General features: G+C 36.7%; 47 protein-coding genes and 1 pseudogene. 5 read left to right on the top strand and 43 right to left on the bottom strand.

All coding sequences use genetic code 11. The features are described from left to right. On the top strand, nucleotides 1-262 hold a 262-nt coding region (locus K8089_RS12770), incomplete at its 5' end, for a hypothetical protein (RefSeq protein ID WP_237603683.1). Nucleotides 263-832: 570 nt separating this feature from the next. Here K8089_RS12770 and K8089_RS12765 read toward each other — a convergent pair. The 26 genes from K8089_RS12765 to K8089_RS12640 all read right to left on the bottom strand — a co-directional run bounded on the left by K8089_RS12765 (nucleotide 833) and on the right by K8089_RS12640 (nucleotide 29,608). Further along, nucleotides 833-2,254, bottom strand: coding sequence for an exopolysaccharide biosynthesis polyprenyl glycosylphosphotransferase (locus K8089_RS12765; protein WP_237603682.1), 1,422 nt, complete (start codon nucleotides 2,252-2,254; stop codon nucleotides 833-835). A 126-nt stretch (nucleotides 2,255-2,380) separates the two neighbouring features. Then, entirely contained in the window at nucleotides 2,381-3,412 is a 1,032-nt protein-coding gene (locus tag K8089_RS12760) for a glycosyltransferase family 4 protein (protein WP_237603681.1), read from the bottom strand. Continuing rightward, on the bottom strand, nucleotides 3,375-4,625 hold the full coding sequence (locus K8089_RS12755) for an O-antigen ligase family protein (protein ID WP_237603680.1): 1,251 nt from the start codon (nucleotides 4,623-4,625) through the stop codon (nucleotides 3,375-3,377). The genes K8089_RS12760 and K8089_RS12755 overlap by 38 nt, the downstream gene beginning before the upstream one ends. A 98-nt stretch (nucleotides 4,626-4,723) precedes the next feature. Then, nucleotides 4,724-5,779: a glycosyltransferase family 4 protein gene (locus K8089_RS12750; protein WP_237603679.1), complete on the bottom strand. Its 1,056-nt coding sequence runs from the start codon at nucleotides 5,777-5,779 to the stop codon at nucleotides 4,724-4,726. Further along, nucleotides 5,779-6,891 (bottom strand): glycosyltransferase family 4 protein, encoded by a 1,113-nt coding sequence (locus K8089_RS12745; RefSeq protein ID WP_237603678.1) that lies wholly within the window; start codon nucleotides 6,889-6,891, stop codon nucleotides 5,779-5,781. The genes K8089_RS12750 and K8089_RS12745 overlap by 1 nt, the downstream gene beginning before the upstream one ends. After that, nucleotides 6,888-7,913 (bottom strand): glycosyltransferase family 2 protein, encoded by a 1,026-nt coding sequence (locus tag K8089_RS12740; RefSeq protein WP_237603677.1) that lies wholly within the window; start codon nucleotides 7,911-7,913, stop codon nucleotides 6,888-6,890. The genes K8089_RS12745 and K8089_RS12740 overlap by 4 nt, the downstream gene beginning before the upstream one ends. A 1-nt stretch (nucleotide 7,914) precedes the next feature. Next, a complete protein-coding gene (locus K8089_RS12735; RefSeq protein WP_237603676.1) occupies nucleotides 7,915-9,465 on the bottom strand; it encodes a glycosyltransferase family 2 protein in 1,551 nt (516 codons plus the stop codon). Beyond that, entirely contained in the window at nucleotides 9,462-10,601 is a 1,140-nt protein-coding gene (locus K8089_RS12730; RefSeq protein WP_237603675.1) for a glycosyltransferase family 4 protein, read from the bottom strand. Before K8089_RS12730 ends, K8089_RS12735 begins: the two co-directional genes overlap by 4 nt. Next, nucleotides 10,598-11,680, bottom strand: a complete 1,083-nt coding sequence (locus K8089_RS12725) for a glycosyltransferase family 4 protein (RefSeq protein ID WP_237603674.1) — start codon at nucleotides 11,678-11,680, stop codon at nucleotides 10,598-10,600. The genes K8089_RS12730 and K8089_RS12725 overlap by 4 nt, the downstream gene beginning before the upstream one ends. Then, nucleotides 11,671-13,071 carry a hypothetical protein gene (locus tag K8089_RS12720; protein WP_237603673.1) on the bottom strand — a complete coding sequence of 467 codons (1,401 nt, stop codon included), beginning with the start codon at nucleotides 13,069-13,071 and terminating at the stop codon, nucleotides 11,671-11,673. Before K8089_RS12720 ends, K8089_RS12725 begins: the two co-directional genes overlap by 10 nt. Next, nucleotides 13,068-14,186 carry a UDP-N-acetylglucosamine 2-epimerase gene (gene neuC, locus K8089_RS12715; RefSeq protein ID WP_237603672.1) on the bottom strand — a complete coding sequence of 373 codons (1,119 nt, stop codon included), beginning with the start codon at nucleotides 14,184-14,186 and terminating at the stop codon, nucleotides 13,068-13,070. The genes K8089_RS12720 and neuC overlap by 4 nt, the downstream gene beginning before the upstream one ends. 1 nt (nucleotide 14,187) lies before the next feature. Then, entirely contained in the window at nucleotides 14,188-14,904 is a 717-nt protein-coding gene (locus K8089_RS12710) for an FkbM family methyltransferase (RefSeq protein ID WP_237603671.1), read from the bottom strand. A gap of 42 nt (nucleotides 14,905-14,946) precedes the next feature. Beyond that, nucleotides 14,947-15,990, bottom strand: a complete 1,044-nt coding sequence (locus tag K8089_RS12705) for an N-acetylneuraminate synthase family protein (protein WP_237603670.1) — start codon at nucleotides 15,988-15,990, stop codon at nucleotides 14,947-14,949. A gap of 136 nt (nucleotides 15,991-16,126) precedes the next feature. Continuing rightward, nucleotides 16,127-16,807: an acylneuraminate cytidylyltransferase family protein gene (locus tag K8089_RS12700; protein ID WP_237603669.1), complete on the bottom strand. Its 681-nt coding sequence runs from the start codon at nucleotides 16,805-16,807 to the stop codon at nucleotides 16,127-16,129. Between the two features lie 23 nt (nucleotides 16,808-16,830). After that, nucleotides 16,831-18,123 carry a glycosyltransferase family protein gene (locus K8089_RS12695; protein ID WP_237603668.1) on the bottom strand — a complete coding sequence of 431 codons (1,293 nt, stop codon included), beginning with the start codon at nucleotides 18,121-18,123 and terminating at the stop codon, nucleotides 16,831-16,833. Then, a complete protein-coding gene (locus tag K8089_RS12690; protein WP_237603667.1) occupies nucleotides 18,120-19,379 on the bottom strand; it encodes a glycosyltransferase family protein in 1,260 nt (419 codons plus the stop codon). The genes K8089_RS12695 and K8089_RS12690 overlap by 4 nt, the downstream gene beginning before the upstream one ends. Before the next feature lie 33 nt (nucleotides 19,380-19,412). Further along, on the bottom strand, nucleotides 19,413-20,402 hold the full coding sequence (locus tag K8089_RS12685; protein WP_237603666.1) for a glycosyltransferase family A protein: 990 nt from the start codon (nucleotides 20,400-20,402) through the stop codon (nucleotides 19,413-19,415). A gap of 16 nt (nucleotides 20,403-20,418) precedes the next feature. After that, on the bottom strand, nucleotides 20,419-21,333 hold the full coding sequence (locus tag K8089_RS12680) for a glycosyltransferase family 2 protein (protein ID WP_338149257.1): 915 nt from the start codon (nucleotides 21,331-21,333) through the stop codon (nucleotides 20,419-20,421). 623 nt (nucleotides 21,334-21,956) lie between these two features. Further along, nucleotides 21,957-23,051, bottom strand: a complete 1,095-nt coding sequence (locus K8089_RS12675) for a hypothetical protein (RefSeq protein ID WP_237603664.1) — start codon at nucleotides 23,049-23,051, stop codon at nucleotides 21,957-21,959. Then, nucleotides 23,048-23,878, bottom strand: coding sequence for a glycosyltransferase family 2 protein (locus tag K8089_RS12670; RefSeq protein WP_237603663.1), 831 nt, complete (start codon nucleotides 23,876-23,878; stop codon nucleotides 23,048-23,050). The genes K8089_RS12675 and K8089_RS12670 overlap by 4 nt, the downstream gene beginning before the upstream one ends. After that, the gene (locus tag K8089_RS12665; RefSeq protein ID WP_237603662.1) at nucleotides 23,875-25,041 is read right to left on the bottom strand and encodes a glycosyltransferase family 4 protein; all 1,167 of its coding nucleotides are present in this window, start codon (nucleotides 25,039-25,041) and stop codon (nucleotides 23,875-23,877) included. The genes K8089_RS12670 and K8089_RS12665 overlap by 4 nt, the downstream gene beginning before the upstream one ends. A 7-nt stretch (nucleotides 25,042-25,048) precedes the next feature. Next, nucleotides 25,049-25,993 (bottom strand): glycosyltransferase family 2 protein, encoded by a 945-nt coding sequence (locus K8089_RS12660; RefSeq protein ID WP_237603661.1) that lies wholly within the window; start codon nucleotides 25,991-25,993, stop codon nucleotides 25,049-25,051. Nucleotides 25,994-25,995: 2 nt separating this feature from the next. Continuing rightward, nucleotides 25,996-26,658, bottom strand: a complete 663-nt coding sequence (locus K8089_RS12655) for a class I SAM-dependent methyltransferase (RefSeq protein ID WP_237603660.1) — start codon at nucleotides 26,656-26,658, stop codon at nucleotides 25,996-25,998. Then, entirely contained in the window at nucleotides 26,651-27,892 is a 1,242-nt protein-coding gene (locus K8089_RS12650) for an ABC transporter ATP-binding protein (protein WP_237603659.1), read from the bottom strand. Before K8089_RS12650 ends, K8089_RS12655 begins: the two co-directional genes overlap by 8 nt. 170 nt (nucleotides 27,893-28,062) lie before the next feature. Then, entirely contained in the window at nucleotides 28,063-28,287 is a 225-nt protein-coding gene (locus tag K8089_RS12645) for a four helix bundle protein (RefSeq protein WP_338149258.1), read from the bottom strand. Nucleotides 28,288-28,741: 454 nt separating this feature from the next. Continuing rightward, nucleotides 28,742-29,608, bottom strand: a complete 867-nt coding sequence (locus K8089_RS12640) for an ABC transporter permease (RefSeq protein WP_237603657.1) — start codon at nucleotides 29,606-29,608, stop codon at nucleotides 28,742-28,744. A gap of 346 nt (nucleotides 29,609-29,954) precedes the next feature. Between K8089_RS12640 and K8089_RS12635 the strand changes: the two genes are divergently transcribed. After that, entirely contained in the window at nucleotides 29,955-31,796 is a 1,842-nt protein-coding gene (locus K8089_RS12635; protein WP_237603656.1) for a tetratricopeptide repeat protein, read from the top strand. A gap of 1,348 nt (nucleotides 31,797-33,144) precedes the next feature. Here K8089_RS12635 and K8089_RS12630 read toward each other — a convergent pair. The 7 genes from K8089_RS12630 to K8089_RS12600 form a co-directional block, all read right to left on the bottom strand. After that, nucleotides 33,145-33,510, bottom strand: a complete 366-nt coding sequence (locus tag K8089_RS12630) for an endonuclease domain-containing protein (RefSeq protein WP_237603655.1) — start codon at nucleotides 33,508-33,510, stop codon at nucleotides 33,145-33,147. Nucleotides 33,511-33,960: 450 nt separating this feature from the next. Then, entirely contained in the window at nucleotides 33,961-36,429 is a 2,469-nt protein-coding gene (locus K8089_RS12625) for an exopolysaccharide transport family protein (RefSeq protein ID WP_237603654.1), read from the bottom strand. Nucleotides 36,430-36,432: 3 nt separating this feature from the next. Next, a complete protein-coding gene (locus tag K8089_RS12620) occupies nucleotides 36,433-37,227 on the bottom strand; it encodes a polysaccharide biosynthesis/export family protein (RefSeq protein WP_237603653.1) in 795 nt (264 codons plus the stop codon). 129 nt (nucleotides 37,228-37,356) lie between these two features. Continuing rightward, nucleotides 37,357-38,118, bottom strand: coding sequence for a peroxide stress protein YaaA (gene yaaA, locus K8089_RS12615; RefSeq protein ID WP_237603652.1), 762 nt, complete (start codon nucleotides 38,116-38,118; stop codon nucleotides 37,357-37,359). Nucleotides 38,119-38,287: 169 nt separating this feature from the next. Further along, nucleotides 38,288-38,806, bottom strand: a complete 519-nt coding sequence (locus K8089_RS12610) for a DUF3124 domain-containing protein (protein ID WP_237603651.1) — start codon at nucleotides 38,804-38,806, stop codon at nucleotides 38,288-38,290. Nucleotides 38,807-38,862: 56 nt separating this feature from the next. Then, nucleotides 38,863-39,051 carry a hypothetical protein gene (locus tag K8089_RS12605; RefSeq protein ID WP_237603650.1) on the bottom strand — a complete coding sequence of 63 codons (189 nt, stop codon included), beginning with the start codon at nucleotides 39,049-39,051 and terminating at the stop codon, nucleotides 38,863-38,865. Nucleotides 39,052-39,276: 225 nt separating this feature from the next. Further along, the gene (locus tag K8089_RS12600; RefSeq protein WP_237603649.1) at nucleotides 39,277-40,752 is read right to left on the bottom strand and encodes a potassium/proton antiporter; all 1,476 of its coding nucleotides are present in this window, start codon (nucleotides 40,750-40,752) and stop codon (nucleotides 39,277-39,279) included. A 142-nt stretch (nucleotides 40,753-40,894) separates the two neighbouring features. On the opposite strand from K8089_RS12600, the pseudogene K8089_RS12595 reads away from it, so the two are divergent. Together K8089_RS12595 and K8089_RS12590 are read left to right on the top strand one after the other, a co-directional pair. Next, nucleotides 40,895-41,675, top strand: a pseudogene (locus K8089_RS12595) (HipA family kinase). Next, a complete protein-coding gene (locus K8089_RS12590; protein ID WP_237603648.1) occupies nucleotides 41,653-42,036 on the top strand; it encodes a DUF3037 domain-containing protein in 384 nt (127 codons plus the stop codon). Before K8089_RS12595 ends, K8089_RS12590 begins: the two are co-directional and overlap by 23 nt. An 83-nt stretch (nucleotides 42,037-42,119) precedes the next feature. Here K8089_RS12590 and K8089_RS12585 read toward each other — a convergent pair whose 3' ends face one another. The 6 genes from K8089_RS12585 to K8089_RS12560 all read right to left on the bottom strand — a co-directional run bounded on the left by K8089_RS12585 (nucleotide 42,120) and on the right by K8089_RS12560 (nucleotide 48,609). After that, a complete protein-coding gene (locus tag K8089_RS12585) occupies nucleotides 42,120-42,497 on the bottom strand; it encodes a PH domain-containing protein (protein ID WP_237603647.1) in 378 nt (125 codons plus the stop codon). A 107-nt stretch (nucleotides 42,498-42,604) separates the two neighbouring features. Next, a complete protein-coding gene (locus K8089_RS12580; protein ID WP_237603646.1) occupies nucleotides 42,605-43,096 on the bottom strand; it encodes a DUF4251 domain-containing protein in 492 nt (163 codons plus the stop codon). Between the two features lie 106 nt (nucleotides 43,097-43,202). Beyond that, the gene (locus tag K8089_RS12575) at nucleotides 43,203-43,913 is read right to left on the bottom strand and encodes a flavodoxin family protein (RefSeq protein ID WP_237603645.1); all 711 of its coding nucleotides are present in this window, start codon (nucleotides 43,911-43,913) and stop codon (nucleotides 43,203-43,205) included. Between the two features lie 78 nt (nucleotides 43,914-43,991). Further along, nucleotides 43,992-44,408, bottom strand: coding sequence for a response regulator (locus tag K8089_RS12570; RefSeq protein ID WP_237603644.1), 417 nt, complete (start codon nucleotides 44,406-44,408; stop codon nucleotides 43,992-43,994). 140 nt (nucleotides 44,409-44,548) lie between these two features. After that, nucleotides 44,549-46,777, bottom strand: coding sequence for a PAS domain-containing sensor histidine kinase (locus K8089_RS12565; RefSeq protein WP_237603643.1), 2,229 nt, complete (start codon nucleotides 46,775-46,777; stop codon nucleotides 44,549-44,551). Between the two features lie 194 nt (nucleotides 46,778-46,971). Next, a complete protein-coding gene (locus K8089_RS12560; RefSeq protein WP_237603642.1) occupies nucleotides 46,972-48,609 on the bottom strand; it encodes an ABC-F family ATP-binding cassette domain-containing protein in 1,638 nt (545 codons plus the stop codon). Between the two features lie 375 nt (nucleotides 48,610-48,984). Here K8089_RS12560 and K8089_RS12555 point away from each other — a divergent pair, with 375 nt between their 5' ends. Further along, the gene (locus K8089_RS12555; protein ID WP_237603641.1) at nucleotides 48,985-49,293 is read left to right on the top strand and encodes an STAS domain-containing protein; all 309 of its coding nucleotides are present in this window, start codon (nucleotides 48,985-48,987) and stop codon (nucleotides 49,291-49,293) included. A gap of 968 nt (nucleotides 49,294-50,261) precedes the next feature. On the opposite strand, the gene K8089_RS12550 is transcribed toward K8089_RS12555, so the two are convergent. The 4 genes from K8089_RS12550 to K8089_RS12535 form a co-directional block, all read right to left on the bottom strand. After that, entirely contained in the window at nucleotides 50,262-52,667 is a 2,406-nt protein-coding gene (locus K8089_RS12550; RefSeq protein ID WP_237603640.1) for a TonB-dependent receptor, read from the bottom strand. Between the two features lie 183 nt (nucleotides 52,668-52,850). Next, nucleotides 52,851-53,390, bottom strand: coding sequence for a hypothetical protein (locus K8089_RS12545; RefSeq protein WP_237603639.1), 540 nt, complete (start codon nucleotides 53,388-53,390; stop codon nucleotides 52,851-52,853). A 140-nt stretch (nucleotides 53,391-53,530) separates the two neighbouring features. Beyond that, nucleotides 53,531-54,412, bottom strand: a complete 882-nt coding sequence (locus K8089_RS12540; protein WP_237603638.1) for a DUF808 domain-containing protein — start codon at nucleotides 54,410-54,412, stop codon at nucleotides 53,531-53,533. Nucleotides 54,413-54,523: 111 nt separating this feature from the next. Next, on the bottom strand, nucleotides 54,524-56,665 hold the full coding sequence (locus K8089_RS12535; RefSeq protein ID WP_237603637.1) for a S46 family peptidase: 2,142 nt from the start codon (nucleotides 56,663-56,665) through the stop codon (nucleotides 54,524-54,526). Nucleotides 56,666-56,942 lie beyond the last annotated feature (277 nt).

Below are 56,942 nucleotides of genomic sequence, written 5' to 3'. Positions count from 1 at the left end.
GTCCCCCTTTGAAGGGGGATTTAGGGGGATGTTTCACAAGGTTAAATCAAAACCCACAATCCCAAAACAAAGAACATTCCACCCAGCCTCCCTTCGAAGGGAGGGGCTAGATTCAGATTTGATTTATAATGTTGTTAGATTTATGAGCACCATATTCAAAGCGAAAAGTAAACCCAAAAACACCCAAACCCCCAACCTAATCACAGGCCAAAAAGTCCCCCTTCGAAGGGGGGATTTAGGGGGATGTTTCGCCGAGATTTAATCAAAACCAACAACCCCCAAAAAAAACATCCCACCCAACCTCCCTTCAAAGGGAGGAGCTAGATTCGGATTCTATTTATAATGAAGTTAGATTTAAGATCACCGTATTTAAAGCGAAAATCATGTCCAAAACACCCATGCCCTCAACTCAAGCACAGGCCAAAAGTCCCCCTTCGAAGGGGATTTAGGGGGATGTTTCGCCAAGATTTAATTAAAACCATCAACCCAAAACTAAAAGCAAGTCCAACCCCCCATACCCCCAACTCAAGCACTGGCCAAAAAGTTCTCCTTTCAAGGGGGATTTTGGGGGATGTTTCCATAAAACCAAGGCTTCCCAGCATTTATTCGCCTTTTAATTTCTGCAAACTAAAATCTGTAGGAATAAACAGTTGTTTTCCTACAATTTAATGGCTTTGGTATGGCTTTGCTATGGCTTTACTATGAACTAGCCGTGCAGATGGATTTAACTAGTTAAATTTTGATTCAAAAGGTCAAGTTCTGGTACCCGTTTCTGATTGGTTGTGGGTCTAAAAGTGATGGTTCTTTTTTCCAGTTTATCGTGAGTCCAGTTTTACTGTCCCCTATAAAACAAAATCGTGCTAAGGGTTTTTACCATTATAGTAATATCGAGAAAAAAGCTTCGGTGTTTCATATAGTACAAATCGTATTGCAGTTTTTCCAAAGCGTCCTCATTGCTGGAACCATATTCTGCGTTTACCTGTGCCCAACCTGTTAAACCGGGTTTTACGAGGTGGCGGACTTCATAAAAGGGTATTTTTTTAATTAAGTCTTTTACAAACTCTGGGCGCTCGGGACGGGGACCGATGATGCTCATTTCACCTTTTATTACATTTATAAATTGAGGGATTTCATCTAATCGGGAGCGCCTTAAAAAACGACCAAACTTTGTAACGCGTTTGTCTTTTACCTTTGCGAATTGGGCGCCGTATGTTTCAGCATTTTTCACCATACTTCGCAATTTATAGATTTTAAAACGTTTGCCGTTTTTACCAACCCGTTTTTGGGTGTAAAGCAAAGAGCCTCTATTTCCCAGTAAATTTCCTATTAAAAACAAGGGTAAAAGCAACAAGCCAAAAGCAAGCCCTAAAACTGAGATAAACAAATCGGAAATTCGGCTGTAAAAAAGGTATAATTTATTTTGGTTACTTCGGCTAAAAGGAAAGTAGCGATAAAAATCTTTTTCTACGTGCTGTACCGGAATGCGGTGGGTCAATTCTTCATATACCTGGGTGTATTCGCGGATTGGGATTCCGTTTTCCAATAACTTTATCAATTGCCTGTTGAGTGCTACAGTCATTCCTTCAGATAGCGGGGTGCCCACTACTACTTCAGATACGGTTTTTTCTTCGGCCATTTTGTTTATTTCGGGGAACGTTATGGCGTCTAATTCTAAGTTGTGGATAATTCTCCCATCGCTGGGAGCGGTATTAAAATACCCTACAACCCTATAGTTAGGGTCAGATTTTTGAAGTGATGCCACTATGGTATTTACCTCTTGCACGTGGGCTATAAGAATTACCCTTTTATAAAAACGGGGAGTTGAAATAAGGGTTATATACGCATACCGCCAAACCAATAAAGCTACGTTTATAGCGAGAAAGAAATACACTATTTGCAATCTATTTGATGGCAATGTAGGAGTGTAAAATGGGGTAAGCAAATAGAATAAAACCGTAACCGATGAAGTGATAATTACGTTTTTTACTACCACATTAAATCTACTTGCTTTCTGCAGATCGTAAAGTTCAAAAATAGTGGCAAAGACGGTAAGATAGACGGTTAATACTATAGACCACATCCAGTGTTCGGAATTGATTTTAAAATAATCAAAATCGAAAGCAATCCCCATCACATACAGCAAGGCCAGTACATGAGCAATATCCAATATACGCAAGAGTACTTTTCTTTCAGAAATATCAAAATGAATACTGCTTTTGGCCATTATTCGGATGTGGGTTGTTGGTTTGTCCATGCATAAATAGCATTGACCGTTTTTTATTTATAAAACTCTCTGTGTCTCTGTAGTTAAACTATAATAGGGACCTACACACATCTCAAATCTCACATCTCAAATCTCAAGTCTCCACTTCAAATTTACTCAATTTTCATCCCCTCTCATAAGCTCCATCCAACTATGTTTTATTTTTTGCCAATCGAATTGCTCGACTTTGATGCGTGCGTTTTTTGTTATTTCTTCTACTTTAGTAGCATTAGAACATACATCTTCAATAGCATTCAGAAACATTTCAGGATTATTTGGCGGGACCAAAACACCATCTATTTCACTTTCAATTAAAAAAGACATCCCCCCCACATTTGTTGAAACCACCGGCAGACCTAAAGCCATCGCTTCCATTACGCTTACCGGCATATTGTCGAAATTGGTTGTATTGATAAATATATCGTATTTTTTTGAAAGGTAAACCCATTTATCCTTCGCTAAAATTCCAGGAAAAGTAATAGGTAAATTTAATTCCAAAGCAACTTTTTTACAACGTGCCATGGAACCATCCTTGTCGGGACCAACCATACAGAGGGATACATCGTGTCCGTTTATCTTAAGCATTTCAACTATTTCCAAAGCCAACAACGGATTGTATATTTCAGAAAAGGAACGCACCCATAATAACTTGGGGGTTACGGATTTTCTAAACTGAAATGGGTAGTTTTTGATTTCTAAAGTATTGGGAATATAAACTACATTTTTAAACCCTTGCAATTTAAACTGCTCCAGTATATACTTTGAAGGAGCTACATTTTTGTAGGCCTTTCCAAAAAGACTTTTGCTAAACCCTTTGTTACTTTTCAATCTCTCCGGAAGATTTCCACCGTGCAAAATAGGTATATAGGGCAATTTAAACAAGCGACATAACCATCCTATAACAACGGCGTAATAAAAATTTTGGGTGCTGTAGGTGTCGATTAAAACGAAATCAACGATGTTTCGGTTTTTGATAGTAATGAATACCATAGCAATCATCCTGCTTATTCTATTTGATTTAGAAGAAGCTGTAATTACGGAATATCCTTCCTCCTGCAGTTTTCCTGAGAGCAAATCGATAGCAGTAGGAGGCTTTCCGTGGACGACCAGTTTATTTCCTATGTAGAGCAGTTTTTTTCTTTGATGCATAATCTATCTTCAACAAACTTAAGGCATATATAAAGGCTGGGGCTGCAATCCGCATAGCGGAATGGTTAATAGTAAAAAACCAAAAGCACAAAAAGGCGTATAAATATATATTAGATCTGTGTTGCAATCCAAAGGCTAAAGGTGTTATGAGCAATATTAGCAAGGCTAAAATTCCAAATAACCCGTGTTCCGATAATAACCGGCTTATCTCGTTATGGCTGGCAGCTTCAATATTAGTGCGTTTTTCCCTGTATTCTTTAGATTTGCCTACCCCTATTCCGGTAAAGGGCGCCTCTTTAAAAGCTTCCAATTCAGTTTCAAATAGTGCAGCCCTTCCGGTGCCTACATCTCCCTTTTCCCTTCCTCTGGCGTCTTCATTGGCGTATCTATTTTCTATCAAGCCCATAGTAGCAAACGAACTTACAACCCAAACCCCGATAATCACAGAAGCCATAACAATTATCTTGGGCAACAAATTTACTTTTTGTTTTACACCCGATTTTAAATACAATGCAATTAAAAACAAAACGGCACACGCTATGGCGGTTAATACGCCTCCCCGTGAAAAAGTGATAAGGGCACGGTAGCCAATTAACCCCAAGAGCGCAATATCCACAATATTAAAAAGTCTGTTTTTAATTGTAAATACCCGTGTAAAAAGAATAAACGCCCCCAATCCTAATACTGTCGAAACTTGATTGGGACCAAATCCGCCCGAAGCAGCGAAATTAGAAGCCGTTCCCGTAAGTACATCACGAATACTCGGGGAATACAGAAATAAATAAACAGTAATTGATACAATAGGCAATAGCACCGCCAATAAGATTGTTTGTAAGCGGGCTATCGGTATCTTCCTATCGTAACAGTAGAGGGCAGCAATTCCTAAACAAACCGGACCACTTAAGTTAAACCCTATGGCATTCCCCACTTTTGCCTCATAGCTAAGGTTAATAGCCGAAAACACGATCCCTGGAATTAAGAGCAGTATATAAATAAAATATGGCAGGGAAGTTAGTTTAAAGCCTTTGTAAAACATCCCTATTAGCACAAACCCAATTACCGCGTATTTTGAAAATTCGTAACTAATGGCACCCCCCGTCATACGCGACAAAACCTCAAAACCCGTAATATAGCCTGCCGCTAATAACACCTCGTCTTTCCTATTTGAATTAGAGACAATTCGGTATAGGAAGTAAAAACAAATTGCAATCAAATAATATTTTGATAATGCATTAAAGGTATAAACAGCAAAGCCCAAAGCGATATGAAACGCTAGCAGCTGGAAATACACTATGTTGTGAAAAGGCTTAATCAGTTCGAATTTTTGTAAATATTCAGCAATTTAGGGATTACTGCGTCCGCTGCATAATTTTTCGCAATATGTGCCGAAAATGCTGTGCCATCGGCAATTCTTTTCTCCTTATTTTCAATATAAAAAAGAAGTGCCGCAGCAAGTGCCGCAGCATCCTTTGGAGGCACTATCTTTCCAAAGCCATTTACTACCTCTTTGCACTGACCAACATCTGTACATACAACGGGTAAGCCAGCGGCACCGTACTCTAAAATAGCCATTGGCAATCCTTCACTGTCGGAAGAGAGCACTCCAATCGTGGCCTTTGAAAGTTCATTATTTATCGTTTTACTATTATCTACAATAATTACCGAATTCTCCAACTTCTCTTTTTTGACGACATTTATTAAATTCTCGGAATAAGAATCCTTAAAATCATTTCCTATAAGTTTTAATTTCCACTCCGGATGTTTACTATGGACGGTATTGAATACTTTCAGTAAAAGTTGATGATTTTTGGGGGTTCGCAAATTTGCCAAACAAACTATTGTTTTCTCTTTAGCTAATATTTCCTTCGGATAAAATATCGGCACAAAATTGGGAAGATAAAAAACCTTAGCTGTCGTCAGATTATTTACCCACCACGCTTCTAACTCTTTATTAACGACAATTATACCCGAAAAAAAGAAAGAGCAAAAGTAGAGCGCCATATTATCACGTCGTTTTGTAGTTATCCTATTTCCCTGATGCTCATGCCATATAATAATTAATTTAGGTAAGGAAACCTTTATTAATATTGCAAAAAAATAAGAAGTAGTATGCGCATGGATATGTGTAATCTCATGTTTCTTAATAAAGCGACGCATTCTTACAAGCGCTGAAAAATCGAAAGTTCTTAGTTTGCGTAAAAAGAAATAAGAAACTTCCTCTCTCAACTCAGATTTTAATTTACCTTCCTCTCTGGTTGCACATATAAATGAATCCACTCCCGCTCTATTCAAAGCACTGGCTATATTGACCGCCATCCGTTCTGCACCGCCAGGATTTAAAGAATCTATAAGTTGCAATACCCGCATTAAATCAATTTTTTTATTTCTGCTTCAAATCCTTCCAGCGTATATTGATGACTCCATTCGGCACCGCGTTCTGCCATTTTCTTTAACATTTCCTTTTCTTTTAACAATCTAAGTAGTGTTTCGGTATCATCCGTTACCTTCAAAGTTAAGATTATCCCTCGGTTTCCGTTATCCAGCATCCAAGGCACACAGGATACAGGTGTTACTAAAGGCACAACTCCCCAAAACATAGCTTCAGCAACAACCTTGGGCCAGCCTTCAGATTGGGAAGCTAGGATTAAAAAATGACTGTATTTATATGCTGTCTCAATTACTTCTGTGGCCTGATTTCCGTACAGCGTAACTACCGACCCTAATTGCGCTTCCTTTATATATTTTTCTAAAACTCCACGCTGCTCCCCTTCCCCATAAATTGCTAACCTACACAGTATTCCTTTTTTCATTAAATTCTCTACCAACTGTATGGCATAAAGCGGGCGTTTCCCTTTGGAGAGGGTACCCACATACACAAACTGCAAAATTGCATCGTATTTCTTTTGAGGTATCGCAGCAATTTTTTCTTCGGAATAACTAGCGGTAAATAAGGGTAGGACGTTCTTAGTCTGTTCCGGCCATTCCCCGTAAACGAGCACTTTCATATTCCGCGTTAAAAACGTATTCGAGAGTATCCACTTTTGCAAACGATAACTCCAAGGCTGCTTCGCCTTCGGATCCCAATTCCCCGCGTATTTAGCAGTCTTTTTTTTCTTCGGAAAGCATATTTGTACAATACAGCCTAAAAGTCCGATGTTTCCTGGGCATCGGAGATGGATGTGGTCTGCCCTTTTCATCGCTCCAAAAAGAGAAAAGAAAATTTTAGGAAGTTTAATTACAGTTTTTACTATTTCAAAAAAAGAAAGCAATGAAATTGCTGGTACTTCTGAAAACCGGATCTCCTTATTTTTATAGGGAAGCAAAATCAATGAAGGTTCATCTTTTATCCATGGCGCCAATATTTCAAAGGTATCCACATATTTCAACCATAGATTCATTTCCTTTACATACGGACCATAAGCGTTAAAACGACCATTTATAAAAGTGTGTGGTGTATGTGATACGACAAGGAAGTTCATCGCGCAGTAGGTTTATTAAACAATAGGCTAAACCAACCGATGGATCTACCAAGTGCCTCGCTAAAGGCGGCCTTTTTATCAGAAGAAGTTATTGTATTACTAAAGCGGATTACGGTGAGCAAAAATGATGTGGCATTCCATTTAAAACGAGCCTTTAAAGAAGGGTTTGGGTGTTTTACCCGCCACACAAAATACCCATTGCGGACAACCATTTTACCGTATTTATAGTAGTCTGGTCGCCCTGCTACTTCGTGAAAATGATAGAGTTGTGCCGCAGTATTCACATATAATTTTCCAATATTTGAAAGCCGAAGGGTAAAGTCTGCATCTTCGTAAAGGCCATAGCCTTCAAAATATTCTGAGAATTTCTCAGTCTCCAATGTTTTTCTTTTATAGGAAGCTACGCCGCCCATAAACTGTTCTACTTCGTAAATTTTTCCACTGGGCGGAAGAAAGCTTACACTTCTACCATGACCAAAATCAGGAAAATGCGCGGGCGGCCTATTTGCATCTAATCCAAGTTTTTTTCGAAGTACAAAGCGGGAACCGTCTGAGCGGGTCCAGCCGTCGTAGGAAAATTCATTAGGTCTTACTTCGGCTTCGCTCAGCAACCGTTGCTGTTCCTTAGATACCTGGTTTTCCCACCACTTCACTTCATTTATAATATATCCCCCTACTCCCAAGGCTTCTGGATAAAGCTTATAAGTGTTTAAAAGGACTTCAAAATAGGTTTCGGTTAATACTGTATCGTCATCTAAAAAGCAGACTATTTCAATACCAGCTCCAACTTTCTCTATTCCAAAATTGCGCTGCCGCGTTAGGCCGCGATCTTCATCTCTTACTTTAAAGTATTTTAGATTTTCAAAAGGATGCTTTCGAAGCATGTTTTTAGTTGTCTCATCCGTAGACCCATCAATAATTAAAATTTCATCCGGATATAGCGTCTGCTTTGCCACCGACTCAAGCAGCTTCCACAAAGGCTGTGACCGCATATAGGTGCAGATGATGAGAGAGAATTTCATATTAAGCCGTTCTTCTTCCCAGTTTTAGGAGTTGTTTTGCATAAAAAATCGATTTGTCGTACTGCAGCAACCTAAATGGAAGCTTTAAAAGTCGAATAGGTAGCATCATCCTATTTCCAGTAAACAAATAACGTATAAAATACTTGCGTTTATACTCTGCTCGCTGTTGTTTATTGAATTGTTTATAAAATTGATACATTAATGTTGGGCTAGGTACTGGACGTATCATTCCCACCGGATTATCGAGTTCCCACGGTTGCTGTTTTCGTTTTTTGCCAAGTATTTTTGCTTGACTTCCCCAAAAACGATATCCCCCGCTCGATGGTTTTAGATGAAGGTTCGCTGAAAAAGGATTGTGGAGAACTGTAACTCCCATTTTTGTTAGTGAAATTCCAAAGTCGCTATCCTCACCATATCCACCGTCATAATTAATGTCGTTACCAATCAATGAATCTACATATTCTTTTCTTACGCAGGAATTAGCATTACTGAAACTATTTGCGGCCCCCACATACCATCGTGAGTCTTCCATACTTTTGAGTTTTGCCGAAAGATCTAACAAGTCCTGTCTTTCATTGTCCCCTCTAATATCAAGGCCGTTACAGGCACCAGCATTATAAGTTTGCAATAACCTAATGTGGTTTTCTATAAAATCTGATGGGATGCGAATATCATCGTCTCCAAAAACTATATAGTCGCCTTCGCAGCGCGCAATTGCTTCATTTCGAGCCCTGCAACTCCCTTTTGTGGTTTGCCAGTGGAACTGCACTTCAAAAGGATAATTTTCAGATTTGTACAAACTATGGTTCCGACTTTCATCGGGTGTAGCATCAACTACGATGACCTGCGAGGGAAAATACGTTTGATTTTTTAAATCCTCTAAAAGTTGAAGTGTATAATCCTGCCGAAACATCGTAGGAATAATATAACTAACAGATGGATTTCCTTGCAAAGGTGTTAAATTTCGAGGTTTGATTCTTGGAGCAGGAGCACGTTGTGTAAAATTCATTTTAGCTTTTAGAAACGCCTTCCATTCTTCTAATTTCCAAACCCCTTTTCTAAATAACATATAATAACTATGTGCCATTTTGAAATTCTTTCGATAAAAAACATAACGGTCTAAAACAGAAATTTTTACATCAGCATTTTTTGAATTTGAAAAAAGATTCTTCACATAGAGCGGCACTGCCCCACTATTCCGAAGAGCATTATATGCGAAATCCAATGCTTGCATGGTGGGAGACTTAAAATCTGTATCAAAACCATTTAGCTCTTCCCATACTCGTTTGCGAATGGCAAAATTATTGGGAGACATCCGCCAACTAACGCATTTTTCAAGATTATCAAAATCATAAACATACCAAAAGAATACAGCTGTCTGATACACTATTTCTGGAAATACATTTTTATAACCTTCTTCTAAGGAACTGTGCCAAATATCACCTTCTTCCAATGATAGTTTTTCCAACATATCAAAATCTGGTTCTCCCTTATAGAGAATAATCTCTCCTTTAGAACTTGTGAATTCATTAAAATTTAAAACGGCTTTCATTTTAAAAATCTCTTATAAAAATTCAAACTTTGTTTTGCAACTACCTCCATCGCAAAAGTCTTTTCCACTTTCTCTCTCGCTGCTTCCCCAAATGACTGACGTAAAGATTGATCTTTTAATAGTTTTATTATTTTATCCGCATAATTTTTATGATTGGTAGGATGTACTAAAAACCCATTGACTCCGTCGTCAATAACCTCAGGCGCCCAACCAATATTCGATGCAACAATTGCTTTTTTTAACGCCATGGCTTCTATCCACGAAACCGGCAGGGCCTCTGCGAAGGTAGGAAAAACGCAGACAGTGGCTTTGGCTATGTGTTCACCTATTTCGCTATAAGGCACTAAACCTAAATAATTAACATTTTTAAAAGCTTCAGCAGTAAAAAGAGATTGCATTGACTCCCAAGTTGAATTACTTCCCGCTTGTTTATCACCACTGTCCTTCCCTATCAGGATGAGCCTTGCATTTGGCTGACTTCTATTTACTTCATTAAAAATAAAAGGCAATTCTAAAAGCCCCTTTTTGCGAATCAGAGTTCCAAAATAAAGGATTGTTGCATCTGCCGCTTCAATATTTTTAGATTGAAATTTCGTAATATCTATAGAGTTAGGGATTACAGTTGTTTCAGTTTGAAGGTTGAATAATTTCTTGGTAACATCTGCCGTAAATTGACTTACCGATATAATACCATCCGCTCTTTGTAGAGCATGTTTCTCAAGAAACCTGTTTTTTGCTTTTACCGGTCTTTTATCCAAATGACAAAAATAAGTGTCACTTCCATTAAGACGAATTACTAAAGGACATTTGGGCCGTAAAAAAGCTGTAAAACCCGTCCAATCTGGCGCTTCCACTATTTCTAGTTTCTTTTCAACATATAGCTTATTTATTAAGCGCTGCACTTTTTGTTGTGTTAATAGCAAAGACAGTCCTTTTACTTTTATATTTTTTATTTGATAAACTGTGATGTCGTTCTCCTCAAAAACAGCATCTTCTTTTTGCTGATATACCAAAACTGAAACCTGATGTCCAAGTTTAATTAAACCCGTAGCAAGGTTTAGGATACTTGTCCCCAAACCACCAGACTTGCCAGTTTTTTCGTGGGGAAATTCGGGGGTTAGAAAGGCGATTTTCATTTTAATAACTTTAAATGTTGTTCCACCATATTTTGAAGCGAAAAATTATTGGCTATCAAAGTTCTTGTATTTCCAATGATTTGTTTGTTGCCATTTATAAGACCGATGATGAGATTCTTCAATTCATCAATTTCTTTGGCATTAAAGATAAAACCATTCTCGCTATTAGATACTACCTCTAAATTCCCACCTACAGGGGTAGTAATCACGGGTACATTAGCTGCTAAACTCTCCAAAATTGTCAAACTAAAACATTCCATATGGGTGGGATGCAACAAGTAATCATATTTATAAAATGTTTCAGATAGATTTGGAGAACTTCCCTTAAAATTAAAATTTTCTTCAACCCTCATGTCTTTCAGTTGTTCCAATAGCTGCTTCTCATAGGGTCCTTCTCCATAAACATCTATTGTGAGGTTCTCTTTCAAATTTGACGGAAGTAGAGCTACTGCAGCAATTAAATCCTGAATTCCTTTTGATTCCCGTAAATGAGAAGCGACTAAAAGCGTAGGATTATTGGTATTTCGAATCGTTCTCTCTTTTATATTTTCTAGTACAATTCCATTGTATATAACTTGACATTTTGGTTTTATATGCTTTCCAAAATCGCGAATTAATTCATCAACAGTATATTGAGATACCCCTATAAAAAGATCGATATATTTAGAATATAACCTTCCCTTAATTCGTTTTACTATTTTCTTTTTGATTGAGTATCCGCTTAATGGCCTCGGATTGTGATCTACTGCAATAATTTTGGCAAGTAGAATCTTTTTTACGTTTTTGTAAAATGGTGTGCATATTTCTAAAAAATGCGTGATGACATGGGTATAATGAATTTTGTTTTTTTGCACATAGTCTAGAAATAAATTCTCAATCGATTTCCCTTCTGCTGGAATTATATTCAAATTACCATATTCACCGTGCATTTCTTTATTCGGAAAAAACCAATCTACACCAATATTTTGTGCTTTACAACTTGCATCAAATTGCCAAAAAAAATAGTCCATCCCGCCAATTCTCTCTGGCATTAAACTATAATCGCAAAGTACTGCTATACTATTTTTTTTTATACCCATTGCCTCAAGGTTTTGGCTATGCGTTCACTTGTACCTTTTAATGGCTTACCTATTTGCTGTGCAAGTAACAATTGTCGTTCAGTATGATTGGCATTGGGGTTTGCCAAATAAAACTGTATGGCTTCAATTAGTTCAGTTTTATTCTTTGCTATTTTGGTTGCATTGCTCTTCACCACGTGTTCAATATGTTCGTAGTTAAGAAAGCGACCGTCATTGTATAACCCGTTATTTTCTGTGCCAAATACCGGATTTATCACAGGTTTATCAAATTGCATAAAATCGAGACTCATGGTAGAAAGCATATTGATACTTATATCTGAAAACTCAAGAATTGCACGTAAACGTTTCACATCATCAACACACGGCACTCGCTGCGACCAGGCTTCCTGATGACCGTGTCGACTTATCTTCCAATCGGGGTAATTCCAAATTATAAAGGGATATTTCGCCGATATCTCTTTAAACCGTATTGGATCTTCCGCTGGAGAAGTGCGCACTATAAAATTAAATTGAGGCAGTTGCCCTTGCTGTAGAGCTTCGGCTATTGTTTCGATATAGAGTTCATCATTCTTACTTGTTGAAATATCACCACAACTAAAACAAACCGTTTGCAAGTCAGCTTTTAAACTAAATTGATCTTGAAATTCTTTTAGAGTACTTGCATACCTTGACAACACATAGGGTTCAAACTGAGGCGTACCTACAACCTCTATGGCTTCAGCTTTTACATTTTTATAAAAACGAAGCAAATCACTTTTCATCAATTCGCTCCACACCATATAATTTTTAAAATCGGCCGCCATTCTGCCTTTAGAGGCTAGGTTATCCCAACTAAAAATAAATGCCAAAGTATTAATATTTAATTTATGTGCTGCGTATACCAAGGGCGCAATATACGGGGGTCGCTGATGTGTAAAGAAAAGCTGGTCTGGCTTTTCTTTTTCTAAAATCTTTAAATAACCGTTAGTAATCGATTTGTTTTTAAAAGTGTTTTGTTGAAGTTTATGAAAAAAGGAAATCCATTTTTCACTGTGAAACAAACTCGTAATCTTAAAAATAAAACGAGTAGCATAGCCACGTGGGCTTTTACTTTTTGATTTGTTTGTGTTCAAATTATCGGTAATCCCAAAATTGCCCTTTTTATAATTTTGAAGATGAACTACTTCTTTTGTCTTTCTAAAAAACCAAGTAAAAAAATGCTCCTCAAAAACATCAAGCTCAATAATCCTACATTCTGTAACCCCTGTATAGACGGATGCCGGTAAACAAGATAAAATTACGACCTCCTCAAAATTTTGTGCTGCTTCCACAAAAAAATCACTCAGTACAAAGTTTCGAAAACCTACACCATCGGTGATTACTACTGCTAGTTTTTTAGAAGTTGAAGTCATAAAGTCACAAACTGTTTTTGATGTTTAATTGACCATAAGCTAGGTAGAAGCAAGCTTTCCAAAAATAAGACATCGCTTTTTCCATTGCCGAAGCTATGCTTATCTGGCACAACTTTTTCCAATTTGCTGTTTAAGGCTGAAATAATCTCCTCGTAATTATAACCTGAATTAATGATATGACCGTGAAGAGCCCGGTTTTCTTGCCGTGTACCAATATTAATGGTGGGCACTCCATAATAAGGAGCCTCTCTAATTCCAGCACTGGAATTCCCTATGATAAATTTTGCGTTTTTTAGCAAAACCAAAAAATACTCAAAACGAATGGAAGGAATAACCCTAAATCTATTGTTTTCTTTTAATTTGTTAAATACTGAAATGATAGTACTGCTTCCTAAGTCGTTATTGGGATAGACCACCACAAAATTTTTTTCGCTATCGACCAAAGCTTTGGTAAAATCAGAAATATATTTCTCTATACTTTCAATTTCAGTTGTAATTGGATGAAACATTGCTATTCCATAATCTTGAAATGAAATTTCGTAATATCTCCGAACTTCTTCTAAGTCTGGCAACTTATCAGAAAACATAGTATCTACATCGGGAGAACCAATAATAAATACCGCTTCGGGAACCTCTCCCATTTGAATCAGTCTAGCTTTAGCCAATTTGTTAGCCACAAAATGAATATGACTCATTTTGCTGGTGGCATGGCGGATAAGTTCATCGATAGTGCCAGAAATTTCTCCCCCCTCAATATGGGCGACCAAAACATTATTTAACGACCCAACCAAGGCACCTGCCAAGGCTTCTACTCGATCCCCGTGTACAACTATCATATGGGGATTTATCTCCATTACAAAAGCAGAAAACCCTTCCATTGTTTTTGCGAGGGTTAAATCCATTGTTGATTCGTGAGTGTGATTGGCAAAAGTGTGAATATTGGTAAACCCACATCGCTCCACTTCTATCAGGGTATAGCCATATTCTTCTAACAAGTGCATCCCAGTAACAAAAACATAAGGTTCGAAATTAGGATGTGCTTCCAAAATGGTGATTAAGGATTTTATTTTACCAAAATCAGCACGGGTACCAGTAAGGAATACTATTTTTTTCATCCTAATTACTCCTGAAGTCTCTATTTACAAATAAAGCGTCTGTGCGGTTGGCCAAACCTTCATCTGTATACTCGAAAGTATAAAACCTAACAAAGCTATATCCTTTTTGAAGCAAATAATTATAAATATCACCAAATGAAGATTGATCAATATAGTTTTCATAAAAAAATATTTCACAATAGATAAATTGAATAGAATTCTCATTCATCATTCTTTCAGCTCCCTTAAGCACCTCAAGTTCATACCCCTCGGTATCAGTCTTCAAGACATTTATTTGAAATATTTTATTCTCCTTACAATAATCATCAATCGTAATTACATCAACCATATAATTATCAATTATCTCCGATTTTGTAAAAGATCTTTTCAACAAAGAATTGAGGGCGCTCCAAGCATACTCATTAAATTTTAATGATCCCTTTTCGCCTCCAACAGCCTTATTGATGATTTTTAAATTTTTTGAATTTGGAAAATTTTTCCTTAAAACTTCAAAACAAATTTTACTAGGTTCAAAACTATGAATTTGGGAAGTGGGGTAAGCTGCCTGAAAAGATTTTACGGACTGTCCTTGATTGGCCCCAACATCGAACAGTATTGGTTCTACTCCAATTTTTTGTTTAATCGCCTCTAAATAATTGTCTTTGAGCAATGGATTCGGATTAATCTTGGTGAATTTAAATCCAAATTTATAAAAGATGCTTTTAATTATTCTTTTCATATCATTTTCACCTTTACAGCGCCAAAATTTTATTGAAAATTTTTATGTAATTATACTTTTCCATTCCAACTGTTTATCATTTTCTAAATTATGAGAAGCTTTTTTGCCTAAAAGCGAATTGAAATCTTCCGCTTTAATCTCACCTGTTCCAGGACGCTTTACCCAAATATTTTCCTTTGTGAACACTTCCCCTTTTTTGATAGACGCAATAGTACAAACTGTAGCAAAGGCAAAATCCATAGTTACTTGTTCTTCTTTAGCAGCTTGTTTCGTGCCACCACGCATTTGCCAGATTTCATTTGAACCAATTATCAAATCTTTGCATTCAGTTTCATCCATACTACAAATAATATCTGGGCCTTTACGTTTCTTATGATCTGTAAAATGACGTTCCAGAATAGACGCTCCCAAAGCCACTGCTCCTAAACAGGCATTGTTATTTAAAGTGTGGTCACTAAGACCAAAAACTTTATTGGGGAAAGCTTGGTGCAGCTCCGTCATAGCTCCGTACCGCACTAAATGTATGGGGGTGGGATATAAGTTAGTGGTATGTAGCAACGATACTTGCACATTTTGTTTCTCAAAGATTTTAACGGCTTTGGATACGCTTACTATAGAATTCATGCCAGTACTCAGTATTACAGGCTTTCCGAAGGATGCAATATGCTCCAATAAAGGATAGTTATTGCACTCACCACTTCCTATTTTATAAGCTAATACTCCAAATTTTTCGAGCCTATCGGCCGCAGCCCTTGAAAACGGTGTGCTAATAAAAAGCATTCCCTGGGCCTCCACATATTGCTTTAACGCAAATTCATCGGTTTCAGATAGCGCACAACGCTCCATAATTTCATAGATAGATTCCTTGGCATTTCCGGGAATCACTTTCTTGGCTGCATAACTCATCTCATCTTCCACTATATGGGTTTGATGTTTTACTACTTCAACGCCAGCTCGTTTCGCTGCATCGACCATTTCCTTGGCAACCTTGAGAGAGCCTTCATGGTTGATTCCAATTTCCGCTATAACCAAGGGTGGATGTTCTGGCCCAATTTGCCTAGTTCCTATTGTAATTTCCGGCTTCAAAATTCTGGAAGTGTTTTAAATAGTTAAAGTATTCAATAATTAAGTAGCTGCCAAATTATAAGCTAGACCAAAGGTCGGAATACGCAGTGGAAATCCCTACCCTTTTTTAAAATTTGAACATTCGCTGAATCCATCCTCAGTCATTTAAATATTTCGAAAGATAAAATTCAGCCATTAAAAGATCTTCCTTGGTGTCTATATCAATATTGGCAAATGGATGATCTACAATAAAAGGGAGGTTTTTATCACCCATTATCTTTTCTTCTAAAATCAGAGAAGACTTTGTGATGTATAACAAACCGTTTTCAAAATATAGCGGCTCCAAATCTTGACTACGCTGTCCAAATTCATAATTATACGGCACAAACTTGCCATCTTCTATTATCCCGAATTTTTGGTGGTTTCGGCTTACAGTCATTGCGCTATCGTAATTTCCGTTTTCGAATGCTTGAAAACAATCCTTAAGTAAATCCTTAGGTCTTAGCGGGTTTGTAGGTTGTAGAAGAATTACGTTTTCTATCTTATGATTTAATGATTGCAGTACATGTTTGAGAGCGGTAACTGTCGGTTCATTGTCTCCACTTAAATGTTCGGGACGATCTATTACCTTAACTCCAAGTTGTAAACTTATATTTTTTATCTTCTCATTGTCAGTAGAAACATATACCTCATCCACTATATCCATATTAAATAAAGCATACGCAATACTATATTCGATAAGAGGTTTTTTGGCTAAATATCGAATGTTTTTTTTGGGCAAGCGTTGGGAGCCGCCACGGGCCGGGATTATGACTATTGTTTTTTTAAATTTATTCACTTTTATTGTTGTAACTTACAGACTCAAGGCCATTGTGGAATATTTGGCACCTCAATATCTTCCACATATCTATTATCTAACATTTGAAACCTATTATATGCAAACTCAATTATTTTGTTTGAATATAAAATTATTTTTTCTTCTGATAATTTTTCCATTACCAAATTACGTTTTATAAAGAAATGTTGTTTCCATTCTTTATTTCTTAAGTTTGAACAGACAAGAAGTAGGGCTTTGAAAATGTTTTCAGAGTCTGTTTGATAAGAACAATATCCACAATATTCTAATAAAACCTTTTCCATAACTGAGCCTTGATATGTAATTCCTAAAATCGGGAGTCCAAATGATACTGCTTCAGCCACTTTGCCTTTTAAAAGTTCTTTATGTCCTTCAGAATCGACTGCTAAAACACAATCAGAATTAGACAAGTGCATTAAGACTTCCTTCCTATCAAGGTTGTTATGGATTATTAGATTAGTAATTGTTTCTTTAAGCCATTTGATTGATTGCTTATCAAATTGTGATAAAATAAAGACAAATTCTACAGAACGCGAAGCCTCGGTACCACAAAACTTTTTAAGTGCCATCCTAAAATTTTCTGAAAAAGCAGATTTATAAAATGTCCCCGTATAAATTAATTTAATTTTTCTGTTTTTATTTTTAATCCCGTCGTATAATATAGCTTGTCTTTCCATTGCGTGTGGAAGAACGAAACATCTTTCCTTATCCAATTTATATCTCATAATTGTCCTATTTGCCAATGCATTGCTTGGAAAGGTCCAGCACTGGACACTTGAGATTGATTCTTTGAAATAATGGTCACTATTATTATCTTGCTGGGTTTCAAATTCAATTGGGTCATTAATATTAAGAATTATAGGAAATTCTTTTTTCTTGTATACATCTAATACAGGCCTCAGCGATAAAAGTGGTAATATTCTAACCCATACTACACAATTATTATTTCTAACAAAATTGAAGAGGATATATTTTTGATATTTTGACCAAAAATAATTTTGTAATGAAACATTAAATGCTTTAAAAAAAAGAAAATTAATGATCTTGTAACAATATTTGATTGGTAAATTATCAGTTTTTGATAAAAAATAGAGAGTGTTCAAGAAAATGTTAGTTTCAACCCGACTTTTGCTTTTATCCTTTTTATTACCGATTGCTATCGATTTTTTGGCACTTAAAAAAAGAGTGGGTGTTTTTCTTCCCAAAAGTGTTAACCAATTTTTATTTACTATTCCTTCGCTAGATTTAATATCTGGATAAATGGCATAGGAACTTACAACCAATTTTAAGTTTTTCATGAAATCATTCGCTTTAACCCTTTAATTATTTTTTCAAAATTTTCACTTGAAAAATAATATTGCAATTCTGGATTATTTAAATAGAAATGGGAATTATTCATTTTCCACTCCTTATATAATAACAGCAATTTATCTGAAATAGTTAATATATCATCGGCAACTGCTACATATTCATAATCGCTTCCTAATAATCTTCTACTTTCACTATGTTCTGGCCCTAAATGGAGGATAGGTCTATTTGCTTTTACTAAGCCTGGAAATTTGGCCGGTAAAAAGGGACTGATTTCTGAAACAGCTTCCAAAATAATATTTACTGAGGCTTTAGTTTCAATTTGAATAACCTCCTTTTGTGGTCTATAACCATCACTCACGAATATAGATGGTGCATTAGTGCAAATATGGGACAATTTTGGTTGATGGTAAGAAGCTGGACCTATAAGAAGAAGTTGACATTCGTCTTTTACTTCAGGGTTTTTATCTAAAAAGTTAACCCAAGCCTCGATAAGAGGAAAGGGATTACGCTGGGCTAATAAATTACCAGCGTGTAATACGGTAAATTTATCCTTTTCAAAATAATCTGGTAATACATTTATGTTTTCAGTTATGTTTTTCGGAATCTGATGCGGTAAGATAACAACCTTTTCAATAAACGAACTATCAAATTGCCCCATCCATTCCGATAATAATTGGCTGGGGTAACCCAGCCACCTTGCTTTTAAAGCAACCTGTTTAAAAAACTGTTCTTTCTGAGCGCTACCCGCTTGTAGCCACTTATAGGGTTTAGGATACCAGTGAAATGGATAAGGGTCGTGGATATATGCAAGCCACTTTTTATGCCATTTCGGGAGTTTTAATAGGGCAGCGTGTGTACGATAACTGGCTCCTCTGCTAAGGGTGATTAGAATATCATAATTTGCTGGCTTCTCCAACTTCAAGGTCTTTGCCATACTATTAACATCATTTCTAAAAGTATAAGAGAACCCAAACCTTGTTTCCAGGAACCTACTTATATTTAGCTTCGTCATTCTTTGAAATATTCTTTGGAATCGACTTAATACATAATAGATATCTAATCGGTTCTCTTTAATTAGAATGGTTTGGACGTTTTTAATATTTATTTCCTTATATGAATAATGATAGGCTTTAATATCAAAATCTTCTGCTGCCAAAGATTTTATAAAAGCATTTTGAGCTTTCCCTGCACTACTGCTATCAACGTCCAAGGTTTCTGCAAGTATTAGAATCTTTAAACTCACTTTTTTCTATTTGTAATTGAAATCTCCAATTTATTAGTAATCTTTTTGGGGAAGTATAAATTTAAATATTCTTTTCAAAATCATTTTTTTTAATTTATAATAGAATTGATTCGGCTTTATATATTCAATTTCTGGATTTAACTTTAGCTCATAAGCGGGATTTTTATTGCTGATTTCATTCGCACTAACCCGCATCCAGTCTTCTAATTTATTCCCCATATGTATTGCAAAATAGTTATAGGTCGATAACCTTAATTTACCACTTAAGTCTACTGCCAAATCCACATACTCTCTTTCAGACTCCTTACCTACTTTGGTGAATGAAGGATTATGTGGGGTGTATTTAAATAAAATATCACGCCTTATTGTTAAAACTTGATGGTCGCTGCCCATGATTGCGCAATTGCCATTTTCCTCAACAACTGGCCATAGAAACTTATTTGATTTTTCTAAATCCCAATTAATACTTTGCAAGAATCTGTTATAATCTTCAAAGTTTTCTGGAATCTCCGTAAAACTAAACTTTAGTTTTTTTCGTAAAATTGCTTCCTGGCCGGAAAAAGTATAATAAGTAACGCTACGCCTCACTGGTATAGGAGATACAGACCCCACATTTTGAAATGAATTGAAAATCTTAATCGTTTCCATTACCCATTCTTTTTTAAAAAGAATATCGCAGTCAGTCAAAGTTATAATTGGTTCTCTCGCAGTTCTGGCAGCCCCCATAAGAGCATCAATTTTTCCTATATTTTCTTTATGCATTTGTATGGTATCCACTACCCCCTCTTTATACAAACTCATAATATAATCCGTGGTAACTCCACATGAGCCGTTATCCACGATGGTGATAGCTGATGTTCTTGGTATTGAATTTATTAAAGACGATATTGACACCTTTATAACTTCAAACATATCAGAATAATAACCTTTAAGCTCTGGAATAAAAACAACCATCACTATTCTGTGGTTTGTGGTAAGTTCTAAAAGTCCTTCCGCTTTTTGTGGATTTATACCAGTTCTCATCTTTTCAAGTTTTTTTTTAATGCAACCATTTTAATTTTCTATAAAATGGAAAGCAAAGAAATTTAAAATTATAAACCGTCTTATTGTATAATGAAACTTCTGCTTTCAGTAGTATTTTATCTAAAAGTGGTTTGTCACGACACGATATTGATATTCCTGCTAAATATTTTAATAATGAAGGTGATAGTAAATTTTTCTCATTTAGATTCTCTATAATTAAAATAATTGCCTTTCTTTTTGACTCATTCTTCACCTTATTATTAGACCAAAACTCTCCAGTATTTGAATTTTGATGCTTTCTGTTATAGTATAGTGTACAATCTAATATTATTCCTTTCCAGTAAGTACTCAATATCCGCTGGTAACATTCCCACTCCTCTGCATATTGCAAAGATTCATTAAAAAAATTATCATTAAAACATTTCTTTCTCCATAAAACAGTACAGGATGCCATAGGAACCTCGTATCTGAGCATTTTCTTCATTATAGATTTATTTGTTCCAGTCTGATTAAATTTATCAATGAATGTAATTTGGTTATACTCAAAATCGCCCGTGAAAGACTGTTTCTGAAAATGGCAGAAATGAGAACCCTTATTTTCGGAAAGAATCTTTAAAGATATTTCTAAATTTTGAGGGTGTACAATATCATCATCGTCATAAAATATAACATAATTGCCTTTAGCTTTTTCGAGTCCATAATTTCTACAACCGGGCAATCCCTTTTTATGATATTCAGGACGCTTTAAAAATCTAAATCTTCTATCCTCTAGAAATGGAGCAATTACCTCTACAGTATTATCCCTACCCCCATCATCAATTATTAGACATTCAAAATTAGCATAGGTCTGTCTTTCAATAGAACGCAAAGTCTCCGCTATTAAATTGGCGCGGTTGTAGGTGGCGAGAATTATGGTTACTTTGAAATGCACAAATATTCAAGTTTTAATCTTTTTATATCTTTCTAAAATTTATAATGGATGTAAACTTTATAACTACGTTTTCTCCAAAAATCAGGATATTTGGAAACAATCTCTATTACTCACTGATTTTAATTTTTTTACTAACAAAAACATGTTCTTCATTCTCTAGTTTGATTATAATCCAAACATTAGTTAATAGAATTTTTTTATTCGAACACTCTCTCTGTAATATTATCATTTATTAAATTTTTTTTATTGTAATCTGAGATTGGTTACACAACTTCCAAATATCTCCATTAACAAATTCAAATTTTATTAATATTAATTTCGGATCCTTCGCACTGATTCATTTTTATGTAATTCTACTTATACGATTTTATTTCTATTTATCGAATAGTTATTTTAATCTCTAAAAAAATCGTGATATAATTACAACTAAGTTTTGAAAAGATATTTCGATTAGTTCATTATTAAACTTTTACATCATAGAGTATCAAATAGTTTAAGTTTAATTGTAAACTTACAATTAATGCATTTTTCTTCTTCATTTAACTTAATACTTTTAGAAATATATTTCATAAAATTATTTCTTTGATAGTAACGAAAAATCTCAACAATTAAGAATATCGATATTAAGCTATTGGCATTGAGCCATTATAAAGTTCTAAACTAACTTTCTCTGCTTGAATATAAATTTTATTAAATTGTTTGCTTTCTAATTTTTCAACCACAGATGAAGGGTTGAGATACTTTTCGTAATACTTAAATGAGTTTTTTCTTAAGGTAAGAATTTCCAATTCGCTTATAAATTCTAGGTTTTTAATAATTCCATCGAGATCATTAAGACTAAGAAACACAAAAGCTTCTTGCTGGTGTTTAAGTGGCGGATTAAATAAGGCTGCGTAACAACTATGGATAATAGGTATACAAGAAACTGCCATTGCTTCAATAAGATTATGTGAATGAGGAATTTCTATTCCTGGTAAAGCCAAATAAAAATCAAATTTTGACAAATAATATGGTAAACTGTACATTGATATTTTAAAATCTTTTGTAGTATCTATAAGTAATAATTTATTTTCCTTTTGATTAATAATTATATCATCCAATTGGCTTTGCGATTTTACTTTTTCATAAAATTCGGTTTCTTTTAAAAATTCAATCGTCCTACTACGACTAGGAATTTCAAAATATCCTGTATTCTCAATTTTTGTATAGCTTTTTTTGTCGAAATTCCCAGCCATTATAATTGATCTATTTCTCTTTTTTGTCAATTCAAATTTGCTTGTGCCAATTATATGATTCTTATAAAAATCTGGATACATACTCATAGGGATATAATAAGTCTTGGTGTTTGTGTAATCATTCAAAAAATTCGTAAAATAATCATTGCTTAATTGTTCCTTTTCAATTGTAAGACTGCATTTTCTTGGTCGGCCTAATTTTATATTATTTCTCAATATTCCTGAAGTATACTTAAACTCTCCTCTATTTCCCTTAAGTTTATATAATAACTCACTGTTATTTGGTATATATATTGTATAATCCAATAAATTAAAAAATTTAATGAAATTAGCCAAATATCTATTTTTGTCGATATCTGAGATGTCAATATAAATTTGTTTAGTTTTTTGTTTGGCAAATAATTGAAGTGAATATATTTTTATCCAAAAAAAGAGTTTTAAAGCTTTCTTCTTTATTTTTTTTCTTAACCTGTATAATATCATTTAAAAATCCTTTTAATCATTCTGAAAGGGTAAAGCATATTCCGACCGACGCGAAAATCAATTTTATTTCTGATACTTTTCATTTCACTTTCTTCTTGCTTAATTTTATCGAGTAAAAAATCAATCGTCAATTTATAATTTTCCATATAAAGCGCAGCATGTTTAGAAAATATGTAGCGCCATAACTCATATTTTTTCGAATTTGCACGAAGAGTGGTTGTGTTGCAACGTTTATTGTAATGAAAAAGCACCTCTGGAATCACTTCACAAATCCCTCCTAATTGAATTAAACGGATATAAAACTCCCAATCTTCCCAACCATCTCTCATTGTTTCGTCATAACCACCAATCACTTCCCAATCCTTTTTTCTGAACAAAGCATTGCCTATTGCGCTATTTGAATAAAGAAAATCAATTAATGTACCACCATTTGGAATATAAATCCTCTTTGAATTATCTTGAAAATGAAGCATTGCATGACATGTAACCAACTTTATATATTCATTCTTTTTCATTTCTAAAAAAGCCTTTTCGCAAAATGTTGGTTCAAAATAATCATCACTATCAAGAACTAAAATAAAATCTCCACTTGCGTTTTGTATTCCGTTATTTCTAGCTGAGCTTTGCCCTCTATTTTCTTGAGTAATTAATAGATCTAATTCGGGTTCTAAATCCCGTAGTATTTTTTTGGTTACAATGTTAGATCCATCGTCTACGACTATAACCTCCTTGTTTAAATAAGATTGAGTCAACGCAGATCTCACTGATTTTTCGATAAATTCTCCATCGTTGTAACAAGGAATAATAATAGATATTAAATTTTTCATACAAATTGCTTGACGATAAGTAAAAGTTCTCTTAAATAATTTTCTGGAGTGTAGGCCCGAATCAGTTTCCGATTGACTTCACCCTCACCTTTTCTTAATTCTTCAGATATAATTAATTTATTCAGCTTATTTTTCAGGGATTCCATTGAATTCTCAATTAAAAAATCTTCATTTTTTAACAATAGCTTGCAGCCACTATGATTTGTTGCAACTACAGGTAAACCATATGCCATATATTCCATTACTGCATTCGGTGTGCCTTCTATTTCTGAAACCAACACCCCTATATCTAAAATACTGAGAACCTCTGTAACAGGCTGTTCAGAAATTAATTTTATTTTTTCGGTCAACTGATTTGTTATTACATTTTCTTGCAAAGATTCAAATGTCTTTTTTGTAACCGTGCTATTATTTTTATTACCCAAAAAAATCATATATATATTACTATGTTCTTTTAGCAATTCCTTAAAGACATTTAAAAGTAAATAATGTAGCTTTTCAGGACGATAATGAGCTACCATACCAATTACTATAGCATTTTCTGGTATGCCATATTTTCTTAATAAATTTTTGCGATTTTTAAAAATAACTTCAAATGCTAAAAACTGAGGAAGAACAAAAGAAGGCCTTTTGCTCTTTAGATGAGCATTATAAAATAATTCGATTCCACTAGGTGCATTAGCAATGACACAAGGAATATTTTTCGCTGCATGTTTTTCAAAAATGTCAAATTTAAATGTATCTAAACCCAACTGGTGCCAAAAAGTAAATTTTACGCTTGGCAATAATTTATAGAGGTAAAATGCAACTTTACTAGGAAAGTTTAAAAACGGGAATATGAAATCAAATTTATAAGGCATTAAACCTGTGCGCAAACGCCATAAGTATTTTGATGACCAAACAAGACGTTTTAAATTTTTATATGTCAATTCGCGTCTTAAAATTATATAAGGTTCTCCAAAAAAGAATATTTCTTTTATATGACAGGCACGGGCGTATTGTTCAAATTCTTCCGACGTTTCCCTCGAAAAAGTTAACAGTAAATAAACATTACATCCATGCTTCTCAGTCAAAACCTTTCCGAGACTTAATCCCTGTCGTTCTGCACCACCTAGGCCACCAGAATGAATGATCAAAAGAATATTTTTATTATTAAAATTCAATTCTTCACTATTTAAAATAATAATGATTGCGGAAAAAATACAGACCTTTCCCTGTAAAACGAAATATAGAACCTATAAAGACCAATTTTATCAGTTTACCTAACGGCACTATTTTTCTCAATGTATATAAATTTTGATAATACATCTTCATTTTCCGCTGAACGAGTATGACTTTAAGAAATCTCATATAATGATTCAAAGCTATATTTAGATTTCGTATTGAAGATTTTTCTTTTAAAATTTTCAATCCTAATAATCTTACTTTCATTTCTGAATAAATTGCCTTTTTATTACCGAGTTTAAAACTATTAGTTATACTATGTTCGTGGATTCTCACTTTTACAAACTCTTTATTCAACAATCCATACTTATTGGAATCCTGTTGAAGATAGCGAAAGAAAAATTCCATTTCTTGAGCTTTAAACAAATTCTCATCAAGTGGCTTTTTTGGGAGTGTGGCTTTTCTGAAAATTGAAGTAGGTAAATTAAAGAAGGCTTGACCTATTATATAATCCTCCAATAAATTTGCAGATTGAAAAGTCATTCGAGAAATCAACTGAAAATTTTTATCGTATAGCCCATATTCACAAGTACAAAAACTTAGAGACAAATCGTTTTCAAGAATCTGCAATTGTTCGAAGAATTTTTCTTCAGTCATTAAATCATCACTATCAAACCAATTGATGTATTCTCCTTTACTTAATTCAAACCCATAATTTCTACAAGCATTGGCTCCTTTAGGTCTATCCTTTGGTCTATGACAATATTTAAATCGATCATCACGCTCAACATATTCTTTTAAAAGAGAGCCTGTATGATCTGTACTCCCATCATCCACCACAATACACTCCCAATTTTGATAAGTCTGTGCTAATACGGAATCCAGCGTTTCACCAATTAAGTGGGCACGGTTGTATGTAGGTATTATTATGGAAACCAATGGTTCTCGCATATTTATTTGTTTTGCGATTTTCTTAAAACTAAAGTATAACCTGTTTCTGTAAAAATAGACTCCGATAGCCGGATGAATGTACCTAGCTTATAAAATACTTTGTGGATAAGTCCTGTTTTCTTTCGTAACCTAAATTTGTTATCTACTAGTTGATAACGGTATTGCATATGCTCTACTGTGTAAATATTTGATATTTGCGTCCTTGTAGGATTGCTACCTAAGTTACTTAGATATTTCACATAGCTGGCGGGAGGATAAGGCCTTATATGCGAGAGGTCGTCATAAAACCCGCTCCAGAGCAATGGGGCCGAAATAACAATGGCTCCACCAGGTTTACAGCATCGATCAAATTCTTTTAAGGTATCGTAAACTTCCTGGGGTTGTAGATGTTCTATTACGTGGCTCATGTGTATTACATCGAACATTGCATCTTTGAAAGGAAGTTTAGGCAATTGTCCTTGAAATGTGTTAGGATAATTATACTTAAGGTTTTCCGCACTTTCTGGATTTCCTTCATATAAAAAAAAATCATCCCTTTTACAATATTTAGCAAAGCTACCATCTCCAGGGCCAACATCTAATACAACGCTATTGAGCGTAATGAGCTTATTGACAATTTCAAAAAAGGGTTCTCTTTGATGTGTTACGTATTTTTTATCAATCATTTATTGTCCAATTTGCGTTTGCAATAACAGGAAAATTCCTGTATTCGGCAATGTGATTTTTCTTAAATCCACCTTCCAATACTTTGATTCGTACAATAGTAGGATAGAAATCAAAAGTAATAGCCCCTGAACCTATCCATAGTGAAATGCTATAATCACCTTGAATAAGTGGCAACTCTCTAATACTACCACTAATTTTATTACACCCATTACTTAGGATAAGTATTTCATTGGTATGACCGCTATAAATTTGATATATAGACACTTCCTGATATGTCTTAAAACTTATAGCTACATCAACTTGTTTCTCTGTTTGCGAAACTATTTCATATTCAAAGCTAAATGTTGCACCAGTCCTCACTTCTGATGTAATTTTAAAACTTTTAATATAAACAGATTTATGCTGCGGAGTTTGTAAAACCGCAAAGGATTGAGAATAGAGAACGGAGTCTATACTTAAATATTCATTTACAACCTCATCAACATTTCCGTCAATAAAAATACTTCCACTTTTAAGTAAAATGGCCCTACTGCATAAATTTTGTACACTCGCCATATTATGACTAACAAACAGAACAGTTCTACCATCGCCTTTCGAAATGTCTTGCATTTTGCCAATCGCCTTCTTCTGAAACTCTGCATCGCCCACGGCAAGCACCTCATCTACCACCAAAATATCGGGTTCTAAATGGGCAGCCACGGCAAAAGCAAGACGAACGGTCATCCCACTACTATAACGTTTAACGGGTGTACCAATATACATTTCACAGCCAGAGAAATCTACGATTTCATCTAGCTTGGCAGTTATTTCACCGCGGGTCATTCCTAAAATGGCTCCGTTAAGGTATATGTTTTCCCTGCCTGTAAGTTCTGGGTGGAAACCGGTGCCAACTTCTAATAAAGAGGCTATTCGGCCTTTTGTTTTAATAACGCCTGTGGTGGGGCTGGTAACACGGGAAAGTATTTTAAGCAAGGTAGATTTTCCGGCGCCGTTCTTCCCTATAATTCCTAAAACTTCCCCTTCCTGTACTTCAAAATTAATATCGCGCAGTGCCCAAACATAATCTGATTTCGCCTTACTGCTTCGGTCGTTTACTGCGCCAACTTTTAAATAAGGATCTTCCTTCCCACGGATGTTGTGCCAAAAACGATTTAAATCGTGCGAAAGCGTACCAGTACCCACGTTTCCGAGGCGGTATTGCTTGCTTATGTTTTCGGCTTTTAAAATAGTCATTTGTCGGTAGTTGGAAGTGTATTTAGTGAATAAAATCCTTTCGCTCCAAATATAAAAACTAATCGCAAAACGCTTTGGGTTTAGCTGTAAAATTATGTATTTCTTTGTTAATTGGCATTAGCTGGGAGATGTTAGTCAGGTGTGAGTTTTCGGATCAATGAGTTCTAATATTAAAATCTTGTTCTTCGGAAATAAAGCCTTTTTGCTATGGTAGCGTATACTACACATTCTTTCACCCAATCTAAAACTACTTGTAGCAATCTATTAAAGTGCGCATTAGTGTCGCCCTGTCCTTCAACGGTGTTTAAAGCAATTGAAACTGAAGCCCTTTTAAATTGTGACATTAAGTTATACAATTCACTTTTAATAAAAAACTGGTATTTGAGATTTGAGATTTGAGATTTGTAATTTGTGATTTACCTTTTTTGAGATTTGAGATTTGAGATTTGAGATTTGCAATTTGTCATTAGTCATTTATCATTTGCAATTCCCCCCCCATTTCTTCAAAAATAACAGCCCTTTTTAATACCTTCTATGTACTTTTCAAAATTTTGAATGCATAGTTCAACATGCATTAATGTTACATTCATGTTGTATTAATGTATGGTTCCTATACCTTTAATGCTACTCGAGTGCTACATTCATGGTAGTCAATCCCTACTCAACCCCTACTATCATACTAGTCCCACATATAAAAAAATAACTTCCAAAACGCATTCTCACATCTACAATTATAGTGTTAATTCGTTAAATAATCATATCTCTAACCTACATTTGTCCTACGTCATACCCTCTTAAGTCGCATTTCTAACATCTCAAATCTCAAATCTCAAATCTCATTTCTCAAACCTAAACCGTATCAATAAAACTCTTCTCCGTTCTATTAAAAATAACCAATCCCAACAAAAACAAGCCTACACTTACCAATAACGTATAGAAAAATCCCAGCCAACTAAAACTTCCCGTATCTAAAAGCATAAATCGGAAGCCTTCTATTATTTGTGTAAGCGGATTGTATTCCACAAAATTTGCAACATACCCCGGCAGTTTTTTCCGAGCTTCCGAAAGCGGATATGGCACAGCAGAAACGTACATCAACAACGAAACTGCAAAGCCTACCAAGACATTCAAATCGCGGTATTTAGTAGTCATGGAGCTAATTATCATTCCCAAACCCAAACCCAATAAAGCCATCATTAAAATATATATTGGAAAAAGCAACAAATACAAATTCGGACTTAAATCGAATCCCTGCAATAAAAAATAACAATAAAAAATAATAAATATAAGCAGTTGGATGCCAAATTTCATCAGGTTGCTAATTGTTACCGACATTGGCATAATAACCCGTGGAAAATACACTTTTCCAAAAATTCCGGCATTACTTCTAAAGGTGTTGGACGTGCCGGTAAAGCAGGCTGTAAAATAATTCCAAGCGGTAATTCCAGCGAGGTTAAAGAGAAAAGGCGGAATACTTCCCGTACTTATACTCCCCAAATTGTTAAAAACCAAGGTAAAGATAACCGAGGTAAACAGCGGCTGAATAAAATACCACAACGGCCCCAAAATAGTTTGCTTGTAAACCGTAGTAATATCCCTTTTCACAAAAAGAATAAGCAAATCGCGGTAGCGCCAAACTTCTTTTAAATTAAGGTCGAAAGCACTTTTTTTAGACGAGATTTCGTAAAGCCAATTGTCGTTGTTTTCGGGAGTCAAAGAAATGTTTTTTATTGGCAGCTAATATAGCAAAATTGCAACAACTTCATTTTAATTTATTAAAGCCAAACTACACTGGCGCCCATTGTTGCCGTAAATAATAAGAACTATCTCTGGAACAATTCCTATTATATTTCACCTTTATTCAATACCAATCTGCAATTGCAAACTTTACCCTAAAACCCCGCTATATTCCGTTTTAAACGCGATTTCAATTAATATTTCAAAAATATGGGTCAAAAGATAGCTGAATTACAGACATTTAAATCCCATTTTTTTGAACCACAAACTTATCTACTTCCCTATTTGTTTTTTTTCGATAAATTTGCCACCCTACTCAAATTCTATGAAACATTTTTGCCTCCCCATATTTCTGCTGTTCTTAAGCAGTTCTCTCCTCGCTCAAAACGATAAAATAGCAGAGTTAGAAACCGAAATACAAAAGTATCTTTTTAAACAACCAGATTCGGCAAAAATTTATTTGTTTAAATTATTGGAGTATTCGCAGGAACGCGATGATACGCTGGTAGCCCTCACGTATAGCAAGCTCGGCATTACTTACAGTCAACTCGCAATTTACGATTCTTCGTCATATTACTTTAAAAAAGGAATAGCCTTAGCTGATGAATCCCCAACCCTAAAAGCCGATTTATACGCCAACAGCGCAATTAACTACCGCAATTATGCCAACTACCCCCAATCATTGGCGGCACTTAAACAAGCTATGGAAATCTACCAAGAATACGGCGATCGCAGCGGCGAAGGCGTAGTATATGGCGAAATGGCGTCCAATTATAACTATATGGGCGAAAAGGAAAAAGCGATTACAAACCTTAAACGCGCCATTGAAATTTTTAAAGAAATAGGCGATGAACGGTTGTATATTTTACAACAAAAGCTCGCCAACACCTACTACAACACCGGAAATTATGAGTTTGCGGTAGATTTATACGAACAAGTGCTTCCACGATTTGCTGAAGATAAAGCTCCCTCCTATTACCTCACCCTACTTTCCTACGCCGAAAGCTTGGTTGAACTGGGAAATATTAAAGAAGGCGAAAAGCGTTTATTGGAAGCTAAAGAAGGTCTTACCGAGAAAAAGAATTTGGAATATATGTATGTGGCTTGGGGCAAGTTGGGAAATATTTACAAAGCGACCAATAGGCCCGTTTTAGCGAAAGAGGCTTATTCGGAATCGTTTAATTATTTACAGAAATCACAGTCTCCCCGATTTTTGCAAATTGCCAGCGATTACCTCAGTTTTTTAAACGCTCAAAAAGACTACAATACGGCCATTAGAGTGATTGAACGTGTTAAAAACAGCACCAACAATTTTGAACTTGCTATGAATGCCCAAGATAAGTTGAGCTTTTTGCTTAATGCACGTGAAACCTACCGCAATACAAAACAATTTGAAAAGTCGCTCAATCTTTTCGACCGTATCGACTACTTAAAAGATTCCATGCAGTCTGCCATAGATCGGGTAAAAATAAAGCAGCTGGAAGAATCGTATCAAAATAAATTTCAGAGAGATAAAAATATCGCGCTGCAAAACAGCAATGAGATGCTTAAACGGTACAATACAAAGCAGCGAACCATTACAATTCTCAGTTGGCTGCTTACGGCTCTAATTCTAATTTTAAGCATTCTTATATTTATGTATAACAAAAAGCGACTGGCACTGCAAAAAGTAGCTGTTGCAAACTTGGAAAAAGCTAACTCGGTTTTAAAGGAAAACCAAGAATTGGAACAAGAGCTTTTAGCCGAAAAAGAAAATAATCTCGCCGATAAAGAACGGGAGTTGGTAGCAATTTCTTTGGAAGTAGCAGATATTCAAAAACAGATTAAAGATATAATCCAATCGAGCGATAAAAATGAAGTATCTGAAGAATTTGCGGAACGGATTGTCTCTACATTAAATCAGTTAAATTATTGGAAGCATTTTAAAACCAAATTTGTAGAAGTACATCCCGAATTTGGTTATAATCTAGAGCAAATGTTTCCAAATCTCACCGAAGACGACATCGCCTTCTGTTCCCTCTTAAAACTACAGCTTTCCACCGAAGAAATTACTTCCCTAATGGGCATAACAAAAGAAAAAGTTGCCGCCACAAAACATCGAATTAAAGCAAAAATGCACCTCCAAGACAACGATGAAGACTTTGAAAAATTAATGCGAGAATTGTAAAAACATCCCACCCAACTCTCTTCACAAATTCAAAACAAAAAACATCCTACCCAGCCTCAAAACATCCCACCCAACCTCCCTTCAAAGGGAGGAGCTAGATTCGGATTTGATTTATAATGTGGTTAATTTATGAACTCTGTTTTAAAAGCAAAAAGTAAACCCAAAACCCCCATACCCCAAACTCAAGCACAGGCCAAAAAGTCCCCCTTCGAAGGGGGATTTAGGGGGATGTTTCGCCGAGATTCAATAAAAACCAACAATCCCAAAACAAAAACATCCCACCCAACCTCCCTTCAAAGGGAGGAGTAGATTCGGATTTGATTTATAATGTAGTTAAATTTAGGATCACCGTATTTAAAGCGAAAAGTAAATCCAAAAACACCCATACCCCCAACCTAATCACAGGCCAAAAAGTTCCCCTTTGAACAAAACATCCCACCCAGCCTCTCTTCAAAGGGAGGAGTAGATTCGGATTCTATTTACAATGTAGTTAGATTTAAGATCACCGTATTTAAAGCGAAAAGAAAATTGAAAAACACCCATACCCCCAATCTAATCACAGGCCAAAAAGTACCCCTTTGAAGGGGGATTTAGGGGGATGTTTCGCCGCGATTTAATCAAAACCAACAACCCCAAAACAAAAAACATCCCACCCAGCCTCCCTTCAAAGGGAGGGGCTAGATTCGGATTCTATTTATAATGTGGTTAGATTTAGGAGCTCTGTATTTAAAGCGAAAAGAAAATCCAAAACTCCCATGACACCAACTCAAGCACAGGCCAAAAGTCCCCCCTTTGAAGGGGGATTTAGGAGGATGTTTCGCCGAGATTCAATAAAAACTAACAATCCCAAAACAAAAAACATCCCACCCAGCCTCCCTTCAAAGGGAGGAGTAGAATCGGATTTGATTTATAATGAAGTTAGATTTAAGATCACCGTATTCAAAGCGAAAAGAAAATTCAAAAACACCTATACCACCAACTCAAGCACAGGCCAAAAAGTCCCCCTTTCAAGGGGGATTTAGGGGGATGTTTCGCCGAGATTTAATAAAAACTAACAACCCCAAAACCGAAACATCCCACCCAACCTCCCTTCAAAGGGAGGGGCTAGATTCGGATTCTATTTATAATGTGGTTAGATTTGTAAGCTCTGTATTTAAAGCGATAAGTAAATCCAAAAACACCCATACCCCAACTCAAGCACAGGCCAAAAAGTCCCCCTTCGAAGGGGGGATTTAGGGGGATGTTTCGCAAGGTTAATTTAAAACAAAAAGCAAGTCCAAAACCCCCTTACCCCCAACTCAAGCACAGGCCAAAAGTCCCCCTTCGAAGGGGGATTTAGGGGGATGTTTCAGGTATTTTCTTCAATATAATTTCGAATTGTCACCAAAACGTTTTCCATATTATTTAATACTTCATCATTGGAAAAACGCAAAAACCGCAAACCGTACTTCTCCATTTTGCCTTGTCTCTCCGCATCTTCTAAAAAATTAGGGTCGTGTACGCTACCATCGATTTCAATAACTAGTCCGATTTCGTGGCAATAAAAGTCAACAATATAATTCAATATCGGAACTTGTCTGTGAAATTCTAAACCCAAAGATTTCCTTCTAATTTTTTTCCAAATCAATTGCTCACAAGGTGTCATATTCTTTCGAAGTTCCCTTGCTATAGGTTTGAGATGCTTATTATATGGAATAATCTTGTTTGCCACCATATAAAGATATTAAAAATCATTCCTCCTAAACCCACCCTACAATAGAAAACATCCCACCCAACCTCCCTTCAAAGGGAGGAGCTAGATTCGGATATAATTTAAAATGAGTTAGATTTATAAACTCTGTATTCAAAGCGAAAAGAAAATCCAAAACCCCCATACCCCCAACCTAATCACAGGCCAAAAGTCCCCCTTCGAAGGGGGATTTAGGGGGATGTTTCGCCGAGATTCAATAAAAACCAACAACCCCCAAAAAAAACATCCCACCCAACCTCCCTTGAAAGGGAGGCGTAGATTCGGATTTGATTTATAATGTGGTTAGGCTTAGGAGCACCGTATTTAAAGCGAAAAGAAAACCCAAAACACCCAAACCCCCAACCTAATCACAGGCCAAAAAGTCCCCCTTTGAAGGGGGATTTAGGGGGATGTTTCGCAAGGATGTAGGCAATGTTATTTCCGTGTAAAAACCCGCTTAATCCTATCTAAAACCGAAGAAGGTTTTACTTTGTCGTGATAGCCAGTTCCGTAATTTCCGTAGCTTCCATAGCCGTAACCGTAACCGTAACCGTAGCCATAACCGTAAACGCGGCCCGATTTTTCCATATAGTCGTTTAACACAATACTTATATGTTTCACCTCTCCAGTTTTATACTTTTCATTGACGAAGGCAAACATATTCTTATGCGTATAATTAAAACGTGCCATATAGAGAGTCGCATCTACGTGTTTCATAAGTTCTAAGGAATCTGAAACAATTCCCAAAGGAGGTGAATCCAAAATAATATAGTCGTAGCGCTCCTTCAACCCATCAATTAGTTCATCTAGTTTTTCGCCTATTAGTAATTCGGAAGGATTTGGTGGAATGGGACCCGATGTGATAACATCCAAATAATCGATTTCCGTCTTTTGAATTACAGCATCAAAATCCGCTTCATTTATTAGAAAATTCACCACTCCCACATCATTATTGATATTGAAATCGCCAAATATCTTAGGCTTCCGAAGATCGAGGCCCACCAATACAGTTTTCTTTTCGCTTAATGCAAACACCGAAGCAAGGTTGATGGAGCAAAATGTTTTTCCCTCGCCACTTACCGAACTAGTTACCAACACCGTCTTTGCCCCCTTTATTCCCTGCTTTTTATATATAAATTGCAAACTAGACCGCAAGGCCCTAAATCCTTCAGCTATAGCAGATTTCGGTTTCTCAAGGACGATTAAATTGCTATCTATCGGACTTTTTCCGATAATTCCTAACAAGGGAATTGATGTAACGCGCTCCAAGTCCTTCACCTTGCTAATTTTGGTGTCGAAAAACACACGCAAGAACACAAACAGAAAAGGAAACAATCCGCCCAACAAGGCAGCCATCATATAATTTAATTGCGTATTCGGACCAATTTGTCCGCCGCCAGTGTCTTTCGCCGAATCTATCACCATCACATCGCTTACATTGGCGGCCTTTACCAAACCTGCTTCACTGCGTTTTTCTAAAAATAGATTATAGGCCCCCTGACTTAAATTGTAGCGTCGCTCAATATTTAAAAGGCCTTGCTGTTCCTTCGGAAGTTTTCGTATTTCGGCTTCATACTTGCCAATATCGCGATTAATAGAGGCGAGTTCCTGATTCTTTAAACTTTTTGAAGAGCGAATATTTTCTAACAACACGGTTTTCACCGCATTGATTTGCCGGTCTATATCGCTAAAAATAGGGGCTCCTTCCTTAAAAGAATACTGAAGTTTGTTGCGCTCCTCGGCTAATGCAATTATTTTTCCAACTCCACTTACTACGCTAGCCTCCGATATGCCCGCAACAGAAGGTGCCGGCACATCTTTGTAATCTGTTCTATTCGTCAGGTAATTTTCCAGGGTGTTGTAATAATTCAATTCGCGGGTAGCTGCTTCTTTGCGGAGATCTAATTCGTTTAATTTCGTATTTATTTCCGTGCCCTCGCTTTCAAGATCGAAGATGGCATTTTTGTTTTTAAACTGGTTTAACTCATCTTCAACCGTAGAAAGTTCAGCCGATTTAATAGCGAGACTACTATCTATAAACTTAATTGTTTTAGTAGCGAAAAGATTTTTACGCTCCAGCATATCTTCGCTTAACACACGTACCGACGCATTTAAATAATCAACCAGCTCGGCCTTGTTATTTCCGGTGAGTCGCATGTTTAAAACCGAAGAACCTTTGCTTTCGGCATCAACCCGAATTCCTGAATAGCGCTGCACTACCCCATCAAAATTTCTAAAAACTATATAATAAGGCGTACCGGGACTGGAAACAACATCAGGATTTGCTCTAAATGTGCCACTGAAAAAAGGCAACTGAATACGCTCCCCAATTTTATACGAATGCGAATAGGTGCCAGCATCAATAAATTGAGTGCTAATTTCCTTATTGCTGTAATTCTGTAGGCTGATGTTTTTACTCGTTTCAAAAGCGACGCTCAATTCAAAATTAATAGAATCTTTAAAAACAACTTTAATTTGCTCATTTAGCATCTGTGACCTTGAAGCATCAACATCTACAACAAAAGGGGTTTGCTTATAGGCATTTACTTGTTGGTACTTGCCATCTCGCAAATACGTCATATAATACTGCAACCGTTCTACTACTTTTTCGTTGTGCGATCGCGACCGCAACGAAATAACAGCGGTGTTAACCTTGTCCGTAGTTCCGCCCCAATTAAAAGTAAGACTGGTATTGCTGGTAAAAAAAGGGTTTTGATCGTCTTTTATAGAGATCGTATTCTCCATAATATAAATTGGCAGTTTGCGAACATTCACGTAGTACGCTATGCCAAAAGCAATAATATACGAAACTAAAAACAACGGCCAGTGGTGCAAAAGCCGCAAGAGAAAACCTTTAAAATCAAAGGTGATGGGGTTTTCATTTTTTTCGAAGTCCTCGCTCATATTTTATAATCTGGTAAACAACAATATGGTTGTTACCAAGGCTGTTGTAATTGAAATAATAGTCGTGAATGATTGCAGTCCGGTGGTTCCCGTGCCCAATGATTTTTGGGGCAGCGGATTTATTAAAATTAAATCGTTCGGCTTTATGTAATAATAAGGCGAATTCATCGCATCTAATTTTGTAAGATCAATGTGATGCACTTTCTGCCCTGCGGGATACTGCCTAATAATAACAACATCACTTCGGTCACCGGTTAAGGTTATATCGCCACTGTTGGCAATAGCTTCCATAATACTCACTTGGTCGCGGTAAATAATATTGGAACCGGGACCGTTTATTTCCCCGTTAATTGTATATCGAATTCCGGCCAGTTTTACAGTAACAAATACGTTGGCTTCGGCTTTAAAATAATCTTGCAACAAGCGTTCTTCCAGCATCTCCTGCACCTCATCTACCGTATAACCCAGTACGTTTATCTCCCCTAAACTCGGAATGCGAATGTTACCGTGATCGTCAACTTTAAAGCCGTCGTAATACAATCGTTCCTCTCCGGTAACATTGGGATTGTCGTCGTTTATTGGGTTAAAAATACCCACTGTTTCCTGGTCCAATGCCTTTACGCGAATACTTAAAAGATCGTTTATTTGAAGTCGGTACGGCTCCTGCTTCTTTCTCAACAATGCTAAAGTGTCGCTGCCGTTTGCATTTTCCTGTAAATAGGTAAGCTGTTTGGTGGTTACACAAGATGTGAAACTTACCGCGACAAACATAAACAACAATAAATACGCAAACTTCATAAAGGGCAGGGTTGATAATGAACAAATATAAAGTAACGCATTTAATAATGAAACATATTTTCGGGAAAGGCGGTTTTATTAGAAAATGAGCAACCCATTGTGAAAAACAATAGGTTTACTGTATTTCTATTACCGAATAAAAACAGGCTCCTGTGCGTTTTCGGTATATTCTTCACTATACCCATAACCGTCGTAGTCGAATGCTTTTAAATCGTCCGCGGTTTTAATATTGTTGTCGATTGCAAAACGCGTCATACTGCCCCTTGCTTTTTTGGCGAAGAAGGAAATAATTTTGAGTTCCCCATTTTTGAAATCTTTAAAAACTGGAGAAATAACCGGCACTTTCAATTTCTTCTCATCAATAGCATTAAAATATTCTACGCTCGCCAGGTTTAAGAAAAGTTCATTCTCTTCCAATTCGTCATTCAACGTTTCGGTGAGTGTTTTTTTCCAAAATGCGTACAAGTCCTTTTTTCTATTTACAGACAATTTAGTGCCCATTTCCAGTCTGTAGGGTTGCATTAAATCTAAAGGCCGTAGCAATCCGTACATTCCTGAAAGTATGCGAAGTGAATCCTGTAAAAGGTCTATTTTTTCTAAAGGAATTGAATACGCATCCAAGCCAGTATATACATCGCCAGCGAAGGCGTAAACCGCAGGACGGGCGTTTTCTTTGGTAAAGGGAGTACTAAATTCTTTGTAACGCTGATAATTGAGTTCGGCAAGTTTATCGCTGATGTCCATTAATTTTGAAACAGCTTTTTTGCTTTTCCGTTCCAACTTATTATTTATCATTTCAGCTTCTTCCAAAAACTTGGGTTGGGTAGCGCGAGTGGTGGGAAGTTTGGATTCAAAATCCAGCGTTTTTGCCGGGGAAACTACTATTTTCATTAAAATTCTTTTTCTTCAAAAATAACGAAAACTATTGGGAATTGAGATTCGTTGATTCGGGAATTGTTGTTTGGTTGATTCGTTAATTCGTGGATTTGGAATTTGTGATTTGCGATTTGCGATTTGTGATTTGAGATTTGAGATTTGAGATTTGTAAAATTTGGCATTTTCACTCAACCCGTCTCCCCACCGTGGTAAAACTCAATCCCTGCGAACTGCGAAGTGAAGTCATAATCGCTTCAAAATACGGCTCGGGCGTGGTGGATTCTGTGGTCCATTCAAAAATAAAATTGGCGCCGCTGCCTCCGTGATTATCTGTTTCGTCAATTATAATTTCCACGGTTTCCAACGGATTTAAAAAAATGGGTTTTTTGAAATAACTGCGAATCAATTCCCCTTTTGTGTTGTAGTAGTCGGACTTTGTAATGTAGATTGTATCTGTATCGCTCACATTTCGAAGGCTGACCATGGCAGTTAAATTCTGCGATTTTTCCATTGAAATGCTGTAGATATGCGAGTAAATACTCAAATACGATTTCCCCACAATTAGCGAATCACTTGTCTTCCCAAAAGTTTCGGAATTGACATAGTGATCTTCCCAATGGTTGGGATGGTAGGAGCTTATCTCCTTGGATTCTTCGCAACTGCTGAACATTCCCAAAAGAAATAGAAAGCTTGTAATTCGCAATATTTTAAACAGGTTTTTCACGCTAATTCCTTTGCCGATTTATTTTCACATTAAAACTACGGCTTTTTATTGATTTCAGACTCTGTTTCCAAAAGTTCGTTGATTTGCCATTGCCTAGCTTCTAGCTGGTTTGCGAGACGTATTGCTTGGTCAATAGCTTTGTTTGCTTCAGTTTTATTGCCGTTCGCCATTTTCACTTTGGCCAAAATATCATAACTCCCAAAACTGTTTGGATTGATGGCCAATGCTTCGTTTAAAAGCTGTTCGGCTTCTATAAATCTCTTGAACTCACGGTCTTGTTGCAGAATTTCAGAATATACTTTATCGCGCTTCCCGATTGAAATATCTTAACCGAAAAGAGTCGTCGAGCAAAACAACATCAAAAAAAATAGTCGCATATTATTTTTCATATTCCTTTAAAATATAATTCGCCCTTAAATATTTTAAATATTATATTGAAAGCTTAGCGTTTAAGCAGCCGAAAATTCGCGAATATTTAAGGCTTTAAAAACTTTCTTAATTCCCTTTTTATTTTCAGAAAGCACAATAAGCACGTCTTCGCCGTTAATTACAGTTCCGCCATTGGGAGTAATGTATTTTTCGTCTCTTTTTATCATCGCGATAATAGCGGTTTTGGGAAATTCAATATCTACAATTTTCTTCCCAACAATTTTGTTTCCGCTTGCAATACCAATCTCCCGCATTTCGGTTTTGGGGTGTTCTTCTAAAAATCGTTCTGAAGGTGTTCTAATTTTATCGGTCGCCGGAATACTCACATTTAACCATTTTGCAACTACCGAAAGTGTAGTTCCCTGAATTAAAATAGAGGTTAACGAAATGAAAAATACAATGTTAAAAATCATATTTGCCTTGTCTATTCCCGCTAATAACGGATAGGTGGCAAATACAATGGGCACGGCGCCGCGCAAGCCAACCCACGAGATGTAAAACCGTCTGCGCAACTTCATTTTAAAAAATATCAAACTGACGAAAACCGCTACCGGACGCGCAATAAAAATTAAAAACAGCGAAATTATAAGTCCAATCCCAATCACCGGAACAATCTGCGACGGAAACACCAAAAGCCCTAAAGTTAAGAACAGTACAATCTGCATGAGCCACGCCAAACCATCGTACATTTTTAGGATGGTTTTCTTGTGAATTAGATACTGATTCCCCAAAAAGAGGGCGCAAATATAAATTGCCAAAAAGCCGTTTCCACCGAAAAAGTCGGTTACCGAAAAGGTGATAAACATCAATGCAATTACCAGTACGGGGTAAAGCCCTTCAAAGTCTAGGTTTATTCTATTTATAATAATCTTACTCAATTTACCAAAACCAAAACCAGCAATAGTACCAATTATCATCTGCTGAAAAAACAACGGAATCATTGATGCCAACCCTTGATCCTGATTGACTACCAACCCCAAAAATGCAATGGTTAACACATACGCCATGGGGTCGTTACTTCCGCTTTCCATTTCAAGAGTGGGCCGTAAATTTGCCCGGAGCGCCAAATTTTTGGAACGCAAAATAGAAAACACGGCAGCCGCATCTGTAGAGGAAACAATACTTCCCAAGAGTAAACTTTCGTAAATTGTGAAATCGGTAAGGTAGTAAACAAAGGTTCCGAGCCCAACGGCCGTCAAGAAAACCCCAAGCGTAGAAAGAATAAAACCTTCTTTCATAATGGGTTTTACCGCTTTCCAATCTGTATCAAGCCCTCCCGAAAAGAGGATAAAGTTTAATGAAATTATACCAATTAATTGCGCAATTTGTGGATCGTTAAAGCTTATACCTATACCATCTTCACCGGCCAGCATACCAATTCCCAAGAAAAGCACTAAGGTGGGAACCCCAAATTTATACGAAGTTTTACCGGCAACAATACTTATAAAAAGTAAAATAGAGCCTACAAGTAGAATGTTTTCAATGGTTAAATTCAATAGCTTTCGGTTTAGTTACGTTTGCTGCAAAATACGAATTTATACTTTTAAAAATATCTAGAATCTGTTTTTTAAAGCCTAGAAAAGCATCGCATTAAAATTTTCGGCTTAATATTCACAAATAAGCCTAATTTTGTAGGCAATGACAACGAAGAAAATAGAACTGCGCTCGGTAAACGTTACACGCTACATAACGCCACTTCGGGAAGGGGGCTCGCTACCAGCTTTGGCCGAAGCCGATGACGATTTTAAATACGTTTTAAAATTTCGCGGTGCAGGTCACGGAGTTAAAGCCCTGATTGCCGAATTGCTTGGGGGCGAAATTGCGCGCACCTTAGGTTTAAAAGTCCCGGAGTTGGTTTTCGCAAACCTCGACGAAGCCTTTGGTCGCAGTGAAGGCGACGAGGAGATTCAAGATTTGCTGAAGGGTAGCCAAGGTCTTAATTTAGCATTGCATTTTCTTTCGGGAGCATTAACTTTTGATCCCGTTGTAACAACTTTAGATGAAAATTTAGCTTCAAAAATTGTTCACCAATATAGATCGCACGGTAAAAAACACCAATATGCTTATTTGGCATAAGGAATTATGGCTGATTGACCACGGCGCTACTTTCTATTTTCACCATTCGTGGAGCAATTGGGAAAAGGCGGCTATGAGTCCGTTTCCGTATATAAAAGATCACGTGCTGTTGCCGCAAGCAACCTTAGTTGAAGAAATAAACGATAAAATGATTGCGCTGCTTCCCGATGAAAAATTACGCGAAATCACCAACCTCATCCCCACCGAATGGTTAGATTGGGAAGATGTTGAAATGAAAGCCGAAGAAATAAGAGCAGTGTATTTTCAATTTTTAGTACAACGAAGAAAGCATGCAAACAACTTTGTAAAACAAATTCAGGATGCCCGGAAAACACTTGTATGAATATGCGGTAATACGTTTGGTGCCCCGTGTTGAGCGCGAGGAATTCCTAAATGTGGGGATCATTCTTTTTAGCAAGGGTGCAAAGTATTTAAATTGCAAATACCACATAGACACCGAAAAACTAAAACTTTTCCCCTGCGAATTGGAAGTGGAAGAAATTGAAAAAAACCTCAACGCTTTCGAAAAAATTTGCTTGGGTTCAAAAGAAGGCGGCTCTTTGGCGCAGTGGGAAAAACCCGATAGGTTCCGATGGCTTACCGCGCAACGCAGTTCATCACTGCAAACCTCGCGGCCACACAATGGTTTTAGCAACGACCTTGATGCAACCTTGGAAAGACTTTTTGAAGAATTGGTGCTTTAAAAATAACAGCGAATATTTCTGTTTACCTCCAAGACACAAATTTTTGGCTTAATGCGATCGATGAACCCGTTAAAAACGAAAAATCACATAACTTTCGAAGCCAAATATTTCTGCACTTCGTAAATATCAATGCTTTTATTAAATTTTTTGCTCACCGTTGGCGCGTCTTCGCTGCTGATCCAGATTTTTAGTTCGGCGTCAAGATCAAATGTGCCGGCAGTTTCCAACGAAAAGCGCGAAATGTGTTTGTAGGGCAAACATTTGTATTCCTGCTTACTTCCGGTTAAACCCTGTACGTCTATTAAAATTAGGCGTTTGTTTGTAAACATAAATACATCGCGAAAAAGCTTGAAACCTACCTCCACCACCTCGTCTTCAATTAAAAGCCGACTGTATTTCTCATTTAATTTTTCGGAAGAAACTTCGCTTGCGTTTCCTAATATTTTATTGAAAATACTCATTATGTCAATTTAAAAGTTGAGAAAAATTGTGTAAGCAGCCAGCACAACCAGCTACTGACTACAAACTAAAGACCACCGACTACCCACTACCGACTACCGCCTAAGAACTACCGAACTTCCCCGTGATAACTTATAGTTTCGCGATCATTTGTTGAAATGGAAAGTGTGGCATATCCCGAATCGCTAACGGTTAAAACTAGTGCAAATGTATCTCTGTCATTTTTCACTTTCGTTTTTACCTCATAGCCTCGCTTTATTTTTTCGACAGTAAAATCTTCGGGGGCTCCTTTAAAACGCATTCCTTTGTCTTTCCCAATTGCCAAAGCGCTATACGATCGCCCGTAAAACGGCATATTGCTTACAATCATTTCTGGAGAAAAGGTCACGGAATAATCACTACCCACTAAATTTTTTGAAGGTTGCCCCATCGGATACATCGTGTTAGCAATAAATTCAAAGGTTTTTGAATTCAATAAGACTTCAGTTGTACTCTGTTCAGCTTTGGGAGCCAGTTGTGCTTTGGCTGTTTTATCCTGAGCGTTTACACCGCCAAGAATAAAACTAAACAGCACGGCAAATAAAATATTTCGTGTTTTCATAATTATAGTTTTTTATTGAAGAAGCAAGCACTGTGCCGAAATGGATTGGCTATCAACCTTCTTCAATAAAAGCACGGATTGCTTTAATAGAAAAACTGCGGTTCAATTAACGATATTCCGGGTTTTCAAAATTCCAGCGGGTACCATCATCCCATTCTTTACGGGAGTTTCCGTATTTAGGATATCCACCCTGCTCCTTTAGCATCTTTGCTAAATGAAGCACATTATAAGTCATAAAAGTGGTATTTCTATTGGTGAAATCGTTGTTTTTGGCATTGCTTTCTTCATCTCTATAACTGGGGCCGGGGCCAGCTTCACCTATCCAGCCACAATCTGCCTGTGGCGGAATACTGTAACCCACGTGCTGTAACGAATACAAAATCCCCATGCCACAGTGTTTAATACCATCTTCGTTTCCGGTAATAATACAGCCACCCACTTTTCCGTAGAAATAATATTGTCCTTTATCATTTTGAAGACTGCTCATGGCGTATAAACGCTCTATTAATTTTGTGGCAACAGACGATTTTTCACCCAGCCAAATGGGGGTGCCAATAATTAAAATATCGGCGGCATCTACTTTCTTCCATATTTCTGGCCAGGCATCTTCCTTGGCGCCGTGCTCCGTCATATCTGGATATACACCATTAGCAACAGCATGATCTACCAAACGAATATTTTCAAAAGAAACCCCTTCGGCTTCCATTATATTTTGTGAAACATTCATTAAACCCTGTGTATGACTCATACGTGGCGATTGCTTGAGGGTGCAGTTAATATAAAGTGCTTTGAGTTTTGAAAAATCTGGTTTCTCCATAATATAAAAATTTTAAAACTTATAAATATATACCCCTTATAGTGACAAAGCCTGGCCCAAATTAAACCGAAGTTTTAGCTATTTGGTGATAAATATATCTTCAGAATAAATACCTTCAATGGTTTCTGCCGAAAGGGGTTTACTCAACAAACCTTTTACATATTTATGTGCCTCGGCCTTTTCTACGTCTCTCTGCTCCAGAGAGGAAGTAAGTATATAAATACTGAACTGTTGCCTAATGTGTGGCGGCAATTCATTAAAAATGTCTAAAAAATCCCAACCCGATATCACTGGCATATTGATATCTAGAAAAAGCATTGTTGGTGTACTATTTTGTGAATTGGTATAGGCGTCCTTTATAAAACTAAGCGCTTCATGAGGGTCTAAAAAGGTTTTGATCTCCGGAAGGGAAGAAAACCTGCGACACGCCAATTCGCAAATTAAATTACTAATACGATCATCATCAACAACTATAAATCGATTGGGTAAATTCATGGGTAGGTTATTAAAATAGAAGAGGGGATTTGCACATTTTAAAATGGCATTTTTTAAATTTTATTTAGTCATCGCCGATAAATATACTTAATTGTTATAGGCAGACAAATACATTTATAATATTTAACACGGATATAAGTCTATGCATCGTGTTCAAATTCAACTGTAAACACAGTGCCACTATTTACTTTACTAGCAACAGAGATTTTCCCGCCCAAGGTTTCCACTTGGGTTTTTACCATGTACAATCCCATTCCTTTTCCTTCCCTATCGGCGTGGAATCTTTTATAGAGCCCAAAAACCTCGTCGCCTTTTTTCTCTAGGTCAATTCCGCTGCCATTGTCTTTAAAAGTTAAAATCAATTTATTTTTAGAGAGCTGCGAACTAATTTCAATCAACGGTCTAACGGTGGGTTGCCTAAATTTAATACTGTTTGAAATAAGGTTGTAAAAGATACTCTGCAGATAACTTTTTATAGTGTTGAATTCATCAATTGCCGAAAAATCAGTTGTAATGGCAACTTCTTCCTTTTGAATAAGATTACTGATACTCAGCTCTATATCGTGTGTTAAATCTGAAAAGATTACCAGCTCCTTCCGCTCGGTAATTTCGGTTTTGGTTTGTAATATGGTGTTGAGGTCGCCAATTACATTTTCAAGCCGATGGGCATCTGAAATGAGGGCTTCTCCCAGTATTTTTTTTACTTCGGCACTATGCGACTCGTCTTTTAACTCTTCGGTTAAACCAATAATATTAGCTACTGGCGAACGTAGGTTATGCGATACTATATACGAAAACTGCTCCAAATCGTTATTGCGCTGGTGCAAGTCCGAGATCATTTTAAGGCGTTCATTCTCAGCTTTTTTCTCCTTGGTTAAGTCGCGTAAAATTCCCGAAATATACAAGGGGTTTCCTGCTTTATCAAACTCAAACCGCCATTCGGTTAAACCGTAACCCAGTTCGTCATTTTCTTTGTAAAACTGAAAATAAAACGAAGAATCCTGGTGTTTGGCAAATGCCTCTGCCACGCGTTTAGATGCCATTGGCCTATCGTCTGGATGCACAAAATCTAAAAACGTTTCTGCAGATGGCACAACACTTTTGTCCATCCCCAGAATTCTATAAATCTCGTCAGACCAAGTATGTGTATTGGTAAATATATCTACTTCCCAACTGCCTACTTGGGCAATGGTCTGTGCCACTTTTAGCTTAGCCTCGCTCCTAAATATTTTATTGACCGCATTTTTACGCTCCGTAATATCCTGAAAACAGCCGTATATTTTGCTGCACTTACCATTGGTAAAAACAGCTTCTCCTATGGTTCGCACCCATTTTAAATTTCCTTTAAATGTTTTGAACTGCAATTCCTCGTCCCACGGAGTTCCGTTTTCCATGCATTCCTTAACGCGTTGTGCGATAATTTTCTGATTGATGCCCTCGGTAAAAAAACCAATACCCGTGCTGAGATCGGGGATAAAATTGGCCGGGGCTTCACGAATTTCCTTCGTAATATCAGACCAATATACCGTGTTCTTTTCAACATCGATCTCCCAGCTTCCAATTCTTGCCAGTCTGTTCGATTTTTCTAAGAGTTCTTCCAAATGTTTCTTCTCAGTAATATCTGAAACCATGCCCAGCGAGCCTTTAAAATTTTCAGCATCGTCAAAGATTGGATTGGCAGCTACTTTTGTAAGAATTTTTTTTCCACTTTTAGAAATAAACTTATACTCCAGACTTTCGGCAACTCCCCTTTTTCTTCTTTCCAATGCCTTCAAAGCTTGCCGTTTGGAAGCTTCATCCATAAAAAATGAATTCTTCTTCCCCAACATTTCTACTTCAGAATATTCAAGAATTTCGCATAACTTTTTATTGACAAAGGTTGTCCTGCCAAACTCGTCGAGCAACCAAATTCCCTCTTGCGCAGTTTCCACAATACGACGGTACTGGCTTTCACTTTTTTCTATTTTTTTCTTTGTGGTTACTTGTTCAGTGCGGTCGTTTATAAAGAAGAAAACCCCGGCAATTAAACCGTCATTATCTATATAAGGCTGATAAACATAGTCTAAATAAAAATCGGCATAGCCGCCAGTATCTTTGTTTGCTACCTTAATCAACCTTTCCTTCCCATTGTAGGTTTCACCAGTTTGATATACACGATCTAATTGCGCTATAATGCCCTGCTCCTCCATTTCGGGAAAGACTTCGGCAACAGTTTTTCCTATCACATCTTTTCTGCCCATTAATTGCAAGTAAAGCGGATTAACCATTTCGTAAACATGGTTTTCGCCTTTTACCATGCCAACGGCAGACGGCGCCTTTAACAGCATTTCGTAAAACTGATTGTATTTATTATCGCCGACTTTCTTCAACTTTTATTCTATCTTCTCTCTAAGGTATGCAATATACTAATCTGTAGGTAATTTCGCATTATTCTATAAATTTTCTAAAGCTATTTTTACTTTGAAGTATTAAAAGCATCGTGGTTTTTTAATTTATTTGAAATATCGACAATTTAATAATTGCAGTTGTTTATAATTAAATTTATTGATTACTGAAGAAGATTTCACACCTTCAAATCAATCTCCTTCAAATTCTCAATTTTATTACGTTGAAGAAAATCGTCTATACTCTCAAAATGCTCAATTACGCGTTTGTCTTTAAATTCGAATACTTTTTCTGAAAGCCCCTGAAGGAAATCGCGATCGTGCGATACCAAAATTAAAGTGCCGTCAAATTGAAGCAGTGCTTCTTTCAATACATCTTTCGATTTTAAATCTAAATGATTGGTTGGCTCATCGAGAATTAAAACGTTTACTGGCTCTAACAACAACTTTACCATTGCCAACCTCGTTTTTTCTCCTCCCGAAAGCAGGCCTACTTTTTTATCGATATCGTCGCCGCTAAACATAAAACGACCGAGAATGTTTTTTATTTGCGTGCGAATTTCACCCTTTGCAACTTCATCCACCGTTTGAAAAACCGTTAAATCTTTGTCTAAAAGTGCGGCCTGGTTTTGCGCAAAATATCCCACTTTGGCATTGTGGCCCAAAGAACAAGTGCCTTCAAAGTCAATTTCGCCCATAATGGCTTTTATCATAGTTGATTTTCCTTCGCCATTTCTGCCTACAAAACTCACTTTTTCACCCCGCGAAATACTCATGTTGGCGTCGCTAAAAACCACCAAATCGCCGTACTTCTTAGTAAGCCCCTCTGCAACAACCGGATAATCACCACTGCGTTGTGCAGGTGGAAATCGAAGTGCCAAAGCTGAAGTATCTATTTCATCAATTTCAATTAGCTGCAACTTTTCAAGCATTTTTTCGCGAGAATTTACTTGATTGGTTTTAGAGTAGGTGCCTTTAAACCGCTCGATAAACTGTTGGGTTTCGGCAATAAATTTCTGTTGTTCTTCGTAGGCTTTTATTTGATGCGACCTTCTTTCCGCTCGTAGTTGCAAATAGTGACTGTAATTGGCTTTGTAATCGTAAATGCGTCCCATTGTAACCTCAATCGTGCGATTGGTTATGTTGTCTATAAATTTTCGGTCGTGCGAAATTACGATTACCGCTTTGGCTTTATTCAGCAAGAAATCTTCAAGCCAAATTACCGATTCAATATCTACGTGGTTTGTGGGCTCATCCAGCAAAATCAAGTCAGGTTTTTGAAGTAGCAGCTTTGCCAATTCAATACGCATGCGCCATCCACCGCTAAACTCGGAAGTTGGGCGGTGCAAATCGCTTCGTTTAAAGCCCAATCCGCGCAAGGCTTTTTCTACTTCGGCCTCGTAGTTTATTTCTTCCAAAGCGTAATATTTTTCACCGAGCTCTGCCACTTTGGTAATAATATTCATATAGGCGTCGCTTTCGTAATCGGTGCGGGTTTCCAGCTCTTTGTTTAGGCGATCCATTTCGTCCCGCATTTCAAAAATTTGCTTGAAGGCTTTTGAGGCTTCTTCAAAAACTGTTGCAGTATCATCTGTTAATAAATGCTGCGGCAAATAGGCAATCACGGCATCTTTTGGAGTACGCACATTGCCGCGCGTTGGCGTTTGTTCGCCGGCAATAATTTTCATCATTGTACTTTTCCCCGCGCCGTTTTTCCCCATTAGGGCAATTTTGTCGTTTTCGTTTACTACAAATGAAACGTCGCTAAAAAGTGTATCACCACTAAACTCAACCGCTAAACCATCTATTGAAATCATATTCTAATGTGTTGTTTTTTTATGACGTAAAACTATAATTCGTAGGACGTATGGCACTCTTCAAAATGATTAGAATGCTTTTTTGGCATTGCCTCCACATACGTCTTATGTCCTTCCGTCTCAAGTCATTTTTAAAGTTTGCAAAACTATTAAAAAGAAGTGAATTGGCAGACGGTAAATAGGAAGTTGTTGTGTGTATTTCAAGAAATTAGTGAGTTAAAACTTATAAATAGTAGTAATCTTCGCACAGGTTTTGCGGCGTTAATTAATTCAGCTTTTTGTATCTTCACGTTTCTTTAAATTTTTTTCCTCAAATCGGGCATATCCTCAAATCCCTACGCAAACCTATGTGATCAATAATTTAAATCACTTAGTATGATATTGCAGAGTTTTTTAACCAATCGATTTTTAAGTTTAGAAGGAAAATTATACAGCGGAAATCTTTCTGAAGTTCAATACCGAATTGAAAGCGCGCTGGATAATACCTCGTCTTTAATTGTAGATTTAGACTTGCTAGAAAAGCTCGATATTGCCGGTGCTTATATGCTCTATTTAACTACTGAAACAGCCCGCGAAAACAACAAGGAAATAATATTGTTTTGTAGAAAAAATAATATGGTAAAAAGAATCTTCACTTATGTAGGCATTCGTTATTACAATAAAATCCCGAGAGCGAACGCGTAGGATGTTTCAATTTGCTTTCCTCTAAAAAATTGTATATGTTTACTTTTAATTACATTGTTGCCCGATAAAAGTAATGACTAACTTTTGAAAACCCCATATTATATGTAGTTCCTACTCGACTAGGAATTGACGGGGCTTTATTTTTTTACCCATATTTAATGCCTAACGGCATACTGCCTCATCGAGGCAAAGTATTGGTAATTAAGAGGTGACGACTAAGTAAATGTCTCCCGTAGGGACAAAATATGTTTTTTAATCGAACAATACTGTTTTAATAAAGTTTTCGCTATGCCCTGTTTAATTCAACTTTCTAAGAGCATTTGTAACCTAACAGGGCTGCGGAAATCGTTAGTATCATTTTTTAAGCTGAAGATTATCTTCCCGAATTAAGGCGCACCCGCGAGTGTGCCGTAACGGCTTCCTTTTTCAAAAAATACATCCATTATTTACACCGAAATTATCGGTGCTTTAAACTCGTTATAAAAATTTATTTTAAAGGTGAAGCTGGGATGTTATGTTGTTAATTTTTAAGAATTGATAAAATGGCAAAAGGTAGAAATCTTAGAGCTTCTGCTAAAGATGCTAAAGCATTAAAACAAGAAAAAATATTAAAAAAGCTGGAAGAGAAACAGATGAAAAAGCGTAAATCGCGTGTTTGACTATTCTTTGGTTTGTATAGTTAGTTGATGAGTGAAAGGGTTTGCGTCAAGTATTTTCTTGACCGACCCTTTCCTCTTTTTTAGTGCACATTTGTTAAAATCAAGAACCCACACCAAATTTGGCGTGGGTTCTTTTAATTAATTGGGGAGATATAAGCCAAAAGGCTTAATCAAATATACATAAGTTCCACAACTATAACTATCTTATTATGTTATGATTAACCATTTTTTTCAACAATATAAAACTAATAGTTTCTAGTTGTACCATCATAATTGCTTTTCACAAACTAAAATTCAATCTGTATAAAATTAAAAGTGCGCGGTTAAACCGAGAATAAAATTCCTTCCCGCACCAGAAACTCCCGAAGCATAAGGTCGATACCGCTGATCGGTTAAATTTTCAATACCGCCGCTTACATCAAGTGTCTCGCTCAATTTATAAAGTCCTTTAAAATTTAAAGTATACCAAGCCGGCGAATAGATATTTCCGTTTGCGTCTAAGGCATAAATTTCTGTTTTGGTCCTTTCACCATCGGGCATATCGTCAAAATCACGATTACCGTTAAATAGTAAATTCACTTCCATATTTAATTTTTGGGCTTTGTAATTTAAACGAGAGATTCCGAAAAATGGCGCCGTATGTCGCACGGGGCTTTTTTTGCCATTTTCCAGTTCCTCTTTTCCTTTTTGAAAATTGAAATCTGTACTAAATCCAAAACCTTTGGGCAATTTTAATTCAAGCCCAAATTGCACCCCATAAATATTTGCCACCGCCGAATTTTGAATGGCTTGTACCCTACTCATTTCGCCTTGGTACATTATACTATCCTGTCCATTCAGTTTAAAATCGCGTCGTAATAATGAATTTTTTAAATGGGTGTAATATCCTGTAACGTCTATTTTAAGCACGTCTCCAAAAACCTTGGCCACTCCCAAATCTGCATTATACGCGTATTCAGGTTTTAAATCTGGGTTTGGCACTACCACTTGCCCGGGGGCAGAATCAAATACTTTTCCCACATCATCAACATTCGGTGCGCGGAAGGCAGTGCCTAAATTGGCGCTTAAAACCCATGTATTTGTGGGGCGATAAACGCCTCCCAAACTCCCTGTTAAGGCACCGTTGCTCAAACTGGCTTCGGTAAAAGGAAAGGGATAAAAAGTAGTATCAAACTCTGAGTCCAACAAAACGTGATTGTATCTGGCACCACCACTCAGCGTAAAACGGTCTGTAACCTTAAACTCATCGGTTATATAAGCCGCCAAAGATTGCCACGTACTGTTGGGATAACGCGCGGGTCCTGGTACGGTTTTATCCGTGGTAATATCGGTTACTTTGCCAACGGAATTCACCTCATCTAAAACATATTCAAGGCCGTAAAATATTGTGTTTCGCTCGCCAGTTGCTTTTATAAAGTCGGCATTTATGGAGTAGGCACTTACCTCTTCTTCATTTATGTTTCGGTCTGGCTTGTTAAAAGAACGATCCTTTCTACTTTCCTCAAACCATTGATGCGCCAAACGGATGTTCATCTGGTCAAAGATTGAATTAGATTCATTATAACCAATACTCAAATTGTTCATCATCCATATTTGTGGTCCGTAATCCCACTCGGCATAACGCGCCGTACCATTTTTAACGCGCTGGTGCCTATCGTATCTACCGTAATTTGAAGTTTCGGAATAGTGAAACCCATATTGAAAATCCCACTTTTCATTGGGCTTAAATCTAAATTTCTGCATCATATTCACCTGCGAATAGGCTGTTGGAATCTGCAACAATTTATCTTCCTGCGTAATAATTACATCTGTACTGTCCTGCCGTTGCACGTGATAATCTCTAATATAATCTTCGGGTCCATGGCTTCCTTGGCGAAGGTTATCATAATCAAAAGAACTTATACTTGTAAGAAAACTCCATTTCTTAAAACCCACATTTACATCAAAATGACCAGTTTTTTCGTTGTTGGCAGATGAGTAACGCACATTTGCTTTCCCCGTTATTAATGGTGCATCTGTTAGCGATAAACGCGGAGTTAAAGTTTGAAAACTCATAACCCCGCCAATGGCATCACTGCCGTAAATTACCGATCCCGGGCCAAATACCACCTCGGTATTTTCAACGGCGAAGGGGTCTAAACTAATTACATTTTGAAGATTTCCCGATCGGAAGATTGCCGTATTCATACGTATTCCATCGACCGAATAAAGCAAACGGCTGGTTGAAAAGCCACGTATCATAGGGCTACCTCCCCCCTGCTGACTTTTCTGAATAAATACTTTTCCCGAAATACCCAAAAGATCGGCTGCGGTCTGCGGATTTTGCAAGGCAACGTCTTTGGTTGAAATAGAAATTATTTTTGCCGGCACATCGTCGCTACTCTGCCGCCAACGCGAACCGGAAATTACTACTTCATCTAAATTTAAATTTGAAACTTCCAACTTCACATTAAAATTTTCGGCTTGCAATTGGTTGTAGCTTTTTATAAGCGTTTTGTATCCCAAGGTGCGAATTTCAATCTTTTCTTCATTTTTAAAAGCGCTAATGTCTGCTTGCCCCTTTGCATTGGTGGTGGCGTACTGTTTAGAATGCGGACTGCTGAGCGTAACCAACTCTATAGGCTCATTGGTTTCGGCGTCTTTTACAGTTATGGTTTGGGCGAAAGTGGATCCCACAAAACCCAACAATAACCATATAATATATAATTTTTTCATTTTTTTTAATTGGCTTGTATTAAGTTAACTGAAGGTTTGAAGATACGTATTATTAGATTCATTAAATTCTGAACCACATAGGCTTAACACCTTGATTTTTAAAACACGTTTCTTCTAAAACCGTATAAAAATTCATTGCTGCCAAACTAATATGACAACAAGAATTTATTCAAAAATTGAAAGTTAACTTAACTTAGGTGGAGGCGTGGGCGGACTGAACCGCAGCGAAGTAAAATTAGCGGCGTACAGCATGTTTTCAAATATTTCGGTCGGTATTTCGGTTGGCAAAGCGTGCCAATCAAAAAGTTCGGTACAGAAAAAAGATCGAAAATAATTGTATAGTTGCTTCTGATTGTTGCGATTGTTTTTATCTGTGCCAAAGGCGTCTGCCACCAATTTCTGAAGCTTTTTATTGAGGGCGGTTTCGTCGTGATCCCACCAGCAGCGGTAAAAAATGGAATCGCCTTTTATCTCTTTGGAAACCACATCATACATCTGCCCGTTGTATTCAAATTCCTTTGAGTGTTCCCACCGCAGTTTTGTTTGCGTTTCTTCTTTTGAAAACTTTAAAAGCACCAATTCCTCTTCGTCAATTCCGGCAATCATCTTCCACTTAATTTCGCGTTTGATGCTCGATTTTTGATAGTGAAGAAATAAAAACATCGCTGCCGCCGGGACGAATAATACAAATAGAAATGATATGGCGACAATTCGTTTCTTCAATTTAAAATGCTAAGAGAATTCAAATGTCGTGAAATTGAAAGTATAAGTAAAACCATTTTAGAATTTATTCTTTGGGTTTTAATCAAAAACTTGGAAGATATATTTCAATATATAATTGAAGAAATCCCTTCTTTCAGAATTTATTTATTCCCTTTAATCAATCCCCACATTTTTTTGAAAGCCATTACTATCATCAAACAAATAAACCCAACCAACAATCCAACAATAAATTCATTTATTAGTGAAGGAATATTGGGCAAATAATGGTGAAAGAAATCAATATTGTGCACAAAAATACCACCCGAAACCAATAAAAGAGCAATGGTGCCAATTACCGTTAAAGACTTAATTACCTTGGGCAACGCTTGTACTAAAAGCAATCCCAACCATTTTGAAAAACTCTTTTTGTTTTTGCTGTATTTTATTAATTTGAAACCGAGTTCGTCCATACGAACTATAAGCGCAACAATGCCATAAACCCCCACTGTGGCTACAATTGCTATAAGGCTAACTACAATTATTTGGGTAAGCAAAGCTTGTTCCACTACCGAACCCAAGGCGATGATTATAATTTCGACCGAAAGGATAAAGTCGGTGACAATTGCAGACTTTACACGTTCCTTTTCAATGGCTAATATTTCACTTTCGGTAATATCTTCCGCCACTAAAGATTCTTTGGAATGAGCGTGTGGAAAGAAGAATTCATAAATTTTTTCGGCTCCTTCAAAGGCCAAGTATAATCCCCCAAGTATTAAAACTACGGTAACTGCGGCAGGAAGAAACGCACTGAGCAAAAACGCAAGCGGAAGGATTATCAATTTGTTTAAAAACGAACCTTTGGTAATTGCCCAAAGTACAGGAATCTCTCTTGCAGAAGCAAATCCCGAAGCTTTTTCGGCATTCACGGCCAAGTCATCACCCAAAATACCAGCCGTTTTTTTGGCGGCAACCTTACTCATTAATGCTACATCGTCTAAGAGAACGGCGATATCGTCTAAAATTGCAAAAATTCCTGAAGCCATTTAATAATATCTGTTTTTATTGAATAATGAAACACAAAGAAAAACAAAACCCCACAAATCTAAGCAGTGATTTGTAGGGTTTTTAAAATCTATTTTAAAATATGTGTGAATTTATTTTACCAAGGTAAGCTCATCAATTATATGACTCGCACCAGCTAACTTATCTATTAAAAACAGTACGTAACGAATATCTACATTGATGGTACGTTGCAATTGATCATCAAAAATAACATCGCCCGCCATGGCTTCAATGTTACCGTCGAACGCTAAACCAATTAGTTCTCCTTTTCCATTTAATACTGGCGAACCTGAATTACCACCGGTAATATCGTTATCGGTTAAAAAGTTTACTGGCAAATACCCATCTTTATCGGCATATTGACCAAAATCCTTTTTCTCATAAAGATCAATTAGTTCCTGCGGCATGTCAAATTCAGCATCGCCGGGTTGGTATTTTGCTACAGTTCCTTTTAGGGTTGTGTAGTAATTTTTATCGGCATCGTTGCGTTCATCGGCAGGCAAAGCAATAACTTTTCCGTAGGTTAAACGCAAGGTGCTGTTAGCATCTGGATAGTATTTTTTATCTGGGTTTTGCAAACGCATTCCTTGAACCAGCATTCGGTATGCACGCTCAAAATCGTTGTCTAATTGCTTTTCCTCTTCAGTTTTAAAACGGTAACGCGCTAATAAATCTACAGAAAGTTGATACAATGGATCGTTCTTTAAAACCTCGGCATCTGGATTCGCCATAAAAGCTTCCAATTTCTCTTTGGTTTCAAAAATACTGTTTTCAAAAGCGGTGTTTAAATAGTCTTCCCAACCTGTTTCGCTATCGTTGTTTGCCGTGGCAAGACGTGCTACCATAGGCGCAATGTTTTCAGCTTTGGTAGAATAAAGTCTTAATTGTGCGGCCAAAACATCTTTTTCCAAAGGCAGGTAAAGTCCGTCGTAAAGGTTGTTTATTTCTGCTTCTATTTTAGGCTTTACCTCAGCTTGTTTAGCTTCGTTTTGCTGCAAATAATAGTCGATAGCGCCCCCTAAACGATACGGAAGAATTGCCATATTAGTACGTAGCAACAGTCTTAAATAATTATCGTGCCGACTCGCTTCGTTTGTTTTTTCGTAGTAATTGTTAATTACGGGAATTACATCGGCGTATTTTTTATTGTCTTTTTTATCGGCCCATTTCTGAAAAGCTTTTTCATCTTTCCGTTTGCTTTCAGCAGTTTTGTGCTGTTTTAGCGCATCGATCATTCCTTGACGGTTTTTCCAATAATTGGCAATAGATGCATAGCTTGAAGCATAATCGAGCTTTACTTGCTGATCTTTATCCATATAATCCTTCATAACATCCATAGACGTTTTTGAAGCCTCAACCCACGCCGGGTATGCGTACTCTACGTTTTGCTCAATCCCGCCAGCAGGCATCCATCGGTTTGTTCTTCCTGGGTATCCAAGAATCATGGCGAAGTCGTTTTCATCAAAACCTTTAATGCTCGTCTTTAAGTGGTATTTTGGCTTTAACGGCACATTGTCTTCTGAATATTCTGCAGGGTTTCCGTCTTTATCGGCATACACTCTAAAAAGTGAAAAATCGCCAGTGTGGCGTGGCCACTCCCAGTTATCGGTATCGCCACCAAATTTTCCAATGCTGGCTGGAGGAGTTCCTACCAAACGCACATCGTTGTAATCTTGGTAAACAAAGTAGTAAAACTCATTGCCTTGGTAAAAAGACTTTACCGAAACGGTGTATTTTCCGCCTTCGTTGTTTTCTTGCTCAATCTTGGCAATTTCTTTATTGATGGTAGCTTCACGTTCTAATTCAGTCATATTCTCATTAACTAAACTTAGAATGCGTTTAGAAACATCGTCCATTCTAACAAAGAAACGAACCGAAAGGCTTTTTGGTTTTAATTCTTCGCTGTGGTTTCCTGCCCAAAATCCGTTGGTCAAGTAGTCGTTTTCGGCGGTAGAAAGTTCAGCAATTTGGCTGTAACCACAGTGATGGTTTGTTAGTACAAGGCCGTTGTCTGAAATTATTTCGGCAGTACACCCACGGTTAAACTGTACAATGGCATCTTTTAAGCTGGCATTGTTTATACTGTAAATTTCTTCGGGCGTAAGTTGAAGCCCCATTTTTTGCATATCGCGGTAGTTTAACCGCTCAATATGCATTAAAAACCACATACCTTCGTTGGCCTGAACAGGCAGTGCGAAAGCAGCAAGTAGGAAACAAATAATTAATTTTTTCATTAGAATGGTAAGATTTAATATTTAACAAATTGGGATAAAAACCCTAAAAATACAGGTGAATTTATCGCTCGGTAAATATAATCGGATTCCCCATTTATCGTGCTTTCAGCATTCCAAAAAACTTCAAAACAATGGAACTTTAACTTTTTGTTAAGAGTGAATTACCTTCCGTGCCTAATTATGACAAAACCCCTTCCGACCCCCGATTCAAAATTCTGATCAAAAATTAAAAATTCGTCCGGGGGCCACCTTCCCCTTATTTAAAGACTTGGATTTT

The sequence above is a fragment of the Aequorivita vitellina genome (genome assembly GCF_022008365.1).
Lineage (GTDB): Bacteria > Bacteroidota > Bacteroidia > Flavobacteriales > Flavobacteriaceae > Aequorivita > Aequorivita vitellina.
This window is presented reverse-complemented; position numbering and strand designations above follow the sequence as displayed.

Excerpts from the sequence above, each read along its gene's own strand:
- K8089_RS12765 (WP_237603682.1), bottom strand. The coding sequence starts at position 2,254 with ATGGACAAACCAACAACCCACATCCGAATAATGGCCAAAAGCAGTATT.
- K8089_RS12760 (WP_237603681.1), bottom strand. The coding sequence starts at position 3,412 with ATGCATCAAAGAAAAAAACTGCTCTACATAGGAAATAAACTGGTCGTC.
- K8089_RS12750 (WP_237603679.1), bottom strand. The coding sequence starts at position 5,779 with ATGCGGGTATTGCAACTTATAGATTCTTTAAATCCTGGCGGTGCAGAA.
- K8089_RS12745 (WP_237603678.1), bottom strand. The coding sequence starts at position 6,891 with ATGAACTTCCTTGTCGTATCACATACACCACACACTTTTATAAATGGT.
- K8089_RS12740 (WP_237603677.1), bottom strand. The coding sequence starts at position 7,913 with ATGAAATTCTCTCTCATCATCTGCACCTATATGCGGTCACAGCCTTTG.
- K8089_RS12735 (WP_237603676.1), bottom strand. The coding sequence starts at position 9,465 with ATGAAAGCCGTTTTAAATTTTAATGAATTCACAAGTTCTAAAGGAGAG.
- K8089_RS12730 (WP_237603675.1), bottom strand. The coding sequence starts at position 10,601 with ATGAAAATCGCCTTTCTAACCCCCGAATTTCCCCACGAAAAAACTGGC.
- K8089_RS12725 (WP_237603674.1), bottom strand. The coding sequence starts at position 11,680 with ATGGGTATAAAAAAAAATAGTATAGCAGTACTTTGCGATTATAGTTTA.
- K8089_RS12720 (WP_237603673.1), bottom strand. The coding sequence starts at position 13,071 with ATGACTTCAACTTCTAAAAAACTAGCAGTAGTAATCACCGATGGTGTA.
- neuC (WP_237603672.1), bottom strand. The coding sequence starts at position 14,186 with ATGAAAAAAATAGTATTCCTTACTGGTACCCGTGCTGATTTTGGTAAA.
- K8089_RS12710 (WP_237603671.1), bottom strand. The coding sequence starts at position 14,904 with ATGAAAAGAATAATTAAAAGCATCTTTTATAAATTTGGATTTAAATTC.
- K8089_RS12695 (WP_237603668.1), bottom strand. The coding sequence starts at position 18,123 with ATGAAAAACTTAAAATTGGTTGTAAGTTCCTATGCCATTTATCCAGAT.
- K8089_RS12685 (WP_237603666.1), bottom strand. The coding sequence starts at position 20,402 with ATGAGAACTGGTATAAATCCACAAAAAGCGGAAGGACTTTTAGAACTT.
- K8089_RS12675 (WP_237603664.1), bottom strand. The coding sequence starts at position 23,051 with ATGATATTATACAGGTTAAGAAAAAAAATAAAGAAGAAAGCTTTAAAA.
- K8089_RS12670 (WP_237603663.1), bottom strand. The coding sequence starts at position 23,878 with ATGAAAAATTTAATATCTATTATTATTCCTTGTTACAACGATGGAGAA.
- K8089_RS12660 (WP_237603661.1), bottom strand. The coding sequence starts at position 25,993 with ATGCGAGAACCATTGGTTTCCATAATAATACCTACATACAACCGTGCC.
- K8089_RS12655 (WP_237603660.1), bottom strand. The coding sequence starts at position 26,658 with ATGATTGATAAAAAATACGTAACACATCAAAGAGAACCCTTTTTTGAA.
- K8089_RS12650 (WP_237603659.1), bottom strand. The coding sequence starts at position 27,892 with ATGACTATTTTAAAAGCCGAAAACATAAGCAAGCAATACCGCCTCGGA.
- K8089_RS12635 (WP_237603656.1), top strand. The coding sequence starts at position 29,955 with ATGAAACATTTTTGCCTCCCCATATTTCTGCTGTTCTTAAGCAGTTCT.
- K8089_RS12630 (WP_237603655.1), bottom strand. The coding sequence starts at position 33,510 with ATGGTGGCAAACAAGATTATTCCATATAATAAGCATCTCAAACCTATA.
- K8089_RS12625 (WP_237603654.1), bottom strand. The coding sequence starts at position 36,429 with ATGAGCGAGGACTTCGAAAAAAATGAAAACCCCATCACCTTTGATTTT.
- K8089_RS12620 (WP_237603653.1), bottom strand. The coding sequence starts at position 37,227 with ATGAAGTTTGCGTATTTATTGTTGTTTATGTTTGTCGCGGTAAGTTTC.
- yaaA (WP_237603652.1), bottom strand. The coding sequence starts at position 38,118 with ATGAAAATAGTAGTTTCCCCGGCAAAAACGCTGGATTTTGAATCCAAA.
- K8089_RS12590 (WP_237603648.1), top strand. The coding sequence starts at position 41,653 with ATGCCCGGAAAACACTTGTATGAATATGCGGTAATACGTTTGGTGCCC.
- K8089_RS12585 (WP_237603647.1), bottom strand. The coding sequence starts at position 42,497 with ATGAGTATTTTCAATAAAATATTAGGAAACGCAAGCGAAGTTTCTTCC.
- K8089_RS12580 (WP_237603646.1), bottom strand. The coding sequence starts at position 43,096 with ATGAAAACACGAAATATTTTATTTGCCGTGCTGTTTAGTTTTATTCTT.
- K8089_RS12575 (WP_237603645.1), bottom strand. The coding sequence starts at position 43,913 with ATGGAGAAACCAGATTTTTCAAAACTCAAAGCACTTTATATTAACTGC.
- K8089_RS12570 (WP_237603644.1), bottom strand. The coding sequence starts at position 44,408 with ATGAATTTACCCAATCGATTTATAGTTGTTGATGATGATCGTATTAGT.
- K8089_RS12560 (WP_237603642.1), bottom strand. The coding sequence starts at position 48,609 with ATGATTTCAATAGATGGTTTAGCGGTTGAGTTTAGTGGTGATACACTT.
- K8089_RS12555 (WP_237603641.1), top strand. The coding sequence starts at position 48,985 with ATGATATTGCAGAGTTTTTTAACCAATCGATTTTTAAGTTTAGAAGGA.
- K8089_RS12550 (WP_237603640.1), bottom strand. The coding sequence starts at position 52,667 with ATGAAAAAATTATATATTATATGGTTATTGTTGGGTTTTGTGGGATCC.
- K8089_RS12540 (WP_237603638.1), bottom strand. The coding sequence starts at position 54,412 with ATGGCTTCAGGAATTTTTGCAATTTTAGACGATATCGCCGTTCTCTTA.
- K8089_RS12535 (WP_237603637.1), bottom strand. The coding sequence starts at position 56,665 with ATGAAAAAATTAATTATTTGTTTCCTACTTGCTGCTTTCGCACTGCCT.